Origin of the sequence: Plantibacter sp. MCCC 1A11337 (assembly GCF_013349365.1) — a bacterium.
GTDB lineage: Bacteria > Actinomycetota > Actinomycetes > Actinomycetales > Microbacteriaceae > Plantibacter > Plantibacter flavus_A.
Genome location: NZ_JABJWX010000001.1, coordinates 1,090,824 through 1,148,494, shown reverse-complemented (window position 1 = coordinate 1,148,494; position 57,671 = coordinate 1,090,824). Strand labels below are relative to the sequence as shown.

Annotated in this window: 53 protein-coding genes (2 of these 53 cut by a window edge); 41 read left to right on the top strand and 12 right to left on the bottom strand. The window is 69.0% G+C overall.

Annotated features, from left to right (window positions below):
* From HOW07_RS05320 to HOW07_RS19715, 14 genes are all read left to right on the top strand, one after another.
* On the top strand, positions 1-522 hold the 3' portion of the coding sequence (locus HOW07_RS05320; protein ID WP_175116268.1) for a GNAT family N-acetyltransferase. The gene continues 492 nt to the left of window position 1, outside the view; only the last 522 of its 1,014 coding nucleotides appear in the window; its start codon lies off the left edge, out of view; its stop codon occupies positions 520-522.
* Positions 512-1,456 (top strand): tRNA pseudouridine(38-40) synthase TruA, encoded by a 945-nt coding sequence (truA, locus tag HOW07_RS05315; protein WP_079001723.1) that lies wholly within the window; start codon positions 512-514, stop codon positions 1,454-1,456. Before HOW07_RS05320 ends, truA begins: the two co-directional genes overlap by 11 nt.
* A gap of 176 nt (positions 1,457-1,632) precedes the next feature.
* A complete protein-coding gene (gene rplM / locus HOW07_RS05310; RefSeq protein WP_071259493.1) occupies positions 1,633-2,079 on the top strand; it encodes a 50S ribosomal protein L13 in 447 nt (148 codons plus the stop codon).
* 28 nt (positions 2,080-2,107) lie between these two features.
* Positions 2,108-2,593: a 30S ribosomal protein S9 gene (rpsI, locus tag HOW07_RS05305; RefSeq protein WP_064296683.1), complete on the top strand. Its 486-nt coding sequence runs from the start codon at positions 2,108-2,110 to the stop codon at positions 2,591-2,593.
* Between the two features lie 25 nt (positions 2,594-2,618).
* Positions 2,619-3,980, top strand: a complete 1,362-nt coding sequence (glmM, locus tag HOW07_RS05300) for a phosphoglucosamine mutase (RefSeq protein ID WP_121289650.1) — start codon at positions 2,619-2,621, stop codon at positions 3,978-3,980.
* Between the two features lie 46 nt (positions 3,981-4,026).
* Entirely contained in the window at positions 4,027-4,980 is a 954-nt protein-coding gene (coaA, locus tag HOW07_RS05295) for a type I pantothenate kinase (RefSeq protein ID WP_064296681.1), read from the top strand.
* A 126-nt stretch (positions 4,981-5,106) separates the two neighbouring features.
* Positions 5,107-6,954, top strand: coding sequence for a glutamine--fructose-6-phosphate transaminase (isomerizing) (gene glmS / locus HOW07_RS05290; protein ID WP_079003851.1), 1,848 nt, complete (start codon positions 5,107-5,109; stop codon positions 6,952-6,954).
* A gap of 74 nt (positions 6,955-7,028) precedes the next feature.
* Positions 7,029-7,385 (top strand): holo-ACP synthase, encoded by a 357-nt coding sequence (locus HOW07_RS05285; protein WP_064296680.1) that lies wholly within the window; start codon positions 7,029-7,031, stop codon positions 7,383-7,385.
* Complete coding sequence (gene alr, locus HOW07_RS05280) at positions 7,382-8,542, top strand: alanine racemase (RefSeq protein WP_175116267.1); 1,161 nt, start codon at positions 7,382-7,384, stop codon at positions 8,540-8,542. Before HOW07_RS05285 ends, alr begins: the two co-directional genes overlap by 4 nt.
* A complete protein-coding gene (gene tsaE, locus HOW07_RS05275) occupies positions 8,539-9,039 on the top strand; it encodes a tRNA (adenosine(37)-N6)-threonylcarbamoyltransferase complex ATPase subunit type 1 TsaE (protein WP_175116266.1) in 501 nt (166 codons plus the stop codon). The genes alr and tsaE overlap by 4 nt, the downstream gene beginning before the upstream one ends.
* A gap of 10 nt (positions 9,040-9,049) precedes the next feature.
* Positions 9,050-9,679 (top strand): tRNA (adenosine(37)-N6)-threonylcarbamoyltransferase complex dimerization subunit type 1 TsaB, encoded by a 630-nt coding sequence (gene tsaB, locus HOW07_RS05270; RefSeq protein ID WP_175116265.1) that lies wholly within the window; start codon positions 9,050-9,052, stop codon positions 9,677-9,679.
* Positions 9,676-10,212, top strand: coding sequence for a ribosomal protein S18-alanine N-acetyltransferase (gene rimI / locus HOW07_RS19315; RefSeq protein ID WP_354293065.1), 537 nt, complete (start codon positions 9,676-9,678; stop codon positions 10,210-10,212). Before tsaB ends, rimI begins: the two co-directional genes overlap by 4 nt.
* Positions 10,209-11,267, top strand: coding sequence for a tRNA (adenosine(37)-N6)-threonylcarbamoyltransferase complex transferase subunit TsaD (gene tsaD, locus HOW07_RS05260; RefSeq protein WP_175116264.1), 1,059 nt, complete (start codon positions 10,209-10,211; stop codon positions 11,265-11,267). Before rimI ends, tsaD begins: the two co-directional genes overlap by 4 nt.
* A gap of 94 nt (positions 11,268-11,361) precedes the next feature.
* Positions 11,362-12,048 (top strand): DUF4190 domain-containing protein, encoded by a 687-nt coding sequence (locus tag HOW07_RS19715; protein WP_175116263.1) that lies wholly within the window; start codon positions 11,362-11,364, stop codon positions 12,046-12,048.
* A gap of 39 nt (positions 12,049-12,087) precedes the next feature.
* Here HOW07_RS19715 and HOW07_RS05250 read toward each other — a convergent pair whose 3' ends face one another.
* On the bottom strand, positions 12,088-13,293 hold the full coding sequence (locus tag HOW07_RS05250) for a class I SAM-dependent methyltransferase (protein ID WP_175116262.1): 1,206 nt from the start codon (positions 13,291-13,293) through the stop codon (positions 12,088-12,090).
* A gap of 158 nt (positions 13,294-13,451) precedes the next feature.
* On the opposite strand from HOW07_RS05250, the gene groES reads away from it, so the two are divergent.
* The 3 genes from groES to HOW07_RS05235 all read left to right on the top strand — a co-directional run bounded on the left by groES (position 13,452) and on the right by HOW07_RS05235 (position 16,347).
* Positions 13,452-13,748, top strand: a complete 297-nt coding sequence (gene groES / locus HOW07_RS05245) for a co-chaperone GroES (RefSeq protein ID WP_056008047.1) — start codon at positions 13,452-13,454, stop codon at positions 13,746-13,748.
* Positions 13,749-13,943: 195 nt separating this feature from the next.
* Complete coding sequence (rarD, locus tag HOW07_RS05240; RefSeq protein ID WP_121290324.1) at positions 13,944-14,882, top strand: EamA family transporter RarD; 939 nt, start codon at positions 13,944-13,946, stop codon at positions 14,880-14,882.
* A gap of 187 nt (positions 14,883-15,069) precedes the next feature.
* Complete coding sequence (locus tag HOW07_RS05235) at positions 15,070-16,347, top strand: ABC transporter substrate-binding protein (protein ID WP_121289665.1); 1,278 nt, start codon at positions 15,070-15,072, stop codon at positions 16,345-16,347.
* Positions 16,348-16,689: 342 nt separating this feature from the next.
* On the opposite strand, the gene HOW07_RS05230 is transcribed toward HOW07_RS05235, so the two are convergent.
* From HOW07_RS05230 to HOW07_RS05210, 5 genes are all read right to left on the bottom strand, one after another.
* On the bottom strand, positions 16,690-17,634 hold the full coding sequence (locus tag HOW07_RS05230; RefSeq protein ID WP_175116261.1) for a hypothetical protein: 945 nt from the start codon (positions 17,632-17,634) through the stop codon (positions 16,690-16,692).
* 477 nt (positions 17,635-18,111) lie between these two features.
* Positions 18,112-18,888 carry an ABC transporter ATP-binding protein gene (locus HOW07_RS05225; protein ID WP_064296669.1) on the bottom strand — a complete coding sequence of 259 codons (777 nt, stop codon included), beginning with the start codon at positions 18,886-18,888 and terminating at the stop codon, positions 18,112-18,114.
* On the bottom strand, positions 18,885-19,856 hold the full coding sequence (locus HOW07_RS05220) for an ABC transporter ATP-binding protein (RefSeq protein WP_064296668.1): 972 nt from the start codon (positions 19,854-19,856) through the stop codon (positions 18,885-18,887). The genes HOW07_RS05225 and HOW07_RS05220 overlap by 4 nt, the downstream gene beginning before the upstream one ends.
* Positions 19,846-20,826: a branched-chain amino acid ABC transporter permease gene (locus HOW07_RS05215; protein WP_064296667.1), complete on the bottom strand. Its 981-nt coding sequence runs from the start codon at positions 20,824-20,826 to the stop codon at positions 19,846-19,848. Before HOW07_RS05215 ends, HOW07_RS05220 begins: the two co-directional genes overlap by 11 nt.
* A gap of 10 nt (positions 20,827-20,836) precedes the next feature.
* Complete coding sequence (locus HOW07_RS05210; RefSeq protein WP_064296746.1) at positions 20,837-22,054, bottom strand: branched-chain amino acid ABC transporter permease; 1,218 nt, start codon at positions 22,052-22,054, stop codon at positions 20,837-20,839.
* A 315-nt stretch (positions 22,055-22,369) separates the two neighbouring features.
* Between HOW07_RS05210 and guaB the strand changes: the two genes are divergently transcribed.
* Positions 22,370-23,872: an IMP dehydrogenase gene (gene guaB / locus HOW07_RS05205; RefSeq protein ID WP_064296666.1), complete on the top strand. Its 1,503-nt coding sequence runs from the start codon at positions 22,370-22,372 to the stop codon at positions 23,870-23,872.
* Between the two features lie 279 nt (positions 23,873-24,151).
* Here the strand turns inward: guaB and HOW07_RS05200 are convergent, their stop codons facing one another.
* A complete protein-coding gene (locus HOW07_RS05200; RefSeq protein WP_147427084.1) occupies positions 24,152-24,697 on the bottom strand; it encodes a hypothetical protein in 546 nt (181 codons plus the stop codon).
* Between the two features lie 140 nt (positions 24,698-24,837).
* Between HOW07_RS05200 and HOW07_RS05195 the strand changes: the two genes are divergently transcribed.
* From HOW07_RS05195 to guaA, 7 genes are all read left to right on the top strand, one after another.
* Positions 24,838-25,956 carry a GuaB3 family IMP dehydrogenase-related protein gene (locus HOW07_RS05195; RefSeq protein ID WP_175116509.1) on the top strand — a complete coding sequence of 373 codons (1,119 nt, stop codon included), beginning with the start codon at positions 24,838-24,840 and terminating at the stop codon, positions 25,954-25,956.
* 140 nt (positions 25,957-26,096) lie between these two features.
* Positions 26,097-27,830 (top strand): glycerol-3-phosphate dehydrogenase/oxidase, encoded by a 1,734-nt coding sequence (locus HOW07_RS05190; RefSeq protein ID WP_175116260.1) that lies wholly within the window; start codon positions 26,097-26,099, stop codon positions 27,828-27,830.
* A gap of 109 nt (positions 27,831-27,939) precedes the next feature.
* Positions 27,940-28,467 (top strand): cation:proton antiporter regulatory subunit, encoded by a 528-nt coding sequence (locus HOW07_RS05185; protein ID WP_056008027.1) that lies wholly within the window; start codon positions 27,940-27,942, stop codon positions 28,465-28,467.
* Positions 28,468-28,469: 2 nt separating this feature from the next.
* On the top strand, positions 28,470-29,846 hold the full coding sequence (locus HOW07_RS05180) for a cation:proton antiporter (RefSeq protein WP_175116259.1): 1,377 nt from the start codon (positions 28,470-28,472) through the stop codon (positions 29,844-29,846).
* A gap of 64 nt (positions 29,847-29,910) precedes the next feature.
* Positions 29,911-30,687, top strand: a complete 777-nt coding sequence (locus HOW07_RS05175) for an SURF1 family protein (protein WP_175116258.1) — start codon at positions 29,911-29,913, stop codon at positions 30,685-30,687.
* A gap of 37 nt (positions 30,688-30,724) precedes the next feature.
* Positions 30,725-31,168 carry a DUF3817 domain-containing protein gene (locus HOW07_RS05170; RefSeq protein WP_056778703.1) on the top strand — a complete coding sequence of 148 codons (444 nt, stop codon included), beginning with the start codon at positions 30,725-30,727 and terminating at the stop codon, positions 31,166-31,168.
* Positions 31,165-32,769, top strand: a complete 1,605-nt coding sequence (gene guaA / locus HOW07_RS05165; protein WP_064296660.1) for a glutamine-hydrolyzing GMP synthase — start codon at positions 31,165-31,167, stop codon at positions 32,767-32,769. The genes HOW07_RS05170 and guaA overlap by 4 nt, the downstream gene beginning before the upstream one ends.
* Before the next feature lie 271 nt (positions 32,770-33,040).
* On the opposite strand, the gene HOW07_RS05160 is transcribed toward guaA, so the two are convergent.
* Positions 33,041-33,898, bottom strand: a complete 858-nt coding sequence (locus tag HOW07_RS05160) for a Bax inhibitor-1/YccA family protein (protein WP_071259472.1) — start codon at positions 33,896-33,898, stop codon at positions 33,041-33,043.
* Positions 33,899-34,092: 194 nt separating this feature from the next.
* Between HOW07_RS05160 and HOW07_RS05155 the strand changes: the two genes are divergently transcribed.
* The 3 genes from HOW07_RS05155 (at position 34,093) to HOW07_RS05145 (ending at position 38,723) form a co-directional block, all read left to right on the top strand.
* On the top strand, positions 34,093-35,169 hold the full coding sequence (locus tag HOW07_RS05155) for a glycerophosphodiester phosphodiesterase family protein (protein WP_175116508.1): 1,077 nt from the start codon (positions 34,093-34,095) through the stop codon (positions 35,167-35,169).
* Between the two features lie 13 nt (positions 35,170-35,182).
* Complete coding sequence (locus tag HOW07_RS05150) at positions 35,183-37,651, top strand: ATP-dependent helicase (RefSeq protein ID WP_175116257.1); 2,469 nt, start codon at positions 35,183-35,185, stop codon at positions 37,649-37,651.
* A gap of 73 nt (positions 37,652-37,724) precedes the next feature.
* Entirely contained in the window at positions 37,725-38,723 is a 999-nt protein-coding gene (locus HOW07_RS05145; RefSeq protein ID WP_175116256.1) for an SseB family protein, read from the top strand.
* On the opposite strand, the gene HOW07_RS05140 is transcribed toward HOW07_RS05145, so the two are convergent.
* Both HOW07_RS05140 and HOW07_RS05135 read right to left on the bottom strand, forming a co-directional pair.
* Positions 38,650-40,224, bottom strand: coding sequence for a hypothetical protein (locus HOW07_RS05140; RefSeq protein WP_175116255.1), 1,575 nt, complete (start codon positions 40,222-40,224; stop codon positions 38,650-38,652). The genes HOW07_RS05145 and HOW07_RS05140 overlap by 74 nt on opposite strands.
* Before the next feature lie 104 nt (positions 40,225-40,328).
* Positions 40,329-41,129, bottom strand: coding sequence for an oxygenase MpaB family protein (locus tag HOW07_RS05135; RefSeq protein WP_175116254.1), 801 nt, complete (start codon positions 41,127-41,129; stop codon positions 40,329-40,331).
* Positions 41,130-41,289: 160 nt separating this feature from the next.
* Between HOW07_RS05135 and sucC the strand changes: the two genes are divergently transcribed.
* From sucC to HOW07_RS05080, 12 genes are all read left to right on the top strand, one after another.
* A complete protein-coding gene (sucC, locus tag HOW07_RS05130) occupies positions 41,290-42,453 on the top strand; it encodes an ADP-forming succinate--CoA ligase subunit beta (RefSeq protein ID WP_175116253.1) in 1,164 nt (387 codons plus the stop codon).
* 14 nt (positions 42,454-42,467) lie between these two features.
* On the top strand, positions 42,468-43,358 hold the full coding sequence (sucD, locus tag HOW07_RS05125; protein WP_064296653.1) for a succinate--CoA ligase subunit alpha: 891 nt from the start codon (positions 42,468-42,470) through the stop codon (positions 43,356-43,358).
* Between the two features lie 125 nt (positions 43,359-43,483).
* Positions 43,484-44,761 (top strand): DUF6350 family protein, encoded by a 1,278-nt coding sequence (locus HOW07_RS05120; RefSeq protein ID WP_175116252.1) that lies wholly within the window; start codon positions 43,484-43,486, stop codon positions 44,759-44,761.
* Positions 44,762-44,770: 9 nt separating this feature from the next.
* Complete coding sequence (gene purN / locus HOW07_RS05115) at positions 44,771-45,397, top strand: phosphoribosylglycinamide formyltransferase (RefSeq protein WP_064296651.1); 627 nt, start codon at positions 44,771-44,773, stop codon at positions 45,395-45,397.
* The gene (gene purH, locus HOW07_RS05110; RefSeq protein ID WP_175116251.1) at positions 45,394-47,001 is read left to right on the top strand and encodes a bifunctional phosphoribosylaminoimidazolecarboxamide formyltransferase/IMP cyclohydrolase; all 1,608 of its coding nucleotides are present in this window, start codon (positions 45,394-45,396) and stop codon (positions 46,999-47,001) included. The genes purN and purH overlap by 4 nt, the downstream gene beginning before the upstream one ends.
* 109 nt (positions 47,002-47,110) lie before the next feature.
* Positions 47,111-48,322: a dimethylargininase gene (gene ddaH, locus HOW07_RS05105; protein ID WP_175116250.1), complete on the top strand. Its 1,212-nt coding sequence runs from the start codon at positions 47,111-47,113 to the stop codon at positions 48,320-48,322.
* An 88-nt stretch (positions 48,323-48,410) separates the two neighbouring features.
* Positions 48,411-48,725, top strand: coding sequence for a hypothetical protein (locus HOW07_RS05100; protein WP_121290329.1), 315 nt, complete (start codon positions 48,411-48,413; stop codon positions 48,723-48,725).
* A 180-nt stretch (positions 48,726-48,905) separates the two neighbouring features.
* On the top strand, positions 48,906-49,031 hold the full coding sequence (locus HOW07_RS19620; protein ID WP_255376697.1) for a hypothetical protein: 126 nt from the start codon (positions 48,906-48,908) through the stop codon (positions 49,029-49,031).
* Positions 49,032-49,253: 222 nt separating this feature from the next.
* Positions 49,254-51,023 carry an ABC transporter ATP-binding protein gene (locus HOW07_RS05095; RefSeq protein ID WP_254628162.1) on the top strand — a complete coding sequence of 590 codons (1,770 nt, stop codon included), beginning with the start codon at positions 49,254-49,256 and terminating at the stop codon, positions 51,021-51,023.
* On the top strand, positions 51,020-52,840 hold the full coding sequence (locus tag HOW07_RS05090; protein WP_121289689.1) for an ABC transporter ATP-binding protein: 1,821 nt from the start codon (positions 51,020-51,022) through the stop codon (positions 52,838-52,840). The genes HOW07_RS05095 and HOW07_RS05090 overlap by 4 nt, the downstream gene beginning before the upstream one ends.
* A gap of 94 nt (positions 52,841-52,934) precedes the next feature.
* Positions 52,935-53,612 carry a response regulator transcription factor gene (locus tag HOW07_RS05085; protein ID WP_175116248.1) on the top strand — a complete coding sequence of 226 codons (678 nt, stop codon included), beginning with the start codon at positions 52,935-52,937 and terminating at the stop codon, positions 53,610-53,612.
* Positions 53,605-55,383, top strand: a complete 1,779-nt coding sequence (locus HOW07_RS05080) for a histidine kinase (protein ID WP_079001743.1) — start codon at positions 53,605-53,607, stop codon at positions 55,381-55,383. Before HOW07_RS05085 ends, HOW07_RS05080 begins: the two co-directional genes overlap by 8 nt.
* A gap of 16 nt (positions 55,384-55,399) precedes the next feature.
* On the opposite strand, the gene HOW07_RS05075 is transcribed toward HOW07_RS05080, so the two are convergent.
* Both HOW07_RS05075 and HOW07_RS05070 read right to left on the bottom strand, forming a co-directional pair.
* Positions 55,400-55,720 (bottom strand): MGMT family protein, encoded by a 321-nt coding sequence (locus HOW07_RS05075; RefSeq protein ID WP_064296644.1) that lies wholly within the window; start codon positions 55,718-55,720, stop codon positions 55,400-55,402.
* Between the two features lie 4 nt (positions 55,721-55,724).
* Entirely contained in the window at positions 55,725-56,177 is a 453-nt protein-coding gene (locus HOW07_RS05070; RefSeq protein WP_079001745.1) for a GNAT family N-acetyltransferase, read from the bottom strand.
* A gap of 283 nt (positions 56,178-56,460) precedes the next feature.
* On the opposite strand from HOW07_RS05070, the gene HOW07_RS05065 reads away from it, so the two are divergent.
* A protein-coding gene (locus tag HOW07_RS05065; protein ID WP_064296642.1) for an NADP-dependent isocitrate dehydrogenase crosses the window boundary here: on the top strand, positions 56,461-57,671 show its 5' portion. The gene runs 4 nt beyond the window's last position; the window shows 1,211 of its 1,215 coding nt (coding positions 1-1,211); its start codon is at positions 56,461-56,463; its stop codon lies off the right edge, out of view.

Sequence of the window (57,671 nt, the reverse complement as noted above, 5' to 3'; positions counted from 1 at the left end):
CGGTACTTCACGATCATGGAACGCGATCTCTCCGCGCCCGTCGACGAGATCGACGTGCCCGACGGTGTCCGGCTCGAGGCGTACCACCCGGACGTGGCCGAACGCACGAGACAGGCTCGGAACGACTCGTTCCGGGATCACTGGGGCAGCCTGGAGACGGTCCCGGCGATGTGGGAGCAGTTCGTCGGCGGGTCCCACTTCCGAGCCGACCTCTCCGTGGTGGCGATCGACGACGACGGACGGGTCGTCGGCTTCACGCTGGCCGAGGTGGATGAGGACAGCTGGTCCGCGCAAGGGTTCACCAGCGCGTACATCGCCCTCGTCGGGACCGTGCGCGACTGGCGTGGCCGACGACTCGCACCGGCACTGCTCGCCACGGCGCTTCGTCGGATCCAGGCAGCCGGCCTCGAGCGGGCGACGCTGGAGGTCGACACGGCCAGCCCCACGGGTGCACTCGGGCTGTACGAACGACAGGGCTTCGTCGCGACGACGCGTGATCTGGCGTACGTCCGTGAGCGCTGAGCAGGTCGCGGCAGCGGACGTCCTCCCGACCCAGCGGTTCCGGCTCGCCATCGCGTACGACGGCACGGACTTCGCCGGATGGGCGAAGCAGCCGGGGCTCCGGACGGTCGAGGGGGTCCTGGAGGAGGCGCTGTATCGCGTGCTCGGCAAGACCGTCCCGCCGATGCCACGGTTCGTGGTGGCCGGACGGACTGATGCCGGCGTGCATGCGGCCGGTCAGGTGGCGCACCTCGACCTCACCGAGCCGCAGCTCGCGAAGATCACGCGATTGCAGGGGCGCCACGCCGAGTTCCACGACGGTACGCCGCGGAACGAGACCGCGAGCTCCCTGCTCGTGCGTCGACTGAACGGCGTGCTCGGGATGGACCGCGACGTCGTGATCCACACGGCGGAACCGGCGTCGGAGGGCTTCGACGCGCGCTTCTCGGCTGTCTGGCGTCACTACCGCTACCGCCTCGCGGACGCCGACGTCCGCAAGGACCCGATCCTCCGGCGGACGACGAGCTGGACGACGGCGTCGCTCGACGTCGAGCTGCTCCACCGGGCGGCCACCTCGCTCGTGGGGCTCCACGACTTCCAGGCGTACTGCAAACCGAGACCACGCGCGACGACCATCCGGACCCTGCAGTCCTTCAGCTGGGAGCGGGACGAAGCGGGCGTGCTCGTGGCGAGCCTCACCGCCGACGCGTTCTGCCACAGCATGGTGCGGGCGCTCGTCGGCGCCTGCGTCGCCGTAGGGGAGGGGCGCATGTCGCTCGACGAGGTCGTCCGGCTCCGCGACGGCGGGCGGCGGGAGGTCGACTTCCGGGTGATGCCGGCGCGCGGGCTCACCCTCGTCGAGGTCGGTTACCCCGAGCCGGGGCTGCTGCACGCGCGGGCCGCCGAGACCCGTCAGCGGCGGAGCCACGAGCACGTGGAAGCGAGCGCCGAGTGAGGTTCCCGGTGGGAATTGACCGCCGGGACGTCGTCGCGTAGACTCTCCCGTTGGTGCCTGCGCCTTCTGCGGCGCGGTACCCGAAGTTGAGCCCTCCACCTCGGGCGTTCCGTTCGGAACACCCAACAGGAGCGGGATTCACGAACGACCAACTCCGACCAGAAAGCAGCACTATTGTGACGCGCACGTATTCCCCGAAGGCCAGTGAGATCACGCACGACTGGGTCGTCATCGACGCCACCGACGTGGTCCTCGGCCGCCTGGCCAGCCACGCTGCAGCGCTCCTGCGCGGCAAGCACAAGGCGACCTTCTCCCCCCACATGGACGGTGGCGACTTCGTCATCATCATCAACGCCGACAAGGTGGCCCTCACCGGCGCCAAGCTCCTGCAGAAGAAGGCCTACCGCCACTCCGGTTACCCGGGCGGGCTCTCGGCCGTCACCTACGCCGAGCTCCTCGAGAAGAACCCGATCCGCGCCGTCGAGAAGGCGATCCGCGGCATGCTGCCGAAGAACACGCTCGGCCGCGACCAGCTGAAGAAGCTCAAGGTCTACACGGGCAGCGAGCACCCGCACGCCGCTCAGCAGCCCAAGCCGTTCACGCTCGACCAGGTCGCCCAGTAAGCACCGGACAAGAAAAAAGGATTACACAGTGGCGAACATCGCAGATTCCATCGAAGAGACCCCGCAGAGCTACTCCACCGAGTCGGCTCCCGAAGCAGCAGTCACCGCGCCTCGCGCCGTGCTGAGCGTCCCCGGCGCAGCCGTCGGCCGTCGCAAGCAGGCCATCGCCCGCGTGCGTCTCGTCCCCGGCAGCGGCACCATCACGGTCAACGGCCGCACGCTCGAGGACTACTTCCCGAACAAGCTGCACCAGCAGCTCATCAACGACCCGTTCACCGTCCTCGACCTGGCCGGCGGCTACGACGTCATCGCACGCATCTCCGGTGGTGGCCCCTCGGGCCAGGCCGGCGCGCTGCGCCTCGGCATTGCTCGGTCGCTGAACCAGATCGACGAGGAGAATAACCGCGCCACCCTGAAGAAGGCCGGCTTCCTCTCCCGTGACGCTCGCGTCAAGGAGCGCAAGAAGGCCGGACTCAAGAAGGCCCGTAAGGCTCCGCAGTTCTCGAAGCGCTAAGCGCTCTCAGGACAAGCGAAGCTCGATGCCTCAGCTGTTTGGTACCGACGGCGTACGCGGACTCGCGAACGCCGACCTGACGGCAGACCTCGCCCTCGGCCTTGCCCAAGCCACCGCAGTGGTGCTTGGGCAAGGCCGTAGTGCTGAGGCCCGCCGTGCCGCCGGGAAGCGCCCGGTCGCCGTGCTCGCACGCGACCCGCGCATCTCCGGCGAGTTCCTGTCCGCCGCCGTCGCGGCGGGCCTGGCGTCCTCGGGCGTCGACGTGCTCGAGGCCGGCGTGCTGCCCACGCCCGCGACGGCGTTCCTCATCGCCGACATCGACGCCGACTTCGGCGTGATGATCTCCGCCTCGCACAACCCTGCGCCCGACAACGGGATCAAGATCTTCGCCCGCGGCGGCACGAAGCTGCCCGACGCGGTGGAACGCCGGATCGAGGAATACCTCGACCGCCCCAAGCTCAGCCCGACCGGCGCCGATGTCGGCCGGATCATCCGCTTCGCCGACGCCGAGGACCGCTACGTCCTCCACCTGCTCGGCAGTCTCCCGAACCGCCTGGACGGCATCCATGTCGTCCTCGACTGCGCGCACGGCGCGGCTGCGGGAGTGTCGCCGGAGACCTTCCGCGACGCCGGGGCCAAGGTCACGATCATCGGCAACGACCCCGACGGCATGAACATCAACGACGGCGTCGGCTCCACGCACCTCGACCTCCTGTCCAAGGCGGTCCTCGAGCACGGTGCCGACCTCGGCATCGCACACGACGGCGATGCCGACCGCTGCCTCGCGGTGGACGCTGCGGGCAAGGTCGTCGACGGCGACCAGATCATGGCCATCCTCGCGGTCTCGATGCAGGAGCGAGGCAGGCTCAAGGACGACACGCTCGTCGCCACGGTGATGAGCAACCTCGGCCTGCACGTCGCGATGCGCGAGCACGGCATCAACGTCGTCCAGACCGGGGTCGGCGACCGCTACGTCCTCGAGGCGATGAACGCGAACGCCTATTCGCTCGGCGGCGAGCAGTCGGGTCACGTCATCATGGCCGACTACGCGACCACCGGCGACGGCATCCTCACCGGCCTGCACATCGTGGCCGAGATGGCGCGCACCGGGAAGACGCTCGCGGAGCTGGCCGCGGTGATGCAGGTGTACCCGCAGATCCTCGTCAACGTCACGGGTGTCGACCGGACACGCCTCGCCGGCGACGAGGTCGTCGACGCTGCCGTACAGGCTGCCGAAGCCGAGCTCGGAGACGACGGACGCGTGCTGTTGCGGCCGTCCGGCACCGAGCAGCTCGTCCGCGTCATGGTCGAGGCGGCCGACCAGCCGACCGCCGACCGCCTGGCGCACCGCCTCGCCGACGTCGTCCGCGAACGACTCGCCATCTGAGTCGTCCGGCGACGGCTCGGCACCTCAGCTGTGGAAGAGTGATCGCATGACTTCGACGACGACGGGCGGTGCCTCCGGGCAGCCGACGCCCTACGTGGAGATCGACCGTGCCGAATGGGCGCGACTCGCTCCGGAGACGGCCACACCGCTCAGCGAGACCGAGGTCGTGCAGATCCGCGGCCTCGGCGACCGTCTCGACATGCGGGAGGTCGAGGAGGTCTACGTGCCGCTCAGCCGACTGCTGAGCCTCTACGCGAAGGGCACCCAGGACCTCGGCCGCGCGACGAGCCGGTTCCTCGGCGACCAGGCGCTCCGGACGCCGTTCGTGATCGGCGTGGCGGGTTCCGTCGCCGTCGGCAAGTCGACGATCGCGCGGCTGCTGCGCGAACTGCTGTCGCGCTGGCCGGACACCCCGCACGTCGAGCTCGTGACGACCGACGGCTTCCTCTATCCGAACGAGGAACTCCAGCGGCGCGGCATCATGGATCGCAAGGGCTTCCCCGAGTCGTACGACCGCCGGGCGCTCCTGCGGTTCATCACCGCCGTGAAGAGCGGCGCCGCCGAGGTGCGGGCACCGTTCTACTCGCATCTGCGCTACGACATCATCCCGACGGCGCAGGTCGTCGTCCGGCGCCCCGACGTCCTGATCGTCGAGGGCTTGAACGTGCTGCAACCGGCCGCGACGGCCAGCGGACTCGCGATCAGCGACCTGTTCGACTTCAGCATCTACGTCGACGCACGGACGCGCGACATCGAGTCCTGGTACGTCGACCGCTTCATGGCGCTCAAGCGGGGCGCGTTCTCGAACCCGAACTCCTTCTTCAACGTGTTCGCCGAGCTCTCCGACGAGGAGGCGGCCGATCAGGCACGCGGGTTCTGGCGCTCCATCAACGAACCGAACCTCATCGACAACATCCGCCCGACCCGGTCACGCGCGAAGCTCGTGCTGCGGAAGGACTCCGATCACACGGTGTCCTCGGTGCTGCTCCGCAAGCTCTGAGCAGCGGCAGGGGAAGGGCCCGGCAACCGCTGGATCCCGGCAGCACCGTCCTGCTCCCACGCTGAGCGTCGGCGCCTCGAGGTTGGTGCAGGATCCTCGCAAACTCGCGCGATTATGCTGCTCTACATGTGTGGAATCGTAGGGTACGTCGGGAACGACAAGACGGTGGACGTCCTCATGGGCGGACTCAAGCGGCTCGAGTACCGGGGGTACGACTCCGCCGGGATCGCCGTGCTCGACGCGACGGGCTCGCTGAACACCCGGAAGCGCGCCGGGAAGCTGGCCGTCCTCACTGAGGACCTCGCCGCGAACCCCATCGCGCCGGGCTCGACCGGTATCGGTCACACCCGTTGGGCGACCCACGGTGGACCGACGGACCGCAACGCGCACCCGCACCTCGGTGACGAAGGACGCCTCGCGCTCATCCACAACGGCATCATCGAGAACTTCGCCGAGCTGCGCGCGGAGCTCCTCGCGGACGGCTTCACCTTCGAGAGCGACACCGACACCGAGATCGCCGCCGTGCTCATCGGCCGCGAGTACCGCTCCACCGGCGACCTCACCGAGGCCTTCCGCCGCGTCGTCGCTCGCCTGGACGGCGCCTTCACCCTGCTCGCCATGCACCAGGACCTGCCCGGCGTCGTCATCGGCGCGCGTCGGAACTCGCCGCTCGTCATCGGACTCGGCGACGGCGAGAACTTCCTCGGGTCGGACGTCGCCGCGTTCGTGCAGTACACCCAGCGCGCGGTCGCGATCGGTCAGGACCAGATGGTCGTCATCACGCCCGACGACGTGACGGTCACCGACTTCGCCGGCAACCACGTGGTGACCGAGCCGTTCGAGATCCAGTGGGACGCTTCGGCGGCCGACAAGGGCGGCTGGTCGAGCTTCATGGCGAAGGAGATCAGCGAGGAGCCCGATGCGGTCGCGAACACGATCCGCGGGCGGGTCGAGGGCGGCCAGGTCGTCATCCCCGAACTCGCCGGTCTCGACGAGCTCTTCCTCGACATCGACCGCATCGTGATCATCGCGTGCGGCACCGCCGCCTACGCCGGCACGGTCGGCACCTACGCGATCGAGCGCTGGGCCGGGATCCCGGTCACCGTGGAGCTCAGCCACGAGTTCCGCTACCGCGACCCGGTCATCGACGCGCGCACGCTCGTCATCTCGGTGAGCCAGTCGGGCGAGACCATGGACACGCTCATGGCGGTGCGTTTCGCGAGCGAGTCCGGCGCGAAGACGCTGTCGATCTGCAACACGCAGGGCGCCACGATCGCGCGTGAGTCGGACGCCGTGGTGTACACCCATGCGGGGCCCGAGGTCGCTGTCGCGTCCACGAAGGCGTTCACCGCCCAGATCACGGCGCTGTACCTGTTCGGGCTGCACCTCGCGCGGGTGCGCGGCACCCAGACTCCGGAGTTCCTGGCGTCGCAGGTCGAGGAGCTGCAGGGCGTGCCCGACAAGATCGCCAGCATCCTCGGGGCCTCCGAGAAGATCGCGCAGCTCGCCCACTGGATGGCCGACTCCCGCGCGGTGCTCTTCCTCGGGCGCCACGTGGGGTACCCGATCGCGCTCGAGGGTGCGCTGAAGCTCAAGGAGCTCGCGTACATCCACGCTGAAGGCTTCGCCGGTGGCGAGCTCAAGCACGGCCCGATCGCCCTCATCGAGCCGGGCCAGCCCGTCTTCGTGGTCGTCCCGAGCCCACGTGGCTCGGCGATCCTGCACCCGAAGGTCATCTCGACCATCGAGGAGATCCGTGCACGCGGTGCCCGGGTCATCGCGATCGCGGAGCAGGGCGACGCCGCCGTCCTGCCCTCGGCCGACGAGGTCATCCCGATCCCGCTCGCCGGTCCGCTGTTCGAGCCTCTGCTCGCCGTCATCCCGCTGCACATCTTCGCGATGGAGCTCGCGACGGCGAAGGGCCTCGACGTCGACCAGCCGCGCAACCTCGCGAAGTCCGTCACGGTCGAGTAGGGACGGTCCGCGGGGTCCGAGGTGGCCCGTCGAGCGAGCCTCCGGGCCGCACACGACGGCCGTAGAGTAGAGGGATGATCATCGGCATCGGGGTGGACCTGGTCGACCTCGCACGGTTCGAACGGGCGATCACGCGCACCCCGAACCTGCTGGCCAGGCTCTTCGTCCCGTCGGAACGCGACCTCCCGCTGCGGTCCCTCGCCGGACGGTTCGCCGCCAAGGAGGCGCTCATCAAGGCACTGGGTTCCTCGGACGGTATCCGGTGGCAGGAGATGGCGATCGTGAACGGCCCGGAGGGGAAGCCCGACTTCGCGCTGTCCGGCGTCACGGCGGGTGTGGTGGCCGAGCGGGGGATCACGAGCATGCACCTGACCATGACGCACGACGCCGGGGTCGCCGTCGCGTTCGTCGTCGCGGAGCGGGAAGGATGACGCCCGTGTCCGAGGTCGACGAGCGCCCGACCCGCGAGGCGATCATCGACCTCGACGCCCTGCGCCACAACGTCCGTCGCCTGCGCGAGCTGACCGGCGTCGGTGAACTCATCGTCGTCGTCAAGGCCGACGCCTACGGGCACGGTGCCGAGGCGATCGCCCGCGCGGCGATCGAGGCCGGGGCTGATCGCCTGGGAGTCGCCGACATCATGGAGGGCGTCGCGCTGCGTGCCGCCGGGATCACGGCACCGATCCTCGCCTGGCTGCACGGCCCGCAGGTTGCGTTCGGCGCCGCACTCGATACCGGGATCGACCTCGGTCTGTCGTCGGTGGCGCAGCTCGAGCGCGTGATCGAGGCCGCTCGGGATCGGCCGTCCGTCGTGCCGGTCGTCCAGTTCAAACTGGAGACCGGACTCAGCCGGAACGGTGCGGCCGAAGCCGACTGGCCGGAGCTCTTCCGAGCCGCCGCAGCAGCTGAGGCTGCGGGGCTCGTCCGGGTCGACGGGCTGTTCTCGCACGTCTCCAACACCTCCACCGCCGACGACCGGGCCGCCGCTGTCCGCTTCGAACGCGGTGTCGCCCTCGCCGCGGAGGCCGGTCTCACGCCGCGGAGTCTGCACCTCGCCGCATCGGCGGCAGCGCTCGGCGAGCCCTCCCTCCGCTTCGACGCCGTCCGCCTCGGACTCGCGGTGTACGGCCTCTCGCCCTTCGAACCCACCGAGGACGTCGACCGCTCGGCCGACGCCTTCGGCCTCAGGCCCGTCATGACCCTCCGGGCGACGGTCGCCGCCGTGCGTCGGGTCGAACCGGGTGCCGGGGTGTCCTACGACTACAGCTACCGGACCAGCACGGCGACGACGCTCGCCCTCATCCCGCTCGGATACGCCGACGGTGTGCCGCGCAGCGCCTCGAACGCCGGTCCGGTCGTCATCAACGGACGCCGCTACCGGGTGTGCGGGCGGATCGCGATGGACCAGTTCGTCGTCGACGTCGGTGACGACGCGGTCGCCGTGGGTGACGACGCCGTGCTCTTCGGCGATCCGGCGTCCGGCGCGCCGCGCGTCGAGGAGTGGGCGGAGGCCGCCGGCACCATCAACTACGAACTCGTCACCCGGATCGGACCGCGCGTCGTCCGGACGACCAGGGAGCGGCCATGACCGATCACGTCCTCACCCCGGGCACCGTCGACGTGGCGACGCCCGAGGAGATGCACGCCTACGGCGTCCGGCTCGGCGCCGCATTGCGCGCCGGGCAGCTTCTCGTCCTGACCGGGCCGCTCGGAGCGGGCAAGACGACCCTCACGCGAGGGATCGGCGAGGGCCTCGGGGTCCGCGGCCCCGTCACCAGCCCCACCTTCGTGCTCGCCAGGACGCACCCGAGCCTCGTCGGAGGTCCGCCGCTCGTCCACGTGGACGCCTACCGGCTCGGCTCGGCGCTCGAACTCGACGACCTCGACATCGACTTCTCCCGATCCGTCGTCGTCCTGGAATGGGGAGCGGGATTGCTCGACGGCGTGGTCCCCACGTGGTTCGAGCTCGTCATCGAGCGTCCGACCGGAGCCGGCGACGAACCCGCGACGGACGATGCCGGCGAGGAGCCGATCGAGCGCCGGACCCTCACGCTCTCGCGGCACCCCGCCATCGACGCCGGGTAGGCTGGACGACGTGCTGTTGGCGATCGATACATCCGCGGGTTCGAGCGTCGCCGTCGTCACCCTGGGTGGCGAGGTGCTGGCCGAACGGTCCTCCGACGACCCGATGCGGCACGCCGAGGTCATCGGGACGCTCATCGCCGGATGCCTCGACGACGCCGGGATCGAGGTCGCCGCGCTCACCGGGCTGGTCGCGGGTATGGGACCAGGGCCGTTCACCGGACTCCGGATCGGGATCGCCGCGGCCCGCAGCTTCGGGATCGGCGCAGGCCTCCCGGTGCACCCCGTGGTGAGCCACGATGCGATCGCGCTCGACGCCTACCGTTCCGGTTCCGCCGCAGCCGACGCCACGCTCCTCGTGGTCACGGATGCCCGCCGTCGCGAACGCTACTGGACCAGCTACGCCGGACTCGACGCAGCCGGCCTCCCGGTCCGCGTCCAGGGGCCGGCCCTCGCGAAACCCGACGACCTCCCGAACTCCGAATCCGTGCGCCTCGACGCACTCGTCGTCCCCGCCGGGGCGTTGGGACAGGTCGCCGCCGCACTCCTCGCCACCGATGGCGGATTCGCGGGGGAGGAGCCGTTGTACCTCCGCTCACCCGACGTCACGATGTCCGCGGGCGCCAAGCGGGTGACGGCGTGAGCTGGTCGCTGCGCCGCGCCGGTGTCGCCGACCTCGACGCGATCATGGAGCTCGAGCACACCGTCTTCGTGAACGACGCCTGGTCGGCTGACATGATGCGCGCCGAACTGTCGTCGCCGCACGGGTACTACCTCGTCGCGACGGAGGTCGACGCCGACGACGCGACACTCGCCGGCTACGGCGGTCTCTTCGCGCCTTCCCGCTCCGACGACGCCGACATCCAGACCATCGCCGTCGCCGGGTACGCCAGAGGACGAGGACTCGGGCGACTCCTCATGCAGGCGCTCATCGAGCAGGCCAGGCAGCAGGACGTCACCCAGGTCTTCCTCGAGGTCAGGGCCGACAACCCCGTTGCGATCACGCTGTACCGCAGTCTCGGCTTCGAGGAACTCGGCGTCCGCCCCGGCTACTACCAGCCGGACGACGTCGACGCCATCGTCATGCGACTCACGGTCCAGCCGAGGCCGCCCATGCCCGCCCACGGCCAGTCCCCGCTCGACCAGACCGACCAGCACCCCGGGAGCATCGCGTGAACCGAGCAGAACCGCTCGTCCTCGGCATCGAGACGAGCTGCGACGAGACCGGGATCGGCATCGTCCGCGGACACCACCTGCTGGCGAACACCATCGCCTCGAGTATGGACGAGCACGCGCGGTACGGCGGGGTCGTCCCGGAGGTCGCCGCGCGCGCCCACCTCGAGGCGCTCGAGCCGACGCTCACGGCGGCGCTCGCCGAGGCCGGCGTCGCCCTGGCCGACCTCGACGCCGTCGCGGTGACGAGTGGCCCCGGCCTGTCCGGCGCACTCATGGTCGGCGTCGGCGCGGCGAAGGCGCTCGCTGTGTCCCTCGGCAAACCGCTGTACGCCGTGAACCACCTCGTCGGTCATGTCGGCGCGGACGTCCTCGACTCCGAAGACGGGACGATCGAGTACCCCACGATCGCCCTGCTCGTGTCCGGCGGGCACACCTCGCTGCTCCTCGTGCGGGACCTCGTGTCGGACGTCGAACTGCTCGGCGAGACCATCGACGACGCGGCGGGCGAGGCCTTCGACAAGGTCGCGCGCATTCTGGGCCTGCCCTACCCGGGCGGGCCGCAGATCGACCGTGCGGCCGTCGGCGGCGACCCGAAGGCGATCCGCTTCCCCCGCGGACTCAGCCTGCCGAAGGACATGGAGCGGCACCGCTACGACTTCTCCTTCTCCGGCCTGAAGACGGCCGTGGCACGCTGGGTCGAGGCGAAGCAGGACGCGGGGGAGCCGGTCCCCGTCGCGGACGTCGCCGCCAGTTTCCGCGAGGCCGTCGTCGACGTGCTCATCTCGAAGGCGGTCAGAGCATGCACCGAGCTCGGCGTGCCCCGCCTGCTGCTGGGGGGCGGCGTCATCGCGAACGCGCGGCTCCGCGAGGTGGCCGCCGAACGCACCACCTCGGCCGGGATCGAACTCCGCATCCCGCCGATGCAGCTCTGCACCGACAACGGTGCGATGATCGCCGCACTCGCCGCGCAGCTCATCTCCGCCGGGCACGAGCCGTCCTCGCTCGACTTCGGCGCCGACTCGACCCTGCCGGTCACCGAGATCCAGGTGTACTGACCGCTCGACCAGCCGTCTCCCGGCCGTCGACCGGGTGCGCGGACGTCGGCGCATAGGATGGGCCGGTACCCGGTCACGGATCGAAGGAGCGGCGATGGATCAGCACGAGCACCCCGACGGACGACCTCAGCACCAGGACGGTGCAGTGGACGGGCAGTCGCGCCCGCCGCAGGCCGAGCAGCCCACCGGGCAGCCGCAGCAGCAGTGGGGGCAGCAGCCTCCTCACCAGCCGCAGGCCCAGCAGCCCTGGTCGAAGTACCAGCCGCCGCAGCCCTCCCAGCAGGCTGTCGCGCCGCAGGGCCAGCAGCAGCCGTACGCGCCCCAGCAGCCGTACCAGCCCCAGGGCCAGCAGCAGCCCTACCAACCTCAGCAGCCGTACCAGCCCCAGGGCCAGGCCTCCCCTCCACCAGCGGGTTGGCAGGGCGATCACGCGACCTATCTCCAGACGGTGCCGACGGCGGTCTACCAGGCACCGAGCCAGGGCGGCTACGCCGCGTACCAGCAGTCGCAGACGCAGACCCCTGCCGCGTCGACCGGGACCTCACGGAGCACCTGGTCGCTCATCACCGGTCTCGTCGGTCTCCTCGTGTCGGTCTTCGTCGGTTGGGGCTTCCCCCTGTCGATCGCGGCCATCGTCCTCGGATTCGGAGCCAGGCGTCGCGAGCCGCAGGGCCGAGGCCGCGCCCTCACGGGCCTCCTGACCGGGTTCGTCGGCCTCGCCTGTTCCGTCGGCTGGCTCGCCTACAGCGTCGTCGTGATCATCGGGTACGTCTCGACCTGATCCGCCTCGCGGCGCTGCGGCTCGGCGGACACCGTCGGGTCAGGCGTCAGCGGCCGGTGTCACCCGTTCGACGAGCAGCGCACTGTGTTTGCCCGCGATCCTCGTGAGGATGATCGTGGCCGAGCCGTCTCCCTTGAGCGCCATGCGCTTCCGGAACGCCGCGGGGTCGACGTCGACGCCGCGCTTCTTGATCTCGAGGACACCGATCCCGCGATCCCGCATCGTGCGCCTGAGGACCTTCTCGTCCATCGGTAGCCGCTCGAGCACCCGGAAGGTCGTGGCGAACGGCGAGGTCGTCGCCGTGTCGGAGGTCAGGTAGGCGATGCCCTGGCCGAGCATGCCGGCCTCCAAGCGGACGGCGAGGTCGCCGATGAGTCGGGCCCGGATCACCGACCCGTCGGGTTCGTGCACGTAGTCGCCGAGTTCCCGCACGGGGGCGTCGTCGGCGTCGGCCTCGGCGTGCAACTCGTGGTGGACGCCGTCCGCGAGGAGGAGCGCGGACCGTCGGACGTCGGGACGGGCCAGCGGGCCGAACCAGAGCGCCATCTCGACGAGCTGTCCGTCGACCGACACCCACTGCGCCTCGGCGTCGTCGGGGATGAGTGAGCGGTCGAATCCGGGCCCGAGCTTGACGCCTGTGGGGAGGCTGGTCGCCGCACCGAAGACCAGGTCGAGGGACGGGGTGTAGTCGGCGGCACTGGACAACCGCGCGGTGTCGGCGTGTCCTGCGGTGCGCCGCGCGGGATCGAACCAGACCGCGTCGAAGTCGTCGAGCGAGACGTCCTCGGCGGCGGCGTTCCGCACGGTCGCCGTGGGGAACGGGGCGAGGTTGTAGCTGGCGATGGCCGCGGTGACCTCGTCGATGTCGACCGCCGTGACCTCCAGGTCGAGCGAGGCCATGGCCATCGAGTCGGCGCCGATGCCGCTGCCGAGGTCGGCGACGCGCGTGAGGCCGGCCCGGGCGAAACGTCCGGCGTGCAGCGCGGCGACGGGAAGGCGCGTGGCCTGTTCGAGGCCCGCCTCGGTGAACAGCATGCGGCCGGCGAACGGACCGAACTTGCCGACGGCTTTCTGCCTGAGCCGCGACTGCGTGAGGACCGCCGCGACCAGCTCGGGGGAGTGGCCCTCCTTGCGCAGGCGCCCGACCAGGCGGACGGCCTCGTCCTTCGTCGGGTAGGGCGGCAGGGAGTCGAGGAGCCTGAGGCCGTCGGCCGTGAGGAGTTCGACGAGTTCCGAACGGTCCATGGTCAGTGGGCCTCGGGCGGAGCTGGATGCATCCGGCAACGGTAGCAGCCGCTGATTGGCACTCGCATTGCATGAGTGCCAGAAGATGCCTACACTGGAATCAGCACTCTCGCAGTGTGAGTGCTAACCACGTCTTCGTTTCAAGAAAGAGGTCAACCGTGTCGGTCTCCATCAAGCCGCTCGAGGATCGCATCGTCATCAAGCAGGTCGAGGCAGAGCAGACCACCGCTTCCGGTCTGGTCATCCCCGACACCGCCAAGGAGAAGCCCCAGGAGGGCGAGGTCGTGGCGGTCGGACCCGGTCGCATCGACGACAACGGCAACCGCGTCCCGCTCGACGTCGCCGTCGGCGACAAGGTGATCTACTCCAAGTACGGTGGCACCGAGGTCAAGTACGCCGGTGAGGACTACCTGGTCCTGTCCGCGCGCGACGTCCTCGCAGTCGTCGTCCGCTAGTCACCAGCGCACGGATCCGGCGGCTCAGGCCGCTCGACAGCCCGAATGGCATTCGCCGTTCGGGCTGTGTCCGTTTTCGGAGGGTGTCGCGGGGAGTCGCGGGTCTAGCCTGGACCAGTGCAGAACCCCAGCGATCCAGCCGACGTCGACATCCACCCCGTCTCCGTCGACGGGGGAGTGGATCGACGTGCGAGTGTGGCCGTGCCCCAGCAGGGGAGCCGGTCCGGACTGCTCTCGGCGGTCGCCGCCTACTGCCTCTGGGGAGCGCTCCCGCTCTACTTCATCGCCCTCGCACCGGCCGGCGCCTTCGAGGTCGTGGCGTGGCGCATCCTCTTCTCCCTCGTCTTCTGCGCCGTCCTCATCCTGGCGACCCGTTCCTGGCGTCGACTGTTCGGCATCCTCCGCCAGCGCCGCATCGTCCTGACGATGGGCCTCGCCGGAGCGCTCATCTACGTCAACTGGCAGACCTACGTCTACGGCGCGCTCAACGGCCAGGTGGTCGAAGCGTCGCTCGGGTACTTCATCAACCCGATCGTGACCGTCTTCCTCGGCGTCTTCTTCCTCCGGGAGCGGCTGCGTCCGGCCCAGTGGGCCGCGGTGGTCGTGAGCGTGATCGCGGTCCTCGTCCTCGCGATCGGACACGGCAGCGTCCCCTGGATCGCCCTCATCCTGGCTTTCTCATTCGGCCTCTACGGCTACATCAAGAAACTGGTGGGCGGCTCGGTCGACGCCGTGTCCGGGTTGACGCTCGAGACCGTGTGGCTGATGCCGGTCGCGATCGCCCAGCTCATCGCGGTCGGCGTGACCGGTGGGCTGACCATCGGCACCGCAGGCGTCGGGCACGCCCTGCTGCTCGTCGGTGCCGGCGTCATCACCGCCGTCCCGCTCCTGCTGTTCGCGGCGGCGGCGCGCCGCCTCCCGCTCACCTGGATGGGTTTCATCCAGTACTTCGCACCGATCATCCAGTTCGTCGTCGGTGTCGCGGTCCTGCACGAGGCGATGCCGCCGGAGCGCTGGTTGGGCTTCGGTCTCGTGTGGCTGGCGCTCGCGATCCTCACCGTCGACATGCTCGTCGCCTCCACCCGTGGTCGTCGGGCCGTCGGGGTCGAACGGCGCCGCTCGACGAGCATCTGAACAGCGGATTCCAGCGCTGATCGCGCGACCACTGCAGGAAACGCGCGAAACAGCCCCGCCTGAGGTAACGATTTGGTCGTGTTACACGCTTGTAACGTCAACGACATTGTCCAGCGCACGTGCAGCGGATAACTTGACTCAACGGCAGCCCCTGGAGCTGCCACTCTTCTGACAAGCAAGGAGTACCATGAGCGTCTTTTCGAAGGCCACGGCCGCTCGCTCCCGCCCACGTTCCATCGTTCTCGGTGGTATCGCACTGATCGGAGCCAGCGCGCTGGTCCTGAGCGGTTGCGCCTCGAGTGGTAGCGGCGACAGCGGCAGCAGCAGCAAGCCTGCTGGCGACCTGACCCTGAAGCTCGGCACGGCGTTGCCGCAGACCGGTAACCTCGCGTTCCTCGGCCCGCCCGAGGAGGCCGGTGTCGGTCTCGCGGTCAAGGAGGTCAACGACGCAGACCTCGGCATCAAGATCGACCTGACGCTCGGCGACTCGGGTGACTCCGACAACAAGGCGTACGCGACCGAGGTCCCCCGTCTGCTCTCCGAAGGCGTCACGGCCATCATCGGTGCAGCGTCCTCGGGTGTGTCGAAGCTCTTCATCGACGAAGTCACCGGCGCAGGCGTCATCCAGTTCTCCCCGGCGAACACCTCCGCGGACTTCACCACGTGGGACGACAACGGTCTCTACTGGCGGACGGCGCCGTCCGACGTGCTGCAGGGCGAGGTCCTCGGGAACCTGATCGCGGAGGACGGCAACGCCACCCTCGGCATCATCTACCTGAACGACTCGTACGGCACCGGCCTCGCGAAGTTCACCAAGGAGGCGTTCGAGAGCGCCGGCGGTGAAGTGGTCGCCGAGCAGTCGTACAACACCGGTGACACCTCGTTCGACGCGCAGATCAGCGCGGTCAAGGCGGAGAACCCCGACGCGATCGCGATCATCGCGTTCGAGGAGACCAAGACGATCGTCCCCGGTCTCGCCGGCTTCCCGTCGGACAAGCTCTACTTCGTCGACGGCAACCTCGCCGACTACAGCGCGGACTTCGCTCCGGGCACGCTGACGGGCGCCAAGGGCACGCTGCCCGGTCTCGACACCGCGAAGCTCGGTGACTTCACCGACCGCCTCCAGGCGTTCGTGAAGGACGAGGGTGGCGAGCCGCTGAAGGACTACAGCTACGCGGCTGAATCCTACGACGCCGTCATCCTGCTCGCCCTCGCGGCGCTGCAGGCCGGTTCTACCGAGGGTGCCGACATGGCGGCCGAGCTCCAGTCCGTGTCCGGTGGCAAGGACAAGGGCGAGAAGGTGACCACCTTCGAAGAGGGTGCGAAGGCCATCGCCGACGGCAAGAAGATCGACTACGACGGCAACTCCGGTCCGATCACGTTCGACGAGAACGGCGACCCGACCGAGGCGACCATCGGTATCTACCAGTACGGTGACGACAACAAGTACACCCGCATCAACTAGTCGCCCACGCGACTGACGAGGCCCCGGAGCGATCCGGGGCCTTCGTCGTGTCCGGCAGCTGTAACTGCCCCCGCGTGTGCTGTGCCGTGTGTGGTGGCGCCAGCGCGGTGCGCTGACGCGAGCGCGGGTCCAGCGCGTGAGCGCGGGTCTCCGGAGACCAGCGCTCACGCGCCTACGACGCGCTCACGCCGATTCCGAGCCCATGCGGCACAGCGGGTGGCGCTCACGCCAGCGCACCGCGCTGACGACGGGAGGGGCTCCTGCCAGCGCACCGCGCTGACGGAGGATCCGGTGCGCTCACGCCGGCGCACCGCGCTGACAGCGACCAGTCGATTGCCCGGGTCAACGGAACGCGCGTTGCAGCCCTGCGCGCTCGAGCTTCGCGGCGAGCCGACTCGGATGCACGAGGTCCTCCCAGGTGGCGCGGACGACGGTGTACCCGAGCGCGCGCAGACGGTCCTCCCGATGCTTCTCCGCCAGGACGATGTCGGCCACGTCCCGCCCCTGCGTGAACTCCTCCCGCACATACTTCTGTCGGCCGTCGAGTTCGAGGATGATGCGCTCGTCCGGCCAGACCGCATCGACCACTCCGACCGGTCCGTCCGCGTCGGAGAAGGCATGCTGCAGCACCGGCAGGGCGAAACCGAGCTGCGCGATCACGACCCGCATCTTCGATTCACCACCGTTCGCGGCGAGTGGGTCCGCGAACTCGATCGCAAAGCGCACCTGGCGTCCTCCCCGCCGGCCCGGCAGGTCTCGTGCGAGCGAGCGGAGCGCCGTCTCGTCGGTGAGCTTGAGCCGGAGGGCAGCGTCGGCGACGGCGACGGCGTCCTCGAGGCGGGCGATCCGAGCGAGGTCGACGACGGTCCGAGCCGGGTCCGTGACCGCGAGCCCGTAACGCATCCGTCGGGTCACGGAGCCCTGCGTGGTGTGACGGATGATGCCGGGTGCCGAACGTCCTCCGCGATCACCGCTCGTCAGCGTGTGCACCTCGGGAGGCCACGGACCCACGATCGGGAGTCCCCACAACCGCGCCGCCGAGTAGTGGCTGAACAGTGCGTCCTTTCGGAGCGCAACGGCCGCGGCCTCGATCCGGACCCGGTAGCGGTCATCGGGGGACAGGGAACTCCATATCGGTTCAGGGACGTAGATGCCCTTCCGCAGACGCACCAGGTCGCCGTCGCGGTGGGCGGCGCTCACCAGGCGCTCGGCGCCGACCCGGCGTGCGTCGCGGACGAGCAGGAGTCCGTTCGGGCGGAGGAGCAGGTTGAGGTCGAAGGATTCCATCGCCTCACCGTGCCCGTTCGACTCCGACAGCAGCTCGTGTCGTGGAAACGATGTGGAGAACTGCTCCCATCCAGCCTCCGGTGGAGCGAGGGTGGAATGGCACCCAGCGCGGTGCGCTGACGCCAGCGCGGGTCGTCGGTCTCAGCGCGGGTCGCTGTGCCGCAGCGGTGATGACTCGGCGTGAGCGCGGGTCCAGCGCGTGAGCGCGTGCCTCCGGAGACCCGCGCTCACGCGCCAGGACCGCGCTCGCGTCAGCGCACCGCGCTGGCGAAAGGGGGAGGGAGAATGCACAACTCCTCCGTCCCCGTCTCAGGAGGCCGTCTTGGTACGACGGTGCCCCTCGGGGGAGGGAGGAGTTGTGGTTCGTTCACCGGTCGGGATCCGGTGGCTTCTGGCCCGTCGCTCGGCACGCGGTCGGGACGAGCATGTTCGAGGGTACCGAAGTCCCCGCCGACCCGCGAGTGGGGATCGCCCTGATCAGTCCTCGTCCTGGCCGAGCGTGCCCAGGTAGAGGCCGATCACCTTGTCATCCGAGAGGAGCTCGCGGCCCGTCCCGGTGTAGGCGTCACGACCCTGGTCGAGCACGTACCCGCGGTCGCAGATCTGCAGACACCGACGTGCGTTCTGCTCCACCATGATCGTCGTCACGCCGGCCTTGTTGATGTCCGAGACGCGGATGAACGCGTCGTCCTGTCGGACCGGCGACAGCCCCGCGGACGGCTCGTCGAGGAGCAGCACGTGCGGATCCATCATGAGGGCCCGCGACATCGCGACCATCTGGCGCTCACCACCCGACAGCGAACCGGCGCGCTGCTTGAGCCGCTTCCCGAGTTCGCTGAAGATCCCGGTGACGAACTCGAGGCGCTCGTTGTACTGCTTCGGCTTCTGGAACAGCCCCATCTTGAGGTTGTCCTCGATGGTGAGGCTCGGGAACACGTTGTTCGTCTGCGGCACGAACCCGACGCCGCGCGCCACGAGCTTGTTCGCCCGGAGCCCCGTGATGTCCTCACCGTTCAGGAGCACCTGTCCGCTGCGCACCTTCACCTGTCCGAAGATCGCCTTCAGCAGCGTCGACTTCCCCGCACCGTTCGGTCCGATGATGCCGATGAGCTCGCCCTTCCGGGCGGTCAGGTTGGCACTGTTCAGGATGTTCACGCCGGGGAGGTACCCGGCGGTCAGATCGGTGACCTCCACGACCATCTCGGCGGTCTTGACCGCGGTGCCGCCGACCGGCGCACCCTTCACGTCGCTCATTTCCGCTCCTCCTCGGGCTCGGCACCAGCCGCGAGCCGTTCGTCTTCGATCTCGGCGAGCAGCTCCTCGGCCGCAGCGCTGTCCTCTCCGGCGATCCTGCCGGTCACGACCCCGAGGTCGACGTCCTGGTGGCTCCCGAGGTAGGCGTCGATGACGGCGGGGTCCTCCATGACGGTGTCGGGCGGGCCCTCGGCGACGACACGACCTTCGGCCATGACGACCACCCAGTCGGCGATGTGCCGGACCATCTGCATGTCGTGCTCGACGAACAGCACGGTCATGCCCTCGTCCTTCAACGCCAGGATGTGGTCGAGGAGGGACTGCGTGAGCGCCGGGTTGACGCCGGCCATCGGCTCGTCGAGCATGACGAGCTTCGGATCGCTCATGAGCGCCCGCGCCATCTCGAGGAGCTTCCGCTGCCCACCGGACAGGCTGGCCGCGTAGTCGTCGCGCTTCGTGTCGAGCTTGAAGCGACGCAGGAGGTCCATCGCCTTGACCTCGAGGTCCTCCTCCTGCTTCCGCCAGAGCGGCTTCACGAGGCTCGAGAAGATGCCCTCGCCGGTCTGGCCGGTCGCGCCGAGCTTCATGTTCTCGAGCACCGTGAGCAGGCCGAGCGCCTTCGTCAACTGGAAGGTCCGGACCTGACCCATGCGGGCGACCTTGAACGCCGGGACGCCCCCGAGGCTCTTGCCGTCGAAGTTCCACGTCCCGGTGTTCGGCTTGTCGAAGCCGGTCAGCAGGTTGAACAGCGTCGTCTTACCGGCGCCGTTCGGGCCGATGAGGGCGGTGATCGCGTTGCGGGGCACCTCCAGGTGCTCCACGTTCACCGCCTGCAGGCCGCCGAAGGTCCGGGTGACCTGGTCCGCGATGAGGATCGGGTCGACCTTCTTGACGCCCGGGACGATCTCGCCGACGTGGAGGCCGGTGGTCTTGACCGGTCGCGAGGTGGGTGAGCTGTTACTTGACAAAGGTCAGCTCCTTCTTGTTTCCGAGGATGCCTTGCGGCCTGAAGATGACGATCAGCATGAGCGCGACACCGACCAGCACGTAGCGGAGCGTCGACGCCTGCGTCGAGCTCATGAACGGCAGGACGTCCGCCTTCACGAGCGCCGGGAGGACGTTCGAGAGGAACGCCATGATCACCCAGAAGATCACCGAGCCGAGCAACGGCCCGAAGACCGTCGCGGCTCCACCGAGCAGGAGGATCGTCCAGATGAAGAAGGTGAGACTCGTGACGTACACGCTGGGCACGACCGCGGAGGGGAGCGCCAGCACCACCCCGCCGAGCGCACCGAACACGCCACCGACGACGAGCGCCTGCATCTTGTAGGCGAACACGTTCTTGCCGAGGGCGCGCACGGCGTCCTCGTCCTCGCGGATGCCCTTCAGCACGCGGCCCCAGGGGCTGCGCATGAGGAGGAACACGAGGAGGGCGGCGACGGCGAGCAGCAGGATGCCGAAGATCCGGACCCACCACTGGTTCGCGTTGAGTTCCCAGGGCCCGAAGCCGTACGTGCCGGGCGGGATCGGGTTCGCGGCCCGGAAGCCCTCGTGGTAGTTGCCGAGTCCGTCGGCCGAGTTCGTGAACTCGTCGAAGACCTGCGTGGTGAAGAGGAGTCGGACGATCTCGGCCGCCGCGATGGTGACGATGGCCAGATAGTCGGCTCGCAGTCGCAGGGTCGGGATGCCGAGGATGAAGGCGAAGACCACCGAGGCCAGACAGCCGACGATGATGCCCGCCCACCACGGGAGGTTGAAGCTCAGGATCGAGATGGCGTAGCCGTAGGCGCCGAGCGCCATGAACCCCGCCATACCGAAGTTCAACAGACCGCCGTAGCCGAAGTGCACGGCCAAGCCGAGTGCTGCGAGCGCGTACGCGATCGTCTCCGGGCTGATGACCCAAGCGAGCGTGTTCGAGAGAATGCTTCCCCAGTCCATGCGCGTGCCCCTAACCGATTCTCTCGCGACGTCCGAGGATGCCCTGCGGTCTCACGAGGAGCACCGCGATGAGCACCACGAGGGCGCCGACGTACTTGATGTCAGACGGGATCCAGAGCGTCGAGACCTCGACGAGGATGCCGATGATGAGGGCGCCGACCATGGCGCCGAAGGCGGTTCCGAGCCCGCCGAGGGTGATGGCCGCGAAGATGAGCAGGAGCAGCTGCGCTCCCATGTCCCACTTGATGCCCGGTCGGAAGTACGCCCACAGGATGCCGGAGAGACCCGCGAGGGTCGCTGCGAGGATCCAGACGATGCGGACCACTCGGTCGACGTCGATGCCGCTGGCCGCGGCGAGGCTCGGGTTGTCCGAGATGGCTCGTGTCGCCTTGCCGGTCTTCGTCTTGATGAGCCACCAGGCCACGCCGAGGAGTACCACGACGCTGACCGCCATGCTGATCATGTCGGTGACGCTGAGCGAAACCGTGCCGAACAGCTTGATGTTCTCCTCTCCGGAACCGGGCAGCTGGAACGTCCCGCCGCCGATGAAGTAGAGGAACACGTAGCGGAGCGCCAGCGACAGGCCGATCGAGACGATCATGACCTGCACGATGCCGACGCCCTTGCGTCTCAAAGGTCTCCAGATGCCCGCGTCGAGCGCGAAGCCGAACGCGGCGCTCAGGGCGAGGGCGATGATGATGGCCAGCCAGATCGGCCACTGCAGGAACACCCCGAACACGAGCGCCATGATCGCGCCGAAGGTCACCATCTCCGCGTGGGCGAAGTTGCTGAGTCCGGTGGTGCCGAACACGAGGGAGGCTCCGATGGCCGCGAGGGCCAGCATGAGGCCGAAGTTCAGGCCGTTGACGAGTCGTTCGGCGAGTTGGTCCCAGAAGCTGACGGTGACGCGGACGCCCTCGCCGAGGAAGAAGTTCACTGACTTCGATTGGGTGAGACCGAACTCGGCCTCGATGGTCGAGCCGCCCTCGGCGACGATGACGCCCTTCGGGAGGGTCTCCTCGTCGAGCGTTACCTTGTACGTACCTTTCTCGGGGACGCCGATCTTCCACTTGCCGTCGGCGTCGGTGTCGACATCGGCCTTGTAGCCGTTGCCGTCGACCGTGATGTTCACGCCTTCGAGTGGTTTGTCGTCGTACTTGACGTTCCCAGCGAAGTAGAAGTCGTACTCCTCGCCCACCTCGTCAGCATGAGCCGGGACGGCGCTCATGACGGACGTGAGGGTGATGGCCCCGAACAACAGGGCGATGAGGAGCACGAATCTCCGTGCCAGTCTCGGGTTTCGGGTCGTTCCAGCGAACTTCACTGCACCTCCAGTGCCGGGCCACTTCCGTGGACCGTTCTCCTGCGTCGGACAACGCTGTTCGACGATAGAACCTGATTATTGCCTACATGTTTCGCCCATGCGTATTTCTCCGCATCGATTTGTCGGGATCGTGGAATAGGGGTAGGCCCTGCTCGGTTACGATGGTGATACCGGCAGGTCTGCGTTTCTCCGGTGTGTTCGTGGCTATGAGAGGGATAAATGGACCAGCCTGATCCGTTCGGATTCGTAGGACTCACGTATGACGATGTGCTGCTGCTGCCCGGGCACACCGACGTCATCCCGAGCGAGGCGGAGACCTCGTCCCGCCTGACGAAGCGGATCACCGTGAACACGCCGCTGCTGTCGAGCGCGATGGACACCGTGACCGAGGCCCGCATGGCGATCGCGATGGCTCGCGAGGGCGGCATCGGCATCCTCCACCGCAACCTGTCGATCTCCGACCAGGCCGAACAGGTCGACCGCGTGAAGCGGAGCGAGTCGGGCATGATCACGAACCCGATCACCACCACGGCCGACGCCACCGTCGCCGAGGTCGACGAGCTGTGCGGCCAGTTCCGCATCTCGGGCCTCCCGGTCGTCGACGACAAGGGTGTGCTCGTCGGCATCATCACGAACCGCGACATGCGCTTCGTGTCGCCGTTCGAGAAGGCCACGACCCGCGTCAGCGAGGTCATGACGAGCACCGGTCTCGTGACCGCTCCCGTCGGCACCGACCGCAACGCGGTGATGGCGCTCCTCGCGCAGCACCGCATCGAGAAGCTGCCCCTCATCGACGAGGCAGGCAAGCTCAAGGGCCTCATCACCGTCAAGGACTTCGACAAGAGCGAGAAGTACCCGCTGGCCACGAAGGACGACACCGGTCGTCTGCGGGTCGGTGCGGCCATCGGCTTCTTCGGCGACGCCTGGTCCCGTGCGGGCCAGCTGCTCGACGCCGGTGTCGACGTCATCGTGGTCGACACGGCCAACGGTGAGAGCGCCGGTGTGCTCGACATCATCCGCAAGCTCAAGGCCGACCCGGCGTTCGCCGGTGTCGACGTCATCGGCGGCAACGTCGCGACCCGCTCCGGCGCGCAGGCGCTCATCGAGGCCGGCGCGGACGCGATCAAGGTCGGCGTCGGTCCTGGTTCCATCTGCACCACGCGCGTCGTCGCGGGTGTCGGTGTCCCGCAGGTCACCGCGGTCTACGAGGCGTCGCTCGCGGCGCGCGAGGCGAACGTCCCGGTCATCGCCGACGGCGGTCTGCAGTACTCGGGCGACATCGCCAAGGCACTCGTCGCTGGAGCGGACACCGTGATGCTCGGCTCGCTCCTCGCCGGCACCGACGAGAGCCCCGGCGACCTCGTGTTCGTGGGTGGCAAGCAGTTCAAGAACTACCGCGGCATGGGATCGCTCGGAGCCATGCAGACGCGTGGCGAGAAGACCTCGTACTCGAAGGACCGCTACTTCCAGGCCGACGTCCCGAGCGACGACAAGCTGATCCCCGAGGGCATCGAGGGCCAGGTGCCCTACCGTGGCCCGGTGTCGGCCGTCGCGTACCAGCTCATCGGAGGCCTGCGTCAGTCCATGTTCTACGTGGGCGCGCGCAACATCGGCGAGCTGAAGGCCAAGGGCAAGTTCGTCCGCATCACCTCCGCGGGCCTCAAGGAGTCGCACCCGCACGACGTGCAGATCGTCGTCGAGGCGCCGAACTACCGCAAGTAGGCACCCGCACGAACGCCGACGGTCCGGCAGGCTTCCGCCTGCCGGACCGTCGGCGTAGGTGTGGTCAGCGCATCCGACGTTTGTTCAGAGCGGTTAGCGTCACCCACATGACCAGGGCGAAGCCTCCGATCCACAGGGCGTATAGCAGATAGCCATCGAGGCCGAACCCCAAACGGACCGCCGTCGTGCCACAGATGACGATCCCGACAATGGTGCTGGCAAGGACTGATTGGCGGACGCGTAGAGGTCGTTTAGGAGGAACGTTGTGGGTCTCAGGGCTCATACGTAGACGCAGCGACCTTGGTTGCCGCCGATGTAGATCTTCATCTCTCGTCCTCCTTGGCAGATGCCGTTCGTCGCGAGAGCGGTGGATGCGACCAAGAGGATGGCTCCGAAGACGACGCACAGCGCGGCGCCGACCCCTGGGAGGAGGCACAACGCTCCTTGAAGGGCCATCGCGCCTCCACCGATGATGAGACCTTGGTCGAAGGCATTGAACAGGACATAGATTCCACCGGAGTCCTGCCCTCCGCCGAGACGCGTGTCGGCAGGGCCTTGTCCCACCGAGAAGCTGAACCCGTTCTCGAATACGAAAGTCTCAATCGTGTCCTCGCCTACCTGCTGCGTGGTGAACGGGACTTGTGCTGCCTTCAACTCCTCGACGGCCAGTCGAAGCTGTTCGGGAGTGATCTCGGGCTGAGCTGCTGTGCTCAGGGGCGTCGCGGTAACAGGTGGAGGAGCAGCGTTGGCTGTTGCCGGGGCAGCGAGAGCGATGACGACCGCCAGGATTGTTCCGAGACTGAAGGCCCGTGAAGTGGTGAGCATGACTTGGTATCCCCTTCTCTGGTTGGTGCGCCGCGGTGCGAACCTGGTCGTTAATATAGATATTTCTGAATCAAACGTCCAGAGTTTCGGCGAGATCCGGTATTCGTCCACCAGGCGACCGGTAGGCTGGTGCGGTGAGCATGGATATTGAGATCGGCCGGTCAAAGCGCGCACGGCGCGCCTACGCGTTCGACGACATCGCCGTCGTCCCGTCGCGGCGGACCCGCGACCCACAGGACGTCTCGGTGTCCTGGTCGATCGACGCCTACCAGTTCGAGATCCCGGTGCTCGCGGCACCGATGGACTCCGTCGTCTCGCCGACGACCGCGATCATGATGGGCCAGCTCGGCGGCGTCGGCGTCCTCGACCTCGAGGGCCTCTGGACGCGGTACGAAGACCCTGAGCCGCTGCTCGCCGAGATCCGGTCGTTGCCGGTCGGCCGCGCGACCGCGCGCATGCAGGAGATCTACTCGGAGCCCATCAAGCCCGAACTCGTCACGGCCCGGCTCGCCGAGATCCGCGCGGCTGGAGTCACCGTCGCCGCAGCCCTCTCGCCGCAGCGCACGCAGGAGCTCTACGAGACCGTCGTCGCCGCAGGTGTCGACCTCTTCGTCATCCGCGGAACCACCGTGTCGGCGGAGCACGTCTCCAAGAACCAGGAGCCACTCAACCTCAAGAAGTTCATCTACGAACTCGACGTCCCCGTGATCGTCGGTGGCGCGGCCACCTACACCGCGGCCCTGCACCTCATGCGGACCGGTGCGGCCGGCGTCCTCGTCGGCTTCGGTGGCGGCGCCGCCTCCACCACGCGGGCCTCGCTCGGCATCCATGCCCCGATGGCGACCGCCGTGGCCGACGTCGCCGGTGCGCGTCGCGACTACCTCGACGAGTCCGGCGGCCGCTACGTGCACGTCATCGCCGACGGCGGTCTCGGGACCTCGGGCGACATCGTCAAGGCCGTCGCGATGGGGGCCGACGCCGTCATGCTCGGCACCGCACTCGCCCGCGCAACGGATGCACCCGGCGGTGGCTGGCACTGGGGTGCCGAGGCGCACCACCTGCACCTGCCGCGCGGACGCCGTGTCGAGGTGGGGACCGTCGCGACGCTCGAGGAGATCCTCTACGGCCCGTCGCCGAAGTCGGACGGCACGGCCAACCTCATCGGCGCGCTCCGTCGCTCGATGGCCACCACCGGCTACTCCGACCTCAAGGAGTTCCAGCGGGTCGAGGTCGTCGTCGCGCCGTACCAGAGCGCCTAGCCCTGCCGGAAGCGAGCCGCTTCCGCAAGCGGTTGTCGGGTCGCATCGCGCCGACTAGCCTCTGAGGCAGAGCCTCGTGGACGAGCACCTGCCTCCGGCAGGATCATCGCGAGGGCGGTTCCAGCGAGCGGAGTTCGACGATGGCCACCACCCACAACAACGTGTCACGTTCCACCAAGCTGGGGATGGAGGAGCGCGACGCCGCGATCGAAGCGTTGAAGTCGAAAGAGCTCGACATCCTCGTCGTCGGTGGTGGCATCGTGGGCACCGGTGCAGCGCTCGACGCCGTCACGCGCGGTCTCAGCACCGGTCTGCTCGAGGCGCGCGACTGGGCGAGCGGCACCTCGAGCCGGTCCTCGAAGCTCGTGCACGGCGGTATCCGGTATCTCGAACAACTCGACTTCCGGCTCGTCCGAGAAGCGCTCATCGAGCGCGGGTTGCTGCTGCAGCGCATCGCGCCGCACCTCGTGAAGCCGGTCCGGTTCCTGTACCCGCTCAACAAGCCGGTCTTCGAGCGCCTCTACATCGGCGCCGGCATGCTGCTCTACGACCTCTTCAGCTGGACCGGCGGCCGTCCGCCCGGCGTCCCGCACCACCGGCACCTGTCCAAGCGTCAGGTCCTGACCTCGATCCCGAGTCTCAAGTCGGACGCGTTCGTGGGCGGACTCACCTACTACGACGCCCAGGTCGACGACGCCCGGTACGTCTCATCCCTCGCGCGGACGGCGTCGGCCTACGGTGCGCACGTCGCGAGCCGCGTGCGGGTCGAGGGCTTCATCAAGGTCGGTCAGCGCGTCGTGGGCGTCAAGGCGCACGACCTGCAGACCGACGAGCGCTTCGAGATCCGCGCCAAGCAGGTCGTCAACGCGACCGGCGTGTGGACCGACGACACGCAGTCGATGGTGGGGGAGCGGGGCCAGTTCAAAGTCCGCGCGTCGAAGGGTATCCACCTCGTCGTGCCGCGCGACCGATTCCAATCGAACATGGGGCTCCTGCTGCGCACGGAGAAGAGCGTCCTCTTCGTCATCCCGTGGGGCCGACACTGGCTCATCGGCACGACCGACACGGACTGGCACCTCGACAAGGCGCATCCGGCGGCGACGGCGGCGGACATCGACTACCTGCTCGAGCACGTCAACAAGATCCTCGCCGTCCCGCTCACCCGTGAGGACGTCGAGGGCGTCTACGCCGGCCTCCGTCCGCTGCTGGCCGGCGAGTCGGAGCAGACGTCGAAGTTGTCACGCGAGCACCTGGTCGCGCACTCCGTCCCCGGACTGGTGGTCATCGCCGGTGGCAAGTGGACCACGTACCGGGTCATGGCGAAGGACGCGATCGACGCCGCGGTGGACGCCCTCGACGGCAAGATCCCGGCGAGCGCGACGGAGAACATCGCACTCCTCGGGGCCGAGGGGTACCAGGCGGCGTGGAACAAGCGGGGCAAGATCGCGCGGGCCTTCGGGGTGCACACGGCCCGCATCGAGCACCTGCTGAACCGCTACGGCGTCCTGACGGACGAGCTGCTCGACCTCATCAAGGACGACCCGACGCTCGCCGAAGCACTGCCGGGAGCGGACGACTACATCGGGGCGGAGGTCGTCTACGCGGCCTCCCACGAGGGCGCCCTCCATCTCGACGACGTCCTCGCCCGTCGGACGCGGATCTCCATCGAGGCCTGGGACCGCGGCGTCTCGGCGGCCCCGGTCGCGGCGAAGCTCATGGGTGGGGTCCTCGGGTGGGACGAGGAGCGCATCGAGAAGGAGGTCTCCTACTACCTCGAGCGCGTCGCTGCGGAGCGGGCGTCGCAGGAGCAGCCGAACGACGAAGCGGCGGACCGCGTGCGCCTGGAGGCACCGGACATCGTCCCTGGGGCCTGAACCGGCGGTGATCGCCCGCAGCGGAACGGCTGCGGGCGCCTCGGGCGGGCGGGCCGGGTGTGGCGGATAGACTAGGAGGACTGCCACAACAAGCCTGAGGAGTACAGCCATGGTGGATGTTCGGCGGGTCAAACTTCCCGGGGTCGGTGTGCTCCACACCTTCGTCACGGACGACGGCGGCAAGGTCGGCGTCATCGCCCACCGGTCCGGCCACAGCGACCTCATCACCTTCGCCGACCACGAAGACGGTGCCGATGCCGGCAAGGTGTCGCTCCGGCTCAACGAGGACGAGGCGCACACGCTGGCCGAACTCCTCGGTGGCACACAGATCACCGAGTCGCTCAGCGCGCTCGACCAGATCCCCGGCCTCAGCATCGACTGGTTCACCGTCGACTACGAAGACCACATCGCCGGGCAGCCGCTCGGCAACCCCGCCGAGAAAGGCATGGTCGGGCTGACCGTCGTCGCCGTCGTGCGCGGCGACTCCGCCAACCCGGCTCCTGCGGCGGACTTCCGGGTCTTCCCGGGAGACACCCTCGTCGTCGCGGGCAGTCCCGAGAAGGTCGCCAAGGCCTTCGCCTACTTCCGTTCGGGCGCCGTCAAGAAGGTCGCCGTCGACGCTCCGCCCGGAGGGTAGGCATGCTGCACGCCGCGACCGAAAACCCCCACCTCGGCCAGGATCTGCTCATCCTCGGCGTCCTGTTCGTCATCGCCTACATCCTCGGCCGCCTCGGCAAGCTGATCGGCCTCCCGTCGATCCCCGTCTACATGCTCGTCGGTCTGCTCGCGAGTCCGTACACGGGCTGGTTCCCGCTCGACTTCGCCAGCGCGCAGATCGAACTCATCGCCGTCTTCGGCCTCGTGCTCCTGCTGTTCAACCTCGGTCTGGAGTTCGATCAGGACGAGTTCTTCGGCAACGCCGGGAAGCTCATCGTGTCCGGTGGCTCCTACATCCTCGTCAACATGGCCGCCGGGCTGGTGTTCGGGTTCCTGGTCGGGTGGGGCACGCGAGAGGCGCTCATCATCGCCGGCATCACGGCGACGAGCTCGAGCGCGATCGTCACGAAGCTCCTCATCGAGCTCAAACGGCTGACGAACGACGAGACGCCGATGATCCTGGGCGTCACCGTGGTGGAGGACATCTTCATCGCCATCTACCTCGCCATCGTCGGTGTGGTCCTGAGCGGCGAGACCGAGGTGTGGCCGGTCATCGGCAAGCTCGCGATCGCGTTCACGTTCATCCTCGTGATGTTCGCGATCGCGCGCTTCGGCGGCCGATTCGTGTCGCGGTTGTTCCGCACGAAGGACGACGAGCTCTTCACGATCCTGTTCTTCGGCCTCGCGGTCGCGTTCGGCGGTATCGGCGAGCTCCTCGGGGTCACCGACGCGATCGGCGCCTTCCTCATCGGGCTGGTCCTCGGGGCCACCCGGTTCCGCAACAAGATCGAGCAGATCGCGATCCCGCTCCGCGACGTGTTCGGTGCGTTCTTCTTCTTGAACTTCGGCCTCGCGCTCGACGCGACGAAGTTCGGCAGCGTCCTCGTCCCGGTCCTCCTCGCTGTCCTCATGACGGTGGTCCTCAACGTCCTGGCCGGTCAGTTCGTCGCCTGGCTCAACGGACTCGGACCGCAAGCGGGGATCAACGCCGCGGTCATCCTGCAGAATCGCGGCGAATTCGCCCTCATCCTCGCGACGCTCTCGCTGAGCGCAGGGCTCAACCCGCTCATCCAACCGTTCGCCGGGCTCTACGTGCTCATCATGGCTGTGATGGGCCCGATCGTCGCCGGCCGGTCCGAGCAGATCGGCGCCGTCATCCTGCGTCCGCGTCGCCGGAAGGCGCGCCGAGTGGAGCAGGTGGACACGACGGCGCAGGAGGCCATCGCGCTCGTCGAGGGTGCGGGCGACGACCAGGGCACGACGGACGTCGACACCGATCAGGCGGCCATCGACCGACTCGTCGAACAGGCGATGAACGACCAGGAACCACCGGCACGAAAGCGAGAGCCCGATTACTAGCACCGCCCCGTCGGCACCAGGCCCCGACCACCACGGACTGGTCCGTCCGACGCTCCGCTCCGTCATGCTGCGTCCCCGGTGGATCGGCGTCCTCGTCCTCTGTCTCGCCGTCGCGGGCGCGTTCGCCGCGCTCGGGCAGTGGCAGCTCGCCCGCGCCATCGAATCCGGGCAGGTGGTGCCGACCGAGACCGAGTCGGTCCGGCCGCTCGCGGACGTCCTCGAACCGGGCGTCGGCATCCGAGAGGCGGACGCCGGACAACGGGTGAGCGTCTCGGGCACCTGGGTGCCGGAGGACTACCTCGTGGTGGGCAACCGGGTGAACGACGGCACGCTCGGGTACTGGGTGACGGGCCACCTCGCGACCGACCGCCCGGACCAGGCCGGTCTCGCCGTCGCGCTCGGGTGGACGAAGGATCGCGAGACCGCCGACCGTGTCGCGGCGACGTTGAACGCGGACGCCCCCACCGGTGCCGTGGAGCTCGAGGGGCGTCTGAACCCGCCGGAGGGCCCGGAGGAACCGGCAGCGGACGCCGCACCGACCGACCTCGACAACATGTCGGTCGCCGCACTGCTGAACCGCTGGAACGACGCCGACGGCCTGCGGGTGTTCAGTGCGTTCGTCGTGGACGACGTGGCCGTCGACGGACTCGAGCCCATCTCGTCACCCGCGCCCAGCCAGGAGATCCAGCTCAACTGGTTGAACATCTTCTATGCGGCCGAGTGGGTCGTCTTCGCGTGCTTCGCCGTGTTCCTGTGGTTCCGGCTCGCCAAGGACGCCTGGGAGCGCGAGATCGAGGAGCTCGAGGACGCCGAGGAGGAGGCCGCAGCGCTCCGTCCGTGATGTCCGGTCGCTTGGCGGCCGCGGGTAGGATGGGGGCATGCCCCTCCAGCCGAAACCGTCGACGTTTCCCGCGATCCGAGGCGCGCTGAAGTTCTACCAGGTGGCCGCCCCCATCACCGGTGTGCTGCTCCTGTCGCTCTGCGCCGAGATGCTCATGAAGTACGCGTTCGGCCTCGAGCTCGAACTCGGCGGAGCCTACGGCTTCCTCGCCTTCGTGCCCTCCGGCACCGCCACCGCGGTCAACCTGAGCACGGGCATCCTCATCATCCACGGCTGGTTCTACGTCGTGTACCTGTTCGCCGCGTTCCGGCTCTGGAGCCTCATGCGGTGGAACGTCCTGCGTCTGCTCTGGCTCGCGCTCGGCGGCATCATCCCGTTCCTGTCCTTCTTCTTCGAGAGCCGCATCCCGCGGGAAGTGAAGGGCTACCTCTCCGGCCGCGAAGCAGCAGCGGCCGCCGAACCCGTGGAGTCCATGCAGTGAGTGAAACCGCCCCCGCCGCCGCAGCGGAGCAGACCGCCGCCCGACCGGTCCTCGTCGTCGACTTCGGTGCGCAGTACGCGCAGCTGATCGCGCGTCGCGTCCGCGAAGCCGGCGTGTACTCCGAGATCGTGCCGCACACCGTGTCCGCCGCCGAGGTCGCCGCCAAGAACCCCGTCGGGATCGTCCTGTCCGGCGGCCCGTCCAGCGTGTACGAGCCGGGCGCTCCGTCGCTCGACGAGGGCATCCTCGAGCTCGGCGTCCCGACCTTCGGCATCTGCTACGGCTTCCAGGTCATGGCCAAGCAGCTCGGCGGAGAGGTCGCGCACACCGGTCTCCGGGAGTACGGCGCCACCGACGCGACCAGCGTCGTCGACGTCCCGGGCACCCTCCTGCACGGCGTCCCGACCGAGCAGAACGTCTGGATGAGCCACGGCGACTCCGTCTCCAAGGCCCCCGAGGGCTTCGAGGTCCTCGCCTCGACCGCCTCGACTCCGGTCGCCGCCTTCGCGAACGCGGAACGCGGCCTCTACGGCGTCCAGTGGCACCCCGAGGTCAAGCACTCCGCGTACGGCCAGCAGGTGCTCGAGAACTTCCTCCACAGGGCGGCGGGCATCCCGGCCGACTGGAACAGCGGCAACGTCATCGCCGAACAGGTCGACCGCATCCGCTCCCAGGTGGGCGACGCCAAGGTCATCTGCGGGCTCTCCGGCGGTGTCGACTCGGCCGTCGCCGCGGCGCTCGTGCACAAGGCCGTCGGCGACCAGCTCGTCTGCATCTTCGTCGACCACGGCCTGCTCCGGAAGGACGAGCGGCGCCAGGTCGAGGAGGACTTCGTCGCCTCGACCGGCGTCCGGCTGGTCACGGTCGACGCGCGCGAGCAGTTCCTGACGGCGCTCGCCGGCGTCAGCGACCCGGAGCAGAAGCGCAAGATCATCGGCCGCGAATTCATCCGGTCCTTCGAACAGGCCGAGATCGACCTCGTCAAGGAGGCCCAGAGCGAAGGCGAGCCCATCCGCTTCCTCGTCCAGGGCACGCTGTACCCCGACGTCGTCGAGTCCGGAGGCGGATCCGGCACGGCCAACATCAAGAGCCACCACAACGTCGGCGGCCTGCCGGAAGACCTCCAGTTCGAACTCGTCGAGCCCCTGCGCACCCTGTTCAAGGACGAGGTCCGGGCGATCGGCCGCGAGCTGGGCCTCCCGGAGGAGATCGTCGGCCGTCAGCCGTTCCCCGGTCCCGGACTCGGTATCCGCATCGTCGGTGAGGTCACGGCCGAGCGTCTCGACCTCCTCCGCGACGCCGACGCGATCGTCCGCGAGGAACTGACCGCGGCCGGGCTCGACCAGGAGATCTGGCAGTGCCCCGTGGTCCTGCTGGCGGACGTCCGTTCCGTGGGCGTGCAGGGCGACGGCCGCACCTACGGTCACCCGATCGTGCTGCGACCGGTGTCGTCTGAAGACGCCATGACCGCCGACTGGACCCGCCTGCCGTACGACGTCCTCGCGCGCATCAGCAACCGCATCACCAACGAGGTGAAGGACGTCAACCGCGTCGTGCTCGACGTCACGTCGAAGCCACCGGGGACCATCGAGTGGGAGTGATCGCTCCCTGAAGCATCGGAAGGCCGTCCCGTTCGCGGGGCGGCCTTCCGTCGTCCGCGCCCTTCGACAGGCTCAGGGACCGGGTGGGTGGCTCAGGGACCGGGTGGGGGTGGCTCAGGGACCGGGGTGGGTGGCTCAGGGACCGGGGATGGTGCCCGGTGCGAGGGGTTCGGTCCCTGAGCCTGTCGAAGGGCAGTAGCGCGACCGGCCGGTTCCTCGAACGACGAAGGCCCGCCCCGCGAACGGGACGGGCCTTGCAGTGCGTGCGCTGCTAGTTGCGGGAGATGGCCAGCAGACGCAGGATCTCGACGTAGATCCAGATGACCGTGACCATGATGCCGAAGGCGCCGGTCCAGCCGTACTTGGCGGGTGCGCGGTTCTGCACGCCGCGCTGGATGAAGTCGAAGTCGAGCACCAGCGAGTACGCGCCCATCAGCACCGCGAAGATGCCGATGACGATCCCGAGCGGGATGCCGAAGATCGTCGCGCCGTAGAGGCCGAACGGGTTGTTCAGGACGCCCGTGAACATGAGCACGAGGTTGAGGAGCTGGAAGACGCCGTAGCCGATGATGGCGACGAGGAAGACCTTCGTCAGCTTCTTGGAGGCGCGGACCTTGCCGCTCGCGAAGAGCGCGAGGGTCACGCCCACGACGGCGAGGGTCGCGAGGACCGCCTGGACGACGACGCCTGACCAGGCCGGGTTCGCCTCGAAGACGCGCGAGATGCCGCCGACGAAGAGTCCCTGGAAGACGGCGTACCCGAGGATGAGCGCCGGGACCGGCTCCTTCTTGAAGGAGTTGACGAGCCCGAGACCGAGACCACCGATCATGCCGATGATCATGGGGAGGGCGTAGCCGCTGCCTGCCTGCAGGAGGGAGGTCGTCCACATCCAGGAGACGACGGCGAACACGACGAGGACGGCGAACGAGCCGAGCGTCTTGACGAGCGTGTTCTCGATCGTCATGCGGTCGGCGGTGCCGACGCCCGCCGGTGCGGTGGGCTGCTCGTACATCTTGCGGAGCTGTTCGGCGGTCAGCGAGGGGTTCGCTGCTTGAGCTGCCTGCAGCGTCCCGCCTCCCTGCTTCGCGAATGCCGGGTTCTTCGAGAACGCGGGATTGTCGAGGGCCATGGCTGATTCCTACTCTCAGTCGTGGAGGCTGTGTCGCGCCAAGCGGCGCTGCTGACACCCAGAGTATCCGAGTTCCCTTTGAATCAGCCGGGTCGCGCGTGGAAAACCCCGAACGGGCGGCGATGTTCGCGGCGGGCTGACAGCCGGCACCCTGCGCGCATGCCGGAGCGTCGTCCTAGGCTGATGGCGTGCGCATCGACTCCCTGCCCAACCCGCTCGTCATCGGACACCGCGGGGCTCCCGGTTACCGCCCCGAGCACACCGAGTCCTCTTACCGCTTGGCCGTCGCGCTGGGTGCGGACGCCGTCGAGCCCGATCTCGTCGCGTCGAAGGACGGCGTCCTCGTGGTCCGACACGAGAACGAGATCTCCGGGACGACCGACGTCGCCGCCCGGGCGGAGTTCGCCGACCGGCGGACGACGAAGCGCGTCGACGGCCACGAGCTGACCGGATGGTTCACCGAGGACTTCACCTGGGCCGAGCTGTCGACCCTGACCGCACGTGAGCGGATCCCCGAGGTGCGGACGGTGAGTGCGGGATTCGACGGTACCGAGGGCATCCTGCGGTTCGCCGACCTCGTCGAGGTCGTACGCAGCGCGGCCGAAGCGCACCGACGACCCGTCGGTGTCGTGGCCGAGGTGAAGCACGCCGACTACTTCGCTTCGATCGGACTCCCACTCGATCGACTCCTGGCCGAGGAGCTCGCCGCTCTGGGGTTCGGCACCGATCCCCATGCCGAACCGCTCATCATCGAGTCGTTCGAGCAGTCGGTCCTCACGGCGTTGCAGGCCCGTCGGGTGCAGGCGGAGTTCGTGTACCTCATCGAGCGGTCCGGCAGGCCGAGCGACCTCGTCGCCAGGCTGGGGGATTCGGCCCCGTCCTACGCCGACGCGATGACCGACGCCGGACTCGCGGCGCTCGCCCTCGAGGTCGACGCCATCAGTGTGGACAAGGCGATGCTCATCGACCTCGACGACGACGGCGCCCACCCGACGGACCTCGTGGAGCGCGCCCACGCGGTGGGCCTGCGCGTCTACACCTGGACCCTCCGCCCCGAGAACCGATTCCTCGCGCCACCCTTCCGGGACGGGTCCGATCCGGCGGCGGTCGGTCGCTGGCTCGAGGAGTTCGTCCTGGTGCTCTCCTCGGGGGTCGACGGCTGCTTCGTCGACCAGGCCGACCTCGGTGTCGCCGCCCGGTCCGCGGCCGGCGAGCGGGCGGAACACCGCGACGGCGGTGCTCGGCCGAGCGATGTCGGAGGCAGCGCCTAGACTTGCAGGCGATATGGCGAGCTCTCCTTCTTCGAACGCCGACGCCGTGCAACCGGTGATCGTCGGCTGGCCCACGGCAACCGTCCCCGAGTCGTCCTCCGACGAGCGTGCCGGCGGGAGTCGGCTGCTGGAGGGGCTCAACCCACAGCAACGGATCGCGGTGGAGTACCGGGGCCAGGCCCTGCTCATCGTCGCCGGTGCCGGATCGGGCAAGACGAGTGTGCTCACCCGCCGCGTGGCGCTGCTGCTCGAGCAGCGGGAGGCATGGCCGAGCCAGATCCTGGCGATCACGTTCACCAACAAGGCCGCCGCCGAGATGCGTGAGCGGGTGCAGGCGCTCGTCGGCCAGGCCGCGCAGGGCATGTGGATCTCCACCTTCCACTCCGCCTGCGTCCGCATCCTCCGGCGCGAGGCCGAGCACTTCGGTTTCACCAAGAACTTCACGATCTACGACAGCGGCGACCAACGCGCCCTGTTGAAGCGGATCATCAAGGAGCTCGAGGCCGATGCGTACGGCTTCACGCCGTCCAACACCTCCGCGAAGATCTCGAAGCTCAAGAACGAGCTGTCGGACGTCGAGTCGTACTCCCGCACGATCAACACGAACGACCCGCAGGAACTCGTCTTCCTGCAGGTCTTCCGGAAGTACACGCGCGCGCTGGCCGACGCGAACGCCTTCGACTTCGACGACCTCATCAGCCAGACGGTGTTCCTCTTCCGGGCGTTCCCGCACGTCGCCGCGCAGTACCAGCAGCGGTTCCGCCACATCCTCGTCGACGAGTACCAGGACACCAACCACGCCCAGTACTCGCTCATCCGGGAGCTCACGCGTGCGCCCGAGGCCGGCACGGATCAGCTCGCCATCACCCGCACCGAGGGTGCCTCGCTCACCGTCGTCGGCGACTCGGACCAGTCGATCTACGCGTTCCGCGGGGCCGACATCCGGAACATCACCGAGTTCGAGCGCGACTTCCCGGGTGCCAAGGTGGTGCTGCTCGAGCAGAACTACCGCTCCACGCAGAACATCCTCTCGGCCGCGAACGCGGTCATCTCCAACAACTTCGACCGCAAGGACAAGAAGCTCTGGACGGCCGTCGGCGACGGAGAGAAGATCGTCGGCTTCACGGGGTACTCCGGCCACGACGAGGCGCAGTTCATCGCCGACGAGATCGAGAAGCTCCGGAACGCCGGCACGGCCTACAGCGACATCGCGGTGTTCTACCGCACGAACGCCCAGACCCGTGCGCTCGAGGAGATCTTCATCCGCGCGGCCCTCCCGTACCGGATCATGGGCGGCACCAAGTTCTACGAACGCGCCGAGATCAAGGACGCCCTCGCCTACCTCGTGTCGGTCGCGAACCCCGCCGACATCATGGCGCTGCGGCGCATCCTGAACACGCCCAAGCGTGGCATCGGACCGGCGACGGAGACGGCACTCGCGAGCTTCGCCGAGAACAATGGCGTCACCTTCCGCGAGGCCATGCGGCGTGCCGACGCCCTCGGGCTCGGGCCGAAGGTCACGAGCGCGATCCTGCAGCTGTCGGCGCTCCTCGACGAAGCGCAGGCCGCGCTCGACGACGCCGCGGCGGCCGACCGCCCGACGGCGTCCGCGACCGCGGTCGGCGACGTCCTGTCGCTCCTCATGACGAAGAGCGGCTACCTCGACTCGCTGCGCAACAGTCGCGACCCGCAGGATGAGGCACGCGCCGAGAACGTCGACGAGCTCATCGCCGTCACCAAGGAGTTCGCCAAGAACAACCCCGACGGCGGCATCGTCGACTTCCTGACGGAGGTCTCGCTCGTCGCCGCGGCCGACGACCTCGACGACGCGACGGGCAGCGTGTCGCTCATGACCCTGCACACGGCGAAGGGCCTCGAGTACGATGCGGTCTTCCTGACAGGCATCGAGGAGGACCTCCTCCCGCACCGGATGTCGGCGAACGAGCCTGGCGGCCCGGCGGAGGAGCGGCGCCTGTTCTACGTCGGCATCACCCGCGCCCGTAAGCGCCTGTACCTCTCGCTGGCGATGACTCGTGCCCAGTACGGCGAGACGGCCGTCGCCATGCCCAGCCGCTATCTGCAGGAGATCCCGGCCGAACTGATCGAGTGGCGTCAGTCGCCTGGCAACGTCAACGGTCGTGGTGGAACCCAGTCTCGCGCCCTGAACGCCCGCCGCGCCCCTACGAGCGACCGCTGGTCGGTCCGCTCGCTCCCGGAAGGAGCCTCCGCGGGCGACACCCGGTTCTCCGGCGGTTCGAGCAAGCCGGAGACGGCCTGGGCCAACCGCATCACGGCGAAGGTCCGCGACAACGGCGATCTCGAGCTCGTCCCCGGCGACCGCATCTCCCACGCGGACTTCGGTGTGGGGCGGGTGAACGCCGTCACCGGCGAGGGCGCGAAACGCATCGCCCACGTGCAGTTCGAGTCGGCGGGAGCCAAGAAGCTGCTGATCAAGATCGCCCCGATCGAGAAGGTTGAGTGACCCCCTGTCCCGTCGGCAGTCCCCGGCGGCATCAGGTTCCCCAGTCCTGGCGAAGCCTCTAGGCTGAGGCATCATGGCTCTGTTCTCCAAGCGCAACGCGTCCGATGCCCGATCCGCAGCGGCGGAGGCAGCGACCTCCGCCCGCGAAACCGAGGAGGACACGACCCCTGCGGTCGCCGAACCGGTTCCGCACGTTCCCATCTCGGTCACGACGGTCAGTTCCGCCGCACGGACACCTGAGGCCCCCGTATCGGTGCCGGCTGCCCCGGCGGCCGCTCCGGCGCCCGCGGCCGGGGAGCCCGACACGAACGTCGACCTCGCCCAGGCGCTCACGGCCCTGGCCGAAGGCGGTGACGAGCGTGCGATGATGCATGTCCTGCGCCAGAGCATCCAGGGCAAGCTCCTGCTGTCCACGAGCCTCGACGGTGTCTCGGAGGAGGACAAGGCCGCGGGACGCGTCCCGCTCGGCGTCCACCGCGACCCGGAGGGCGCCGTCTACCTCCTCGCCTTCACCTCGCCTCGCGAGCTCGAGAAGACGCGGACTGCCGAGGGCCCCGTCTCCGGGGTCGCGGTGGACGCGGTGTGGGCGCTGCGTCAGGCGGCCGGCGAAGGCTACGCCGGCATCGTGCTGAACCCCGCCGACGGGAAGGCGAGTGCCGTCGTCCCGAAGACGCTCATCGTCCGCCTCTTCGGCGACGGCCGGAACAACGACCTCGCCAAGCAGGCGCTCGCCCAGCCTCGCGACGCCGATGCCCTCCAGCAGCTGGTGGCGGCACTCGCCGCACACGGCGGATTCGTGGCGGGACGAGCAGAGATGGACGAGGAGGGTAACCGCAAGACCGTCGGCATCGCGGAGACCCGGCTCGGGGACCGCCGCCTGCTCGAGGTCTTCACCTCGCCCATCGAGATCGCGGCGCTCGGCCGCGGCGACGACGCGTATCCCGTGACCGCCGCGGAACTGGCGGCTGCGCTCCGGAGCGACGAGGGCATCACCGGGATCATCGTGAACCCTGCGGCGCCGTGGCTGGACGTCGACCGCGCCCAGCTCGCACCCCTCCTCGACGTGCGCTGAGCGTCGCGCCCGCTCCACTCGGAGTGATCCGTCGATGGAGAGCGAGCAGGATGCCGCCGAGCGCGAGCGCCCCGATCGCCGCAGAGCCGGCCGTGAGCAGGGAGCGGTCGTCGGCGCCGGTCTCGGCGAGGCGCGCTTCGGGCACGGTCGGTGTCGAGGCGAGTGCGATCTCCGACGCGACCCCGAAGGCGGATCGCCAGGGGCGGATCATCGCGCCGCCGTTCTCCGGCAGGGTGTCGCTCGGCTCGATGCGTTCGACCCAGACGTAGTAGCCGTCCTCGGGAAGGACGCAGGACGGTGTCGTGTACTCGCCGGGGCCTGCATCCACGAGCGTCTCGACCTCGCAGACCACCGGTGCTCCGAGCGGGACCTCCGGTGCCTCGACCGGGCGCTCCGCGAACGGACCGAGCAGCTGGCTGCGGACGGTCACCGGGATCGGTGTGTACGGTCCACCCTCCGGTCCGATGAGGCCCCACTCCGCGGCGAGGCCCGAGTCGGTCGCGATCCCGACCGACAGCCGGTCGGTGATCTCGGTTCCCGGTGTCGCCGTCGCATGCGAGGTGGTGGTGACGACGACCGGCTGGAAGGGGAGTGGTGTGGGGCGCTCTCGGTCGGCGCTCGCCCCGGCGGCGACCGTGATCGGGCGGGCGATGAGGACGCTCTGCACGTTGGCAGCGCTTCGAGCGATCGTGAGGCCCGCCCCGTACGGCAGCTCACCGAAGGTGGCGTTCGCTGAGAACGCCACGACGGCGGCATCGGTGCTCGGCAGGATCCGCAGGCTCTCACCGTTCCCGACGATCCGCTCGGACGTGCCGTCCTCGAAGGTCGCACCGTCGAGGGTGACCGTCCCGGTGTGGGTACCCGGTGGCAGGGTGGTGACGCCGGAGGAGACGAAGTCGACGGCGAGTTCCGTTCGGACGAGGTCGAATCCGTCCTCGCCGCGTTCGATGGACATGGTGGCGCTCGCTCCCCGACTCGCGCCGCCGGGTCCGTCGGCCTCGGCGAGCATCTGATGGGCCAGTGAGAGCACGCGGTCGGCGCTCGCTCCCGCCCGAGCGGCGATCTGCGCCGGTGTCCACCCGTTCAGGCCGGTGATCATCCAGGTGGCGAGCTGTCCAGCAGCCGCCTCGTCGGCGTCCTGGCTGGCACCCCAGTGTCGCGAGAGGTAGGCCAAACGGGCGGCGTCCTCAGGGGTGAACCAGCCGAGCGATGATCCGTCGACGTGCTCGTAGGCGTGACCCGGCGGGATCGGGAGGTCGAGGTTGATGCAGAACCCGACCGTGCCGTCGTCGAAGGCCCACGAGCCGAGCCAGCGGCCGTTCGAGGCGTCGCGGTGGCCGTAGGCGGCGCCGGTCGCGGTCAGGGCGGAGGACGCGGTGGCGCCGCCGAGGACGATGCCGAGGACGAGCGTCAGCAGGATCGGGACGGCCGCCAGGAGCCGGAGGATCCGCGGTCTGCCGCCGAGCAGGCGGCCGGTCTGGGGGAGGTGGTGTGTTGTCATGCCCCCATCGTGCGAACCGCGGTACCTCGGTCAGCCGGGCGAGGACCCGAATGTGGACGGGACTGCTCCACCAGTGTGCTGTGGAGGGCGGTCCTGGAACGTCGTCAGCCGAGGCGGCGGGCCGCGTCCGTGCGATTCCGCTCTCGCATCGCCCGGAGGTACCAGGCGGAGGGTGCCGCGCGCAATCGGTGCGGAAGACGCGGCCAGACGGCTCGTGCTGCGGCGACCCGCCGCGCGAAGCGACGCTGCTGCCGGGGTGTGAAACGGAACCCGTAGGCGCTCCGCAATCCGTCGGGCAGCAGTCCCGCGGTCACGAGTCGGACGAGGGGGAGCAGACACCGGACGGGGAGGGGCGCCGCACGCGCGGTCATGAGCTCGACCGAGACGCGGCGTGCCTCCGCGGTGACGTGCAGTCCCGCGACCCGGGCTGCGAAGTACTCGTCGAACGCGGCCCGGGTCGGAGGCCAGCGGTCGGGCGGGAGCTGCAGGCTCGTCCCCACGATCGCGTACTCACGGTGCAGGCGCTCCCGCGACTCCTCGTCGAGCGGGCCGAACACGAGCTCGTAGACCTGGACGGCGGTGTCGTACAGCGTGGCCGCGACCCAGAGTTGCGCGTCGTGGTCGAAGGCCGAGTACCCCGGGGCGGCCTCGCCCGGCTGAGCGCGGACGGGCGCGTGGGCGTGGTTCACCCGCCGGGCCGCGCTCCGCTGCTCGTCCGGCGCGCCAAGGGCGAGCGCGTAGACGAAGGTGAGGGTGGCGTGCAGCCGGTCGAGCGGACGGGAGCCGAAGTCGCTGTGCCGCGCCACCCCGGCTGCGACCGAGGGGTCCGCGATCTGGAGCAGGATGGCCCGTCCGGCGCCGGCGACGAGGATGCCCTCGCGAGCGAGGTCCGCCATGCCGGTCATGGACCCGACCTTAGTCGTTCACTGCGAACGTCCGGTTGCGGCGCAGCGCTGGGGGTAGAGTCGTCACTGGCCCTTTTTCTCTCGCCGCCGAGATAACGCGCGGCCGAAAATCGCCACGACAATCACAGCAGAACGCGCGCAGCGCGGATGGGAATGACACGTGGATCTTTACGAGTATCAGGCACGAGACCTGTTCGAGCAGTACGAGGTGCCGGTCCTCGCCGGCATCATCGCCGACACCCCGGACGAGGTGCGGGCCGCGGCCGAGCGTCTCGGCGGCGTGGTCGTCGTCAAGGCCCAGGTGAAGGTCGGAGGCCGCGGCAAGGCCGGCGGCGTCAAGGTCGCCAAGACCCCCGACGAGGCCTACGAGGCGGCGAAGTCCATCCTCGGACTCGACATCAAGGGTCATGTCGTCAAGCGCGTGATGGTCGCGGCCGGCGCACGCATCGCCCAGGAGTTCTACTTCTCGGTGCTGCTCGACCGCGCCAACCGGTCCTACCTGTCGCTCACGAGCGTCGAGGGCGGCATGGAGATCGAGCAGCTCGCGGTCGAGAAGCCCGAGGCACTCGCGCGCATCGAGGTGGACCCGCTCACCGGTGTCGACAAGGCGGCCGCGGTCGAGATCGCGAAGGCAGCGAACTTCCCCGAGGAGCTCGTCGACCAGGTCTCCGACGTCTTCGTGAAGCTCTACGACGTCTACAAGGGTGAGGACGCGACGCTCGTCGAGGTCAACCCGCTCGTCCTCACGGAGGAGGGGCGCATCGTCGCCCTCGACGGCAAGGTCTCGCTCGACGAGAACGCCGCCTTCCGTCACCCGAACCACGCCGAACTCGAAGACACCGCAGCCGAGGACCCCCTGGAGCTCAAGGCCAAGGAGAACGACCTCAACTACGTCAAGCTCGACGGCGAGGTCGGCATCATCGGCAACGGCGCTGGGCTCGTCATGTCCACGCTCGACGTCGTCGCCTACGCGGGCGAGCAGCACGGCGGCGTGAAGCCGGCCAACTTCCTCGACATCGGCGGCGGCGCCTCGGCCGAGGTCATGGCAGCCGGCCTCGACGTCATCCTCGGCGACGCCCAGGTGAAGAGCGTGTTCGTCAACGTCTTCGGTGGCATCACCGCCTGCGACGCGGTCGCGAACGGCATCGTGAAGGCGCTCGAGATCCTCGGGGACGCAGCGACCAAGCCGCTCGTGGTCCGTCTCGACGGCAACAAGGTCGCGGAAGGCCGCGAGATCCTCGCCGCCGCCGCGCACCCGCTCATCACGCTCGCCGCAACCATGGACGAAGGCGCCGACAAGGCCGCCGAGCTGGCTTCGAAGTAAGGGATCGCACAAGCATGTCAATCTTCCTCAACAAGGACTCCAAGGTCATCGTCCAGGGCATCACCGGAGGCGAGGGCACCAAGCACACGGCGCTCATGCTGAAGGCCGGCACCCAGGTCGTCGGCGGCGTCAACGCCCGCAAGGCCGGCACGACCGTCACCCACGACGGTGGCGTCGAGCTGCCCGTGTTCGGCACGGTCGCCGAGGCCATCAAGGAGACCGGCGCAGACGTGTCGATCGCCTTCGTGCCCCCGGCCTTCACCAAGGACGCGGTCATCGAGGCCATCGACGCCGAGATCCCGCTGCTCGTCATCATCACCGAGGGCGTGCCGGTGGGCGACTCCGCCGAGTTCTGGGCCTACGCCCAGTCGAAGGGCTCCAAGACCCGCATCATCGGCCCGAACTGCCCCGGCATCATCACGCCTGGTGAGTCCCTCGTCGGCATCACGCCCGCGAACATCGCCGGCAAGGGACCGATCGGCCTCGTGTCGAAGTCGGGCACCCTCACGTACCAGATGATGTACGAGCTGCGCGAGATCGGTTTCTCGACGGCGATCGGCATCGGCGGCGACCCGATCATCGGCACGACGCACATCGACGCGCTCGCCGCGTTCGAGGCCGACCCCGAGACCAAGGCCATCGTCATGATCGGTGAGATCGGTGGCGACGCCGAGGAGCGCGCGGCCGATTTCATCAAGGCGAACGTCACCAAGCCGGTCGTCGGCTACGTCGCGGGCTTCACCGCGCCCGAAGGCAAGACGATGGGCCACGCCGGCGCGATCGTCTCGGGTTCCGCAGGCACCGCGCAGGCGAAGAAGGAGGCCCTCGAGGCCGCTGGCGTCAAGGTCGGCAAGACGCCGAGCGAGACCGCCGACCTCATGCGTGAGATCATCGCCTCGCTGTAACACCCGCAGCTCGACTGCGACCACGACGCGGCGCCCGGTTCGGGCGTCGCGTCGTGGCGTTTCGGCCCACGCACGCCGTGTGCCTGACCGTCCGCACGCGCGGCTCCAGGTAGGGTCGAAGGCGCATGAACCGTCTGACCGTCGCCCTCCTCGCCGCCCTCGATGCCACCCTCGCCGTGGCCATCGGCATCGGTGTCGCACTCGTCCCACTCCTCGCCCTGTGGGCCCTGCACTTCCAGTTGGACGTCGACCCGGCCGCGCTCTGGCGGGGGGCCGTCGACATCTGGGCGCTCGGCAATGGCTCGAGCATGCGCATCACCCTCGACACGGCCCTCATCACCCAACTCGGACTGCCCGCCGGGATGGAGCCGTTCCTCGTCTCCCTGGCGCCCCTCGCCTTCACGATCGGCACGGTCCTGTTCGGTCTGCGCACCGGGGCCCGCGCGGCGCGCAGCACCTGGTGGCAGGGTGCCGTCGTGCTGTCGGTGTTCGTGTTCGCCCTGCTCTCGTTCCTCGTGGCCCTCACCGCCCTCCACCCGGCGGTGCGTCCCTCGATCGTCCAGGGGACCCTCGCGCCGACCGTGCGCTTCGCAGGCGGGGTCGTGGTCGCCGCACTGTGGGTCCGATTCCGTGAGCAGGACGCGGCCGATCCGATCCTCGACGGACTCCGCGCGATGCGGGACCGGATGCCGGACGGGACCTGGTCGATGATCGTCGCGGCGCTGCGTGGTGGAGCGCTCGCAGCCACGGGACTGGTGGCGGTCTCCGCGGTCCTGGCGGCCATCCTCATCGCCGTCGGCTACGGTGCCATCATCTCCCTGCATGAGAGCGCGCAGTTCGGCGTCCTGGGTGGTGCGATCGTCACCGGCGCCGAACTCCTGTACCTCCCGAACCTCGTGATCTGGGCCATGAGCTGGATCACCGGCGCGGGCTTCGCCATCGGGAGCGGCACGGCGATCTCACCGATCGGCACGCTCGTCGGGCCCATGCCGGCCGTGCCGGTCCTCGGCGCCATCCCGACGGGGGAGAGCCCACTCGGTTTCGTGGTCCTCGTGGTCCCGGTCGTCATCGGATTCGCCGCCGCCGTGGTGCTGCGCCGTCGTCTGCTCGTCGACCTCGACGGGCGCGGCGGGCTCGCACGACTGGCGGTCGTCGGTCTCGGCGTCGGGGTCACCGCCGGCATCATCGTCGGAGTTCTCGCGGCCCTCTCGGCGGGCGCGGCAGGCCCAGGTCGACTCATCGAGGTCGGCCCGAACGGTTGGGCGACGGGCCTGTGGACCACGCTGACGGTCGGGATCGCGGCCGTGGTCGGCATGGCGGCCGGTCCGACGCATCTGGCCGATGAGGACCGCCTCCCGGAGCTGTACGCCCAGCCGAGCGGCCGGGGTGCCCGCGACCGATAGGATGCTCTGGTGCTGTCACTCGTCGTGCTGATCTCCGGTGGCGGATCCAATCTCCGCGCCCTCCTCGAAGCCTCACGCGACGCGGATTTCCCCGCTCGCGTCATCGCCGTCGGTGCCGATCGGGAGGCTGACGGCCTTGCTCACGCCGAGGAGTTCGGCATCCCGTCGTTCACCGTCCCGTACTCGTCCTTCGACTCGCGGGCGGAGTGGGGCGCAGCCCTCCTCGAGCAGATCCGGGTCTGGAACCCTGACGTCCTCGTCCTCAGCGGCCTCATGCGCCTCCTGCCACCCGTGGTCGTCGACGCCCTCTCGCCGCGCATCATCAACACGCACCCCGCGTACCTCCCCGAGTTCCCGGGAGCGCACGGCGTCCGGGACGCACTGGCGGCAGGCGCCTCGCAGACCGGGGCATCGATCATCGTCGTCGACAACGGTGTCGACGCGGGTCCGATCATCTCGCAGGAGCGTGTCCCGGTCCTGCCCGACGACACGGAGCACAGCCTCCACGAGCGGATCAAGCCGGTGGAGCGTCGACTGCTCGTCCAGGCCGTCCGCGACCTCGCCACCGGAACCATCGACCTCGAGGCGCTCTCCACGGCGTCCCGCCCGCCAGCAGAAGGAGCACCCCAGTCATGAGCGGTCCCAGCCACGACCACAGCCTCTACCGCGAACGCGACCTCGTCCCCGTCCGCCGGGCGCTGATCTCGGTCAGCGACAAGACCGGGCTGCTCGAGCTCGCCGGCGCACTCGCCGCAGCGGGCGTCGAGATCGTCTCCACCGGCTCCACTGCGGCGACCATCCGCGGTGCGGGCCACACGGTGACCGACGTGTCCGAGGTCACCGGGTTCCCCGAGTCGCTCGACGGTCGCGTCAAGACCCTGCACCCCTCGGTGCACGCCGGACTCCTCGCCGATCTGCGCCTCGAATCCCACGAGGCCCAGCTCGCCGAGCTCGGTATCGAGCCGTTCCAGCTCGTCATCGTGAACCTGTACCCCTTCGTCGAGACGGTCGCGAGCGGCGCCGCCGGTGACGACGTCGTCGAACAGATCGACATCGGTGGGCCGGCGATGGTGCGCGCCTCGGCGAAGAACCACGCCAACGTCGCGATCGTCGTCTCTCCCGAACGCTACGGGCTGATCACCGAGGCCGTCGCGGCCGGCGGCACCACGCTCGCTCAGCGTCGCTCGCTCGCCGCGCAGGCCTTCGACCACACCGCCTCGTACGACGCGGCGGTGTCCGCGTGGTTCGCGAGCACGGAGACGACCGAGGTGGACGCCTTCCCCAGCACGCTGACCGTCACCGGTCGTCGCGAGGCGGTGCTGCGCTACGGCGAGAACTCGCACCAGGCCGCGGCGCTGTACGTCCGTCCGGGTGGTGCCGGGATCGCCCAGGCGACGCAGTTGCACGGCAAGGAGATGTCGTACAACAACTACGTCGACGCCGACGCTGCGGTCCGCGCGGCCTACGACTTCGCCAACCCCGCCGTCGCGATCATCAAGCACGCGAACCCGTGCGGTATCGCCTTCGCGAACCCGAAGGCACCCGACCCGATCGCCTCGGCCCACCGTCGGGCGCACGAGTGCGACCCGGTCTCCGCCTTCGGTGGCGTCATCGCAGCCAACCGCGTCGTGACCCTCGGCATGGCCGAGACGGTCAAGGAGATCTTCACCGAGGTGCTCGTCGCCCCGGGCTTCGAGGACGCCGCGCTCGAGGTGCTCAAGACGAAGAAGAACCTGCGTCTCCTGCAGCTGCCGGAGGACTTCGTGCGTGAGGACCGCGAGGTCCGGCAGATCTCCGGTGGCCTGCTCTACCAGGACGCGGATCGCTTCGCCGACGACCCGCAGGACACCGCCAAGGGCTGGACACTCGTCACTGGCGAACCGGCCGACGACGACACCCTGCTCGACCTCATCTTCGCGTGGAAGGCGTGCCGCTCGGTCAAGTCCAACGGCATCCTGCTCGCCAAGGGCAGCGCGAGCGTGGGCGTCGGGATGGGCCAGGTCAACCGCGTCGACTCCTGCCACCTCGCCGTGAGCCGAGCCGGTGACCGCGCGGCGGGCTCCGTCGCGGCCTCGGACGCCTTCTTCCCGTTCGCGGACGGCCTGCAGGTCCTGCTCGACGCCGGCGTGCGCGCGGTCGTGCAGCCCGGTGGTTCCGTCCGCGACGAAGAGGTCATCGCTGCGGCCGAAGCCGCCGGCGTGACCATGTACTTCACGGGGGAGCGTCACTTCTTCCACTAGGCCGTGCCGCCCGCCCCTGTGGGGGTTCTGGGCCGGCTCTTGGTGATCTCCCAGCGGCGTCGGGCCCACGTGGCCCGACGCCGCTGTGTCGTTGGGCTACGGTTGTCGGATGACTGCCACCTGGAGCCGCAAGCTCATCGCATCCGCCGCCGCCGCCGTCGCGACCATCGTCGTGGGCTTCCTGGGGGTCATGTTCGTCACGTTCGTCGGCTACCAGTTCGCCGGGACGATCTTCGCCCAGGCGAGCCCGTACTTCTTCGAGAGCACGATCATCACCTTCGTGCTGCTGCTGATCGTGGGCGTCGTCGGCCTCTACCGGTACCGACTCCTCGCCCTGCTGGGCGGCGCCGCCCTCGCCGTCATCGGAGCGCTCCTCGGCCTCATCGTCCAGGTGGCGACGACGGGGCAGCCCATCGACAGCACCGTACTCGGCAGCATCGTCGCGACGCTCGTCAGCCTCAACCTCGTCTTCGTGGTCGTCGTCGCGCTCTCCGCGGCATTCATCGGATACCCCGTGTACTGGATGGTCGTCCGCACGCAGGACGCCGTGCTCGACGACGGACGCCGGATCGCGCTCGTGCGCATGCCCGCCTCCAACCTCGCCGAAGGCCTCGTGACGCACCTGGAGCGCACGCCGATCGACGCCGAGCTCGCCGACAAGCAGTGGGACGCCTACGTCGCCGCGTTCGACGCCGCCGGCTGGGACACCACCGAGGTCTCCTGGGCCGAGCAGCTCGCGGACTCCGTCTTCATCGAGGACGCCGTCATCGTGATCGGCGACGTCGCCGTCGTGACCCGACCGGGCGCCGAGAGCCGTCGCCCCGAGGTCGTCGCAGCCGAGACCACCGCCCGTGAGCTCGGCCTCCGGGTGTACCGGATCGAGGGCGAAGGCACCCTGGAGGGCGGCGACGTCCTCCGGGTCGGCACGACCGTCTACGTCGGTCGCAGCGGCCGCACCAACGCCGAAGGCGTCCGGCAGCTCCGAGCCATCCTCGCGCCGCTCGGGTTCGACGTGGTGGCAGTCCCCGTCACGACCGCCCTCCACCTGAAGTCGACGGTCACCGCGCTCCCCGACGGGACCGTGCTCGTCCACCCCGACCTCGTCGAGGACCCGTCCTTCTTCGGTCGCCACCTCGTCGTGCCCGAGCGCGAGGGCGTCGCTGTGGTCGAACTCGCGGAGGACACCGTGCTCATCTCCGCAGCCGCTCCCAAGACGGCTGCGCTGCTCGAGGACCGTGGCTACACCGTGGTCCAGGTGGACATCAGCGAGTTCGAGAAGCTCGAGGGCTGCGTGACCTGCCTGTCCGTGCGGGTCAGCTGAGCCGATCGTGGAGCAGCAGGCTGGAGCGCGCGGCGGTCGGGATCTGAGCCGGAGGACCGTCGCGCAGCGATTGGACATCCCGCTCGAGATGGCCAGACACCACGGGATCCCGCCGTTCTGGTCGGCGGACCAGTTGGCGGCGTTCCTCGCCGACCCGCCCGCCTGGTACGTGCAGTCCCGCGCGAACCGGACCGGGAAACGGCCGGTCTGGGTGGAGTTGCGGTGCTCGATCTGCGGCACCAGCGAGACGCTCCGCCCGAAGAAGTGGTGGCCGGAGTTCTCGATGGTGACCTGTTCCTGGCACGGCGCCGACGAGCTGCCGCCGGTGCCCGAGGGAGCGCGTCGGCGGGAGGTCGACGGCATCGGAGCCTTCGTCGGCATCGTCGACGAACCGATCTCCTGACGACGGGACAATTCGGACCGGTGCGTGCAACCGCATGGATCCCTTGCAGGCTGATGGCCGATTCCCATAGTCTGGTCTGCTGCGCCGAACCTCGTTCACCGTGATCGGTCGCCGCCCGCGTTCGAGTGCGACCTGTACACCCGGCCCGCGGCTCTCGCCAAACAGGATGAGGAGGATGCCATGACGCTCTCGAACCACACCGCGCTCGCGCCGACGGTCGATCGTGCCCGCTCCGCCTCGAGCCGCCGCCCCGTGGCCGTCCCGGCGCCAGCCGGACGCGCCGCCGCAGCGGACGCCGACGCTTAGCACGAGCGCCAGGCAGTCCACCTCACCATCCGTCCGGCCTCGTCCGGGCCCGTCACCGGATGCTGCGACCTCGCACAGCGACCTCGCCGTCCGGCCGTTCCACGACCATCCTCCCGTCGGTGATCGACGTCACCGACGCTCTCGCAAGGAATCCCCGTCATGACTCCGCTCGGCGATGAACGCCGTCCTGTCCAACCGCGCCAGAGTACGTTCCGTGCCCTGATGCGGATCTACCCCTTCGCGAAGACCGCCATGCCGCGGATCGTGCTCGGCATGGTCGCCGCGCTCGTCGCCGGCCTGGTGGCCCTCGCGATCCCGCTCGTGCTGCAGGCGCTCGTCGACGGTCCGCTCTCGACCGGCGACTCCGCGCAGATCTGGCCGGCTGTGCTCGTGGTCCTCGCCCTCGGAGTGCTCGAGGCGGTCATGATCGCGCTGCGCCGCTGGTTCGTCCTGACGCCCGGGACCCACGTCGAGGCGCGGATGCGCAATGCGCTGTTCGCCAAGCTGCAGGACCTCCCCGTGACCTTCCACGACCGGTGGCAGAGCGGACAGCTGCTCTCCCGCGCCGTCAGCGACCTCGGACTCATCCGCCGGTGGATCTCGTTCGGCTTCGTGCTCCTGATCGTCAACGGCGTCACGATCGTCATCGGTGCCGTCATCCTGTTCACCTGGAACTGGCTGCTCGGACTCATCTTCATCGCGCTCGCCATCCCCGTGTGGGTGTTCGGGTTCACCTTCGAGGGGCGGTACTCGGTCATCGCCCGGCGCAGCCAGGACCAGGCGGGTGACCTGGCGACCGCCGTCGAGGAGTCCGTCCACGGCATCCGGGTGCTCAAGGCGTTCGGTCGCGGCAAGCACGCCCTGCGGAGCTTCGCGTCGCGCGCCGAGGACCTGCGGGGGACCGAGATCGAGAAGGCCAAGGCCATCGCGGGGATCTGGTTCTGGCTCGTCCTGTTGCCGGACGTCGCCTTCGCGCTCTGCCTGTTGGCAGGGGTCTGGCTCGCGTCGATCGGAGAACTCACCGTCGGTCAGCTGTTCGCCTTCTTCGCGACGGCCACGATCCTGCGGTTCCCGATCGAGTCGATCGGCTTCCTGCTCGCGATGACCTTCGACACCCGGACGGCGACCGACCGGTACTTCGAGGTCATCGACTCGGTCAACACGATCACCGACCCCGAGCACCCCGAACGCATCCGTGAACCGCGCGGCGAGCTCGTGTTCGAGGACGTGCACTTCCGCTACCAGGACGCACCCGACCGCTCCGCGGACGTGGTGGACGGCGTCGACCTCCGGCTCGAGCCGGGGGAGACCATGGCACTCGTCGGTCTGACGGGTTCCGGGAAGTCGACCATCACGGCACTGACCACCCGCCTGTACGACGTCACGGGTGGGCGGATCCTGCTCGACGGCGTCGACATCCGGGCGCTCACCCGAGAAGACCTGCGCCGGCACATCGCGATGGCGTTCGAGGATGCGACCCTCTTCTCGGCGAGCGTCAAGGAGAACGTCCTCCTCGGGCGGGACGACATCGACCTCGACTCCGCGGAGGCCGATCGGATCCTGCGCGAGGCGCTCGACATCGCCCAGGCCGGGTTCGTCGACGAATTGCCGAACGGCGTCGAGACGCTGGTCGGTGAAGAGGGGCTCAGCCTGTCCGGTGGGCAGCGTCAGCGGCTCGCACTCGCGCGTGCGGTGGCCGCGCGGCCGGAGGTGCTCGTGCTGGACGATCCGTTGTCGGCGCTCGACGTCGACACCGAGGCGCTCGTCGAAGCGGCACTCCGCCGAGTGCTCGCCTCCACCACGGCCCTGATCGTCGCCCACCGGCCGAGCACCGTCACCCTGGCGGACCGCGTCGCCCTCCTGGAGGACGGTCGCATCACCGCCGTGGGTCGCCACAGTGAGTTGTTGCAGCACAACGCCCATTACCGCTACGTGATCTCGAGTCTGGAAGACGACGAACGAGAGTCCAACCGCCAGGAGGTGAACCTGTGACCCCGCCGACGACCGTCCACGGAGTGGAGGGTGAGGAGCGCGACGACCTCACCCGTGACGAGTCCGCGCACATCCGGCGCCGTTCGCTGCGCCTGCTCGGATCGCTGCTCGCGCCCCTGCGCCTGCGCGTGATCGCCGCCATGACCATCGTCGTGGTGTCGACCGCCGCCCAGGTCGCCGGGCCCGCGTTGATCGCCCTCGGCATCGACCGCGCCCTCCCGGCCGTCCTGGAACGCGCCGACTGGATGCCGGCCTTCCTCGTGGTCGGCGCGTACCTGCTGACCGGCGCCGCCGGTGCGACGCTGATCTCCTGGTACACCGTGCTCGCCGCTCGGATCAGCCAGGCGATCCTGATCGACCTGCGGAAGCGCGTGTTCCTGCAGACGCAGCGGCTCAGCCTCGACTTCCATGAGAGCTACACCTCGGGTCGCATCATCTCCCGCCAGACGAGCGACCTCGACTCCATCCGCGAGCTGCTCGACTCCGGGATCAACCAGCTCGTGTCCGGCGTGCTGTACATGGGGTTCACCGCGGCGGCCCTCGTCCTCGTCGACTGGGTCAGCGGTCTGGTGCTCCTCGGATCACTCATCCCGCTGTTCGTCCTCACGCGCTGGTTCCAGCTCCGCTCGCAGCGGATGTTCCGCGAGTCGCGCGTCCGGTCGGCGAAGCTCATCGTGTTCTTCGTGGAGGCGATGACCGGTATCCGTGCCGTGAAGGCGTTCCGGAAGGAGCGGCGGAACGAGCGCGCGTTCGGCGAGCTCGTGGAGCAGTACCGCGACACCAACGCCCGGGTCATCCAGCTGTTCGGGGTGTTCGATCCCGGACTGGTGTTCATCGGCAACGTCTCCGTCGCCGTGGTGCTCCTCGTCGGCGGGTTCCGGGTCGCGGACGGACAGCTCGCGATCGGAGCGCTGCTCGCGGCGCTCCTCTACACGCGACGGTTCTTCGACCCGATGGAGGAGATGGCGATGTTCTACAACTCCTACCAGTCGGCCGCTGCGGCGCTCGAGAAGATCTCCGGCGTGCTCGAGGAGCGTCCCGGGGTACCCGACCCGGTCGCGCCGGTCGACCTGTGGACGTCGCAGGGACGCATCACCTTCGACGACGTGACGTTCGCGTACGCCGCCGACCGGGTGGTGCTCCCGGAATTCGACCTCGAGATCCCGGCAGGGCAGACCATCGCACTCGTCGGCACGACCGGTGCGGGCAAGTCGACGCTCGCGAAGCTCGTCAGTCGGTTCTACGACCCGACCGACGGTGCGGTGCGCCTCGACGGCATCGACCTGCGCGACCTCCACCCGAAGGACCTCCGTCGGGCGATCGTCATGGTGACGCAGGAGGCCTACCTGTTCTCCGGCTCGGTCGCCGACAACATCGCGTTGGGCAAGCCCGACGCGACGATCGAGGAGATCACCGCCGCCGCGAAGGCCGTCGGCGCGCACACCTTCATCGAGGCGTTGCCGAACGGCTACGACACCGACGTGAACAAGCGCGGTGGTCGGGTCTCGGCCGGACAGCGGCAGCTCCTGTCGTTCGCGCGGGCGTTCCTCGCGGATCCGGCCGTGCTGATCCTCGACGAGGCGACCGCCTCGCTCGACATCCCGAGCGAGCGACTCGTCCAGGAGGCGTTGCAGACCCTGCTCGCGGACCGCACCGCGATCATCATCGCGCACCGGTTGTCGACCGTCGCGATCGCCGACCGGGTGCTCGTGATGGAGCACGGCCGGGTGATCGAGGACGGCGCGCCAGCGGAGCTCATCGGCGGCACGGGTCGGTTCGCCGCGATGCACGCCGCCTGGCGGTCCTCGGTCGGCTGAACCGGGCCGCGCAGGCGTGTCCACGGGGTCCTCCGGTGACGGAGTGACCCCGTGGGCACTACACCTCGTCTCGTCGACCTGCCACAATGAGCGGATGACCAGTCAGGAACCGCGTTCGCTGCGTGTCGCCGTCGCGGACGACGCGGTGCTCCTCCGTGAGGGTGTCGCGCAGATCCTCAAGGCGGGTGGCCACGCCGTGGTCGGGTCGTTCGGGTCGGCGGTCGACCTGGTCGGCCGCATCGACGCGGGGCTGCAGCTCGACGCCGTGGTGCTCGACATCCGGATGCCGCCGACCCACACCGACGAGGGCATCGTCGCCCTCGAGCAGTTGCGGGCGTCGGGCTTCGCGGCCGGGGTGCTCCTGCTGAGCACGTACGCCGTGCCCTCCTACGCGGTCCGCGCGCTCGGCTCCGGAGGTGGCACCGGTTACCTGCTGAAGGACCGCGTCGCCGACTCCGGGACACTCGTCGACGCCGTGGAGCGCGTGGCGGCGGGTGAGTCCGTCGTGGATCCCGAGGTCGTCTCCCTCCTCGTCGCGGAGCGGACCCGTTCCGACGGCCTGGACCACCTCACGGAGCGGGAACGAGAAGTCCTCACCCTCATGGCCGAGGGGCGATCGAACTCCGGCATCGCGAAGGCGCTGGTCGTCAGTCTGAAGACCGTCGAAGCACACATCAGCCGCATCCTGGCCAAGCTCGGACTCGAGGACTCCTCGGCGGACCACCGCCGCGTCCTCGCGGTCGTGCGATGGCTGGAACACACGGATGGCTGACGGTCGCCCACACGGACGGGCGACCTCGCTGCCCATCCCGGCACCGGCCGGCCGCGGGCGCCTGCCGTGGCCGCTGCGACTCGGCATCCTGCTCGCCGCCGCACTCGTGTGCGTCCTGTCGGTCGTGTTCGGCGTCGTCCAGCCGGGCATCGCCGACGGCAACGGTCTGCCCTGGTTGGTGGGCCACCTCGCGGCGCTGGTGGCGGCAGGGCTGATCTGGTGGCTGGCTCCGACGGCCGCTCCGGGCTGGGTGATCGTCGGGTACGCGCTGGCCGAGACGGCCTACATGTGGGCGTACGGCGTCCACGCGGGCTGGCTCTGGCCGCTCCTCATGTCGATCTCCGTACTCCCGGGGGTCGCGCTGGTGTGGCTGGCCCTGGCCTTCCCGGCCGGCCGGCTGCGGCGCGGCTTCGATCGGCGGCTCGTCATCACCGCCTCGGTCTACCTCGTCACCTATGCGATCGTGACGCTGCTGGTGACGCCGAACCACGTGCTCGACGCGAGCCACGAGCGGAGTCGGTACGCCGTCATCGCGACCGGAGACGTGGCCGACGCGCTCGGCCGGGTCCACGCGGGAGTCATGGGGGCCTTCGCGGTCGTGGTCGCGGGTGTCGTGCTCTTGCGGTGGGCGCGGAGCAGCGGAGCGGCCAGACAGGTCGCCTTCATCATGCCGGTCGCGTTCGTGTTGTGGCTCGTCATCGGGGTGGCGTGGTCCCTCGTCCGCCTCGGGGGATGGCCCGAGCACCTCCGGCTCGTCGTCGAGGACCTCAACGCGTTCTCGGTGGTGCTCGTCCCTGCCGCGTACGCGACGGGTCTCATCCGGATGCGGACGATCCGCGCCAGGGCCGTCGACCTCGTGCAGACCGGACAGCTGAGCGAGACCGGTCACGACCGCTGGGACGGCGCGGTGAAGACCGTCCTCGGGGACCGCACCGCCCGGCTCGTCTGGCCGGGATCGCAGCGGACCACCGACCGGGACCCACGCGGTCGGGCGATGTCGAGCGTCGGCGACGCGGACGCGCCGCTCGTGTACATCGAGCACGACGCGGCTCTGCTCGACAATCCGCAGTTGCTCCGGTCGGTGTCGGCGTCGCTGCGCATCATGATCGACAACGAACGACTCACCGCTGAACTCCGCCACTCGTTGCGCGAGGTGAGCCGATCGCGGTTGCGCATCGTGCAGGCGGCCGACGAAGCGCGACGGCGGGCGGAGCGCGACCTGCACGACGGTTCCCAGCAGCAGCTGTTCTCCGTCGCACTGCGACTCCGGATGGCGAGCGACGCTGCACGCGCCGACGGCCAACTCGCCCTGGCCGACGGCCTCGAGACCACCATCGATCAGCTCGCGAGCGCCATCAAGGAGCTCCGCGAACTCGCCCGAGGACTGCATCCGGCGCTCTTGGCCGAGGGCGGACTGGTGCCGGCGATCGCCGAACTCGGGCGTCGGTGCACCGTCGTCACCAAGGTCACCGTCGAGCTGCGCGAGCGGCCCAGGCAGCTCATCGAGGCGACCGTCTACTACGTCGTCTCGGAGTGCCTGGCCAACGTCACGAAGTACTCCGGGGCGTCCAGCTGCGAAGTGGTCGTCTCCGACGACCCCGACGGTGGGCTCCGGGTCGTGGTCGCGGACGACGGTGTAGGCGGCGCCGATCCTGCGCGGGGGAGTGGGTTGCGCGGTCTCGCGGACCGGGTCGACGCCGTCGGCGGGACGATGCGCGTCGAGAGCCCGGTCGGTGCCGGGACGGTCGTCTCGATCCACCTTCCCGGCTGATCGGGCGCGAAGACGGTCAGTACAGCAGTGCCTCGCGACCCAGGCGGTACCGCCCGCCGCTCATCGGGACGATCGGTGTGCCCTCGGCCTCGTAGTGTTCGAGGGCGCGATCCTCGTGCCCCGTCGGAGGGAGACCGCCCGACCGGACGACCCGCCACCAGGGCACGGCGTGCCCGTACTGCGCCATGACGCGACCGACGCCGCGCGCCGACTTCGACCCGATGATGGACGCGACCTGGCCGTAGCTCAGGGCGCAGCCCTCGGGGATGTCGGCGACGACGGCCAGCACGGCCTCGGCGAACGCCTCAGCCGAGTCCGTCGGTGACGACCCGCTCACCGTCTCAGAGGCTGATGCTGCCGATGGTCTCGCCGTACTGGGTCTCGCCGACGGGGGAGAACCCGACGCGGAGGAAGAACGCCTCGGGACCGAGGTCGCCGGGCTCGTAGATGACGTTGACGTGGTCGAAGCCGCGCTGCTTGGCCTCCTCGATGAGCGAGGCCACCGCGAACCGGCCGACGCCGCGGCCCTGGTCGTCGGCGTCGACGTTGATGCGCCACAGGGCGGAGCGGAACTCCTCCTGCGCCGACTCGTGGTCGAAGTTGGCGGAGATGAATCCGACGACCTCGTCGCCGTCGAGGATGACGCGCTGCCAGGAGGTGGCGGGGTTCACGACCGCGGCCGCGACCGCGTAGGACACCGGGGCGATGAACTGCTCCTGCCCGGGTTTCATGGTGAGCGCGTTGACCGCCACGATCGTCGATGCGGACAGTTCTTCCAGACGCAGCTCAGCCATGAGCCCAGGCTAACCTGTCCGGCGGACCGCGGATAGTCCGTCGGACCGCCGACACGCTCCTCGCGGCGACATCCACGGCCGACCCACAGGCGGGAGCGGGGCGTCCGGGGGCCGTCGGATCCAACTGTCTCGATGTCAAGAGACCTGGCAGGTCTTGTAAGCTAGGGCGTGGCCGTGCCGTCCACCTTTCGGATGCGGTCTCCTCCATGCCATGCGGAGCACTCCACCGCGTGCGCACCTCCGTAGGCCGCTCGGCTCAGGGCGGCATCAGAAAGGACAACCAGTGTCGAAGATCAAGGTCGAAGGCACCGTCGTCGAACTCGACGGCGATGAGATGACTCGCATCATCTGGCAGTTCATCAAGGACTCGCTCATCCACCCCTACCTCGATGTGAACCTCGAGTACTACGACCTCGGCATCGAGAAGCGTGATGAGACGGACGACCAGATCACGATCGACGCCGCGCACGCCATCCAGAAGCACGGCGTCGGCGTCAAGTGCGCGACCATCACCCCCGACGAGGCACGTGTCGAGGAGTTCGGTCTCAAGAAGATGTGGCGGAGCCCGAACGGCACCATCCGCAACATCCTCGGCGGCGTCATCTTCCGCGAGCCCATCATCATCTCGAACATCCCGCGTCTCGTGCCCGGGTGGAACAAGCCGATCATCATCGGCCGCCACGCGTTCGGCGACCAGTACCGCGCGACCGACTTCCTGTTCAAGGGCGAGGGCAAGCTCACGGTCGAGTTCACGCCCGACGACGGCTCGGAGCCGCAGAAGTTCGAGGTCTTCCAGTCGCCCGGCGACGGCATCGCACAGGTGCAGTACAACCTCGACGCCTCGATCCGCGACTTCGCGCGTGCCAGCCTCAACTACGGCCTGAACCGCAACTACCCGGTGTACCTCTCCACGAAGAACACCATCCTCAAGGCCTACGACGGCCGGTTCAAGGACATCTTCCAGGAGATCTTCGACGCGGAGTTCAAGGAGCGGTTCGAGGCTGCCGGCATCACCTACGAGCACCGACTCATCGACGACATGGTCGCCTCGGCCATGAAGTGGGAGGGCGGTTACGTCTGGGCCTGCAAGAACTACGACGGCGACGTCCAGTCCGACACCGTGGCTCAGGGCTTCGGTTCGCTCGGCCTCATGACGAGCGTGCTGGCCACGCCCGACGGCAAGATCGTGGAGGCCGAGGCCGCTCACGGCACCGTCACGCGCCACTACCGCCAGCACCAGCAGGGCAAGCCCACGTCGACGAACCCGATCGCCTCGATCTTCGCGTGGACCCGTGGCCTGCAGCACCGAGGCGTGCTCGACGGCAACCAGGAGCTCATCGAGTTCGCGGCGACCCTCGAGGACGTCGTCATCAAGACGGTCGAGTCCGGCGCCATGACGAAGGACCTCGCGCTCCTCGTCGGCCCCGACCAGGCCTACCAGACCACCGAGGAGTTCCTCGAGACCATCTCGGCGAACCTCAAGGCGCGCCTGGC

Bases quoted from the DNA above. Each gene is read 5' to 3' on its own strand.
- HOW07_RS05180 (WP_175116259.1), top strand. From the start codon at position 28,470: ATGCTGCACGCCGCGACCGAAAACCCCCACCTCGGCCAGGATCTGCTC.
- alr (WP_175116267.1), top strand. From the start codon at position 7,382: ATGACGCCCGTGTCCGAGGTCGACGAGCGCCCGACCCGCGAGGCGATC.
- HOW07_RS19715 (WP_175116263.1), top strand. From the start codon at position 11,362: ATGGATCAGCACGAGCACCCCGACGGACGACCTCAGCACCAGGACGGT.
- HOW07_RS05200 (WP_147427084.1), bottom strand. From the start codon at position 24,697: ATGCTCACCACTTCACGGGCCTTCAGTCTCGGAACAATCCTGGCGGTC.
- HOW07_RS05225 (WP_064296669.1), bottom strand. From the start codon at position 18,888: ATGAGCGACGTGAAGGGTGCGCCGGTCGGCGGCACCGCGGTCAAGACC.
- HOW07_RS05095 (WP_254628162.1), top strand. From the start codon at position 49,254: ATGCGGATCTACCCCTTCGCGAAGACCGCCATGCCGCGGATCGTGCTC.
- HOW07_RS05135 (WP_175116254.1), bottom strand. From the start codon at position 41,129: ATGACCGGCATGGCGGACCTCGCTCGCGAGGGCATCCTCGTCGCCGGC.
- HOW07_RS05120 (WP_175116252.1), top strand. From the start codon at position 43,484: ATGAACCGTCTGACCGTCGCCCTCCTCGCCGCCCTCGATGCCACCCTC.
- HOW07_RS05235 (WP_121289665.1), top strand. From the start codon at position 15,070: ATGAGCGTCTTTTCGAAGGCCACGGCCGCTCGCTCCCGCCCACGTTCC.
- HOW07_RS05230 (WP_175116261.1), bottom strand. From the start codon at position 17,634: ATGGAATCCTTCGACCTCAACCTGCTCCTCCGCCCGAACGGACTCCTG.
- HOW07_RS05190 (WP_175116260.1), top strand. From the start codon at position 26,097: ATGGCCACCACCCACAACAACGTGTCACGTTCCACCAAGCTGGGGATG.
- HOW07_RS05170 (WP_056778703.1), top strand. From the start codon at position 30,725: ATGCCCCTCCAGCCGAAACCGTCGACGTTTCCCGCGATCCGAGGCGCG.
- HOW07_RS05140 (WP_175116255.1), bottom strand. From the start codon at position 40,224: ATGACAACACACCACCTCCCCCAGACCGGCCGCCTGCTCGGCGGCAGA.
- HOW07_RS05100 (WP_121290329.1), top strand. From the start codon at position 48,411: ATGGCCAGACACCACGGGATCCCGCCGTTCTGGTCGGCGGACCAGTTG.
- HOW07_RS05085 (WP_175116248.1), top strand. From the start codon at position 52,935: ATGACCAGTCAGGAACCGCGTTCGCTGCGTGTCGCCGTCGCGGACGAC.
- HOW07_RS05150 (WP_175116257.1), top strand. From the start codon at position 35,183: ATGGCGAGCTCTCCTTCTTCGAACGCCGACGCCGTGCAACCGGTGATC.
- ddaH (WP_175116250.1), top strand. From the start codon at position 47,111: ATGACTGCCACCTGGAGCCGCAAGCTCATCGCATCCGCCGCCGCCGCC.
- HOW07_RS05210 (WP_064296746.1), bottom strand. From the start codon at position 22,054: ATGAGCGCCGTCCCGGCTCATGCTGACGAGGTGGGCGAGGAGTACGAC.
- HOW07_RS19620 (WP_255376697.1), top strand. From the start codon at position 48,906: ATGACGCTCTCGAACCACACCGCGCTCGCGCCGACGGTCGATCGTGCC.
- HOW07_RS05185 (WP_056008027.1), top strand. From the start codon at position 27,940: ATGGTGGATGTTCGGCGGGTCAAACTTCCCGGGGTCGGTGTGCTCCAC.
- glmM (WP_121289650.1), top strand. From the start codon at position 2,619: ATGCCTCAGCTGTTTGGTACCGACGGCGTACGCGGACTCGCGAACGCC.
- HOW07_RS05285 (WP_064296680.1), top strand. From the start codon at position 7,029: ATGATCATCGGCATCGGGGTGGACCTGGTCGACCTCGCACGGTTCGAA.
- HOW07_RS05070 (WP_079001745.1), bottom strand. From the start codon at position 56,177: ATGGCTGAGCTGCGTCTGGAAGAACTGTCCGCATCGACGATCGTGGCG.
- HOW07_RS05145 (WP_175116256.1), top strand. From the start codon at position 37,725: ATGGCTCTGTTCTCCAAGCGCAACGCGTCCGATGCCCGATCCGCAGCG.
- HOW07_RS05160 (WP_071259472.1), bottom strand. From the start codon at position 33,898: ATGGCCCTCGACAATCCCGCGTTCTCGAAGAACCCGGCATTCGCGAAG.
- guaB (WP_064296666.1), top strand. From the start codon at position 22,370: ATGGACCAGCCTGATCCGTTCGGATTCGTAGGACTCACGTATGACGAT.
- HOW07_RS05215 (WP_064296667.1), bottom strand. From the start codon at position 20,826: ATGGACTGGGGAAGCATTCTCTCGAACACGCTCGCTTGGGTCATCAGC.
- tsaE (WP_175116266.1), top strand. From the start codon at position 8,539: ATGACCGATCACGTCCTCACCCCGGGCACCGTCGACGTGGCGACGCCC.
- HOW07_RS05175 (WP_175116258.1), top strand. From the start codon at position 29,911: ATGCTGCGTCCCCGGTGGATCGGCGTCCTCGTCCTCTGTCTCGCCGTC.
- HOW07_RS05250 (WP_175116262.1), bottom strand. From the start codon at position 13,293: ATGGACCGTTCGGAACTCGTCGAACTCCTCACGGCCGACGGCCTCAGG.
- HOW07_RS05080 (WP_079001743.1), top strand. From the start codon at position 53,605: ATGGCTGACGGTCGCCCACACGGACGGGCGACCTCGCTGCCCATCCCG.
- coaA (WP_064296681.1), top strand. From the start codon at position 4,027: ATGACTTCGACGACGACGGGCGGTGCCTCCGGGCAGCCGACGCCCTAC.
- glmS (WP_079003851.1), top strand. From the start codon at position 5,107: ATGTGTGGAATCGTAGGGTACGTCGGGAACGACAAGACGGTGGACGTC.
- sucD (WP_064296653.1), top strand. From the start codon at position 42,468: ATGTCAATCTTCCTCAACAAGGACTCCAAGGTCATCGTCCAGGGCATC.
- HOW07_RS05195 (WP_175116509.1), top strand. From the start codon at position 24,838: ATGGATATTGAGATCGGCCGGTCAAAGCGCGCACGGCGCGCCTACGCG.
- purH (WP_175116251.1), top strand. From the start codon at position 45,394: ATGAGCGGTCCCAGCCACGACCACAGCCTCTACCGCGAACGCGACCTC.